Source organism: Streptomyces speibonae (assembly GCF_984686075.1).
Genome location: NZ_OZ480260.1, coordinates 6,922,266 through 6,978,018 on the forward strand (window position 1 = coordinate 6,922,266; position 55,753 = coordinate 6,978,018).

The window sequence follows — 55,753 nt, forward strand, 5'->3', positions numbered from 1 at the left end:
CGCGCGAGCCCCGCGATCCGCGCGAGCCCCGCGATCCGCGCGAGCCCCGCGATCCGCGCGAGCCCCGCGATCCGCGGGCAGTCGTGCCTCCCCCAGAGCCTTAAGGGCCTGGGAGGTACCCCAGGGCGATGGGGGTCCCCCCGCTCATGGGGGTACCTCCCGCTCGAGCGGAGCCGAGAGTGGGGGAGGCACCCCGCTGGCGCCGGGCTGCGCGAACACCCCCGGCCCGCACCAACGCACTGCACCCTGCGGTAGCGCCCACTGTGCAACACCCCCCGGCCAACACCAACGCGCCTGCGCCCCGCAGAAGCGCCGGCTGCACAACCCCCGCGTTCACGCACCGCGGCTGACGCGCCCCGTACGCTCACCCCCGTGACCACGGAACTCCTCCCCGCGCTGACGGCGCACGCCACCACCGCGGCCCACGCCCGCGCAGCCCACCCGTGTGCCTGCACCACCGCCACACTCACCACCCGCGACGACACCACCGTCCTCCGCCACGCCGGCACCGTCGCCAAGGCTCACGCCCCCGGCACCGACCCCGCGCACCTCGCCCTCCGTGTCACCGCCGCCGCCCGCCTCCCCGGCGTCCTCCTCCCCCCGCTCACCCCGGCCCCCGCCGAACTGCACGGACGGCTCGTCACCCTCTGGCCGTACGGCACCCCCGTGGACCCGGACGACCCCGACGCCGCCCCCTGGGAAGCCGCCGGTACCCTCCTCGCCCGCCTTCACCGCACTCCGCCTCCCGTCGCCGTCCCCCCGATGCGGGGACCCGCGAAGGCCGCCCACGCTCTCCGCCGCCTCCGAGTCACCGCCCCCCGCCACCCCGGCACCGCACCGATCCTGCGGGCCTGGTCCGCCCTCCCGGACTGGGCACGCGGCGCGGCCCGGCCGACGGACGCCACCGCGCTGTGCCACGGCGACTTCCACCTCGGCCAGCTCATACGCCACCCGGTATCCGAAGGCCCCTGGCTGCTGATCGACGTCGACGACCTCGGCCCCGGCGTCCCGGCGTGGGACCTGGCCCGTCCTGCGGCCTGGTTCGCGTGCGGACTGCTCGCCCCCGGCGACTGGCACCGCTTCCTGACCGCCTACCGCGCGTCCGGCGGCCCCGCCGTACCCGGCGACGGCGACCCCTGGACCGCGCTGGACGTCCCGGCCCGCGCCCTCACCGCGCAGACCGCCGCCCGCGCCGTCACCAAGGCGGTCCTGGCGGACCGGACGCTGGACGAGGTGGAGCAGGAACTGGTCGACGCCTGCGGGCGTATGGCATCCCCACCGGATTGAGCCGAAGTCCGCGAAGTAGGGTGCAACCGACCCGCGGCCGGACGGAGTCTGTCCTGGCGATACGCGAAGCGGGAACGACCGGCGAGGAGTTGACCGATCATGCAGTGTCCGAAGTGCCGTGCCCCCATGCACACCTACAACCGCAACGGTGTTCAGATCGAGCAGTGCAGCGGGTGCCGAGGCATCTTCCTCGACTACGGCGAGCTGGAGGCGCTGACCCGGCTGGAGTCCCAGTGGTCGCAGCCCGCGCCTCCTCCGCCGGCCGCGCCGCAGGCGTACCCGGCGGCCCCGCAGCCTCCCGCGTGGGGCGCCGGGCACGGCGGCCACTACGGTCACCGCCGGCGCAAGGGCTTCGGGCACATGCTCTTCTCCAGCTGACGCTCCGCACGCCGAAGCCCCCGGTCACCGGACCGGGGGCTTCGAAGTGTGGACGATACTGGGATTGAACCAGTGACCTCTTCCGTGTCAGGGAAGCGCTCTCCCGCTGAGCTAATCGTCCTCGGGACCACGATCATCGAGCGGATCATGGGCACTGCGTGCGCGATACTGGGATTGAACCAGTGACCTCTTCCGTGTCAGGGAAGCGCTCTCCCGCTGAGCTAATCGCGCGGGGGATCCGAAGATCCAGTGGACGATACTGGGATTGAACCAGTGACCTCTTCCGTGTCAGGGAAGCGCTCTCCCGCTGAGCTAATCGTCCTTGGAGGTGGAGACGGGATTTGAACCCGTGTAGACGGCTTTGCAGGCCGTTGCCTCGCCTCTCGGCCACTCCACCAGGAGTGCGGAGGCCCGGGAGGCCCCCTCTTCCTTCGAGCGGACGACGAGGCTCGAACTCGCGACCTCAACCTTGGCAAGGTTGCGCTCTACCAACTGAGCTACGTCCGCCTGTCGATTCGGTCGGCTTGCGCTTCCCGGCGACGAACTGAACTCTAGCGGATTCCGGGGCCAGTACAAAAACCCGTTTGTGCAGCGTGCTGCGTTGCGCCTGCTCACGCCACCGCAGCGGGCCCGCCCATAGACTCGTCACGTGCCTGACCTCGCGCCTCTCGCCCGTTTCGGACGCCGCCTCGCCACCGGACTCCTCGACGTCACCGACGACCCCTCGGCCCTGGACTCCACGGGGTTCTGGGCGGTCGCCGCCGACTTCGAGGGCCGGCTGACCTGCGCACGCTTCCGCGACGTCCGGGAACAGCCGGTACCGGCACCCGTGCCCGGTGCCTGGCGGGGACCCGCCACCGGCGACTGGGTGTCCTCCCTGGACCGTGCCGCGTACACGGCGGGCGTCCGCCGCATACGGGAGCACATAGCCGCCGGCGACGTCTACCAGGCCAACCTCTGCCGTGTCCTCTCCGCGCCCGTGCCGCCCGACGCCGACGTGGACGCCCTGACCGCCCTGCTGGCCCGGGGCAACCCGGCGCCGTATGCGGGAACGATTCGGCTGCCCGGGCACGGCGTGGAGATCGCCACCGCGTCCCCCGAGCTGTTCCTGCGCCGTCAGGGCCCGGTCGTCGAGTCCGGGCCGATCAAGGGGACCGGCCGGACCGAGGCCGACCTGCTGGAGAAGGACTACGCCGAGAACGTCATGATCGTCGACCTCGTCCGCAACGACATCGGCCGGGTCTGCCGCACCGGCACCGTGACCGTGCCCGATCTCTGTGCCGTCGAGAAGCACCCGGGTCTCGTCCACCTCGTGTCGACCGTGCGCGGCGAGCTGCGGGACGGCGCCGGATGGCCCGAACTGCTCGAGGCCGCTTTCCCGCCCGGTTCCGTCACCGGCGCCCCCAAGTCGAGCGCCCTGCGGATCATCGACGCCCTGGAGACCGCGCCCCGCGGCCCCTACTGCGGAGGCGTCGGCTGGGTCGACGCCGACCACGGCACCGGCGAACTGGCGGTGGGCATCCGCACCTTCTGGATCGACCGGGACGCGGCCGGCGGCGCCGTCCTGCGGTTCGGCACCGGTGCCGGCATCACCTGGGGCTCCGACCCCGAGGGGGAGTGGCGGGAGACCGAACTCAAGGCTTCCCGGCTGCTCGCGGTAGCGTCGGGAGAGTACGAGGCGAGTGAAGGGACCCAGCGGTGAAGATCTGGCTCGACGGCGGACTGCAGGACATCGAGTCCGCCCGTGTCTCCGTTCTCGATCACGGACTGACCGTGGGCGACGGCATCTTCGAGACGGTGAAGGCCGTGGACGGACGCCCGTTCGCGCTCACCCGGCACCTCGACCGGCTGACCAGGTCGGCCCGCGGCCTCGGACTGCCCGACCCCGACCTCGACGAGGTCCGCCGCGCCTGCGCCGCCGTCCTCGACGCCAACCCCATGCCGCTCGGCCGGCTGCGCCTGACCTACACCGGCGGCCACGGCCCGCTCGGCTCCGACCGCGGCGACCAGGGCCCGACCCTCGTGGCCGCCGTGGGCGAGACCACCCGCAGGCCCGACTCCACCGCCGTCGTCACCGTCCCCTGGACGCGCAACGAGCGCGGCGCGCTCACCGGCCTGAAGACCACCTCGTACGCCGAGAACGTCGTCGCGCTCGCCCGCGCCCGCGAACGGGGCGCCTCCGAGGCGCTCTTCGCCAACACGGTGGGGCAACTGTGCGAGGGCACCGGGTCGAACGTCTTCGTCGTACTCGACGGAGAGATCCACACCCCGCCGGTCGCCTCCGGCTGCCTCGCCGGAATCACCCGCGCCCTGGTCGCCGAATGGACCGGCGCCAAGGAGACCGACCTGCCGCTGGACGTCCTGGAGCGGGCCGACGAGATCTTCCTCACCTCGACCCTGCGCGACGTGCAGGCCGTGCACCGCGTCGACGACCGCGGCCTGACCACCGCGCCCGGCCCGGTCACCGCCAAGGCCATGCGGATCTTCGACGAGCGTTCCGGGGCCGACCTCGACCCGTGACGGGGTGGTGGCGGGCGCCGGACGGCGGGTAGGACTTCCGGGATGACGACGACCCTGCGGCCGGCCGAGCCGCTCCAGCAGAACCCCGACGGCACCCGTTCGCGCCGCTACCAGGTGTGTGTGAACAGCCGCCCCGTCGGAGCCGTCCACCTCGGCACGCATCCCGTGTTCGGCGATGCCGTCGCGCGGATCGTCAACCTGCGCATCGACGAACCGGACCGGCGGCGCGGCCGGGGCACCGTCGCCGCCCTCGCCGCGGAGGAGGTGGCGCGCGCCTGGGGGTGCCGCCGTATCGAGGCGGCGGTCCCCGCGGCCCCCGGCACCGCGCTCGCCCTCGCCACGGCGCTCGGCTACGTCGTACGCAACCGGAACATGGAGAAGGCGCTCGGCGACACCCCGCCCGCGCTGCCGGAGGGCAGCGTGGCACGGCCCATGACCGAGGCCGAGTACGGCCCCTGGATGGCCAGGAGCCAGGAGAACTACGCCCTCGACTGGATACGGCGCGGGGTGCCGGAGGCCGAGGCGCGGGCCAAGGCCGCCGACGACCACGCCACTCTGCTCCCCGGGGGCCGTACCACCGACGGCATGCTCTTCAGCGTCCTCGAGCACCAGGGCACCGCCGTGGGCACGCTCTGGCTGTCCGTGACCGGGGAGCGGGCCTTCGTCTTCGACGTCGAGGCCGATCCCGCCCACCGCGGCCGGGGGCACGGGCGCAGCCTCATGCTGCTCGCCGAGGCCCAGGCGGCCGCCGCGGGCCGCCGGACCATCGGACTGAACGTGTTCGCCGGCAACACCCCCGCCGAGCGCCTCTACGACTCGCTCGGCTACGCCACCACGCAGTACTCGATGTACAAGTCGCTCGTCTGATCTCCGCCGGGACAGCCGGCGGCCCTCAGCGCCCCTGCCCAGCCGACAGGCGGTCCACGATCTCCTCGATGCGCTCCCGCAGGCCCTCCTGGCTCCGGCCCCCGTCGAGGCGCTCGCCGTCGATGACGTACGTCGGAGTGCCGCTCACCCCGATCGCCTTGCCCTCGGCCTGGTCCGCGTCCACGATCAGGATGTGCCGTCCGTCGATCAGGGCGGTGTCGAACTCCTCGGCGTCCAGACCGAGCTCCCGGGCGACCTCGACGAGGAAGGCCTCGCCCCGTCGGTCCAGCTCCTCGACCCGCCCCAGCACGGCCTCCACGTACGCCCAGCCCTGTCCCTGCTCCACGGCCTCCTCGGCGGCCTGGGCGGCGGCGAAGGAGTGCTTGTGCTTCTCCAGCGGGAAGTGCCGCAAACGCAGCTCCAGCCGGTCGCCGTAGCGGGCCCGCAGGGCGCGGAGGTCGTCGAGGGCGTCGCGGCAGTCGGGGCACTGCAGCTCGCACCAGACGTCGAGAACGGGGCGGTCGGGGGAGGAGTCACTCATGGTCACAGTCTCCCAGCCACCGGCACCTGCGCAGGAGCCGACCCGGAGATGTCCCTGATGTCCGCCCGGGGCATGGCCCCACACGGTCCGGCAGGTGCAGGATGGGAGGAAGGAAAGTACCGCCGCGCACGCCGCCTGGAGGACCGGATGATTGCCGAGACCGTCTGCTCCGCCGTTTCCGCGGCAGGCCTGGGCATCGCTGTCATCACGGCCTACCGCAAGCGCTTCCTCGCGGCGACCCGGATCGCCGCCTACTCGCTCGTGCCGATCGGCCTGGTGATGACCGGCGTCGTCGAGTGGCTCGCCGACACCGCCTTCAGCCCCATGGCCTGGGCCGGCTTCGGTGTGCTGGGGCTGTCCTGGGTGCTCTTCGCGACCACACGGACGGTGGAGCGCCGCCGTGGCGGCACCCGCAAGGAGCGCAAGGCCGCCGCCAGGGCCGCGGAGGGCTCCGACGCGGTGGCGCCCGGCGCCTCGGCGCCCGCCCTGGGCAGCACCCGTCCGGCCTCCCGGAAGGCACCGGCGTCCGGGGGCGACGACGACTTCAGTGACATCGAGGCCATCCTCAAGAAGCACGGAATCTGACCTCGCGAGGCCGCGGGGCGGCGGAAGCGTCACAGGGGGTCCGGGACCGCCCGGAAGTGATCACAACCCGAACCGGAGATCGCGGATTCGGCGAACTCGCATGCTTTCCGTGAGTGTTGATCGCGTAGGACGCTCCCGATGCGTCATCATCGCGGCGAGATGCTGGACACGACACAGAGCGATGCAGCGCGGCAGCAGGACGAGCCGCGTGGCTGCCTTTTCGCCCTTTCCCAGCCACCGCTGATGATCTTCCTTGCGGTGATCGGGTGTCTGCTGCTCACGGCTGCTCTGCACGACCTGCTGTGGCTGTGAGCCGTACCCGCGGTACCCGGCGTCACCCGTCGGGACCGCGTCGGCACGGCATCTCCGCCGAGGTCAGCCGGCCGCTTCCTTGCGTCTCGCCCGGTAGGCGGCGACATGCAGACGGTTGCCGCAGGTGCGGCTGTCGCAGTAGCGGCGGGAGCGGTTGCGGGAGAGGTCGACGAAGGCGTGCCGGCAGTCCGGCGCCTCACAGCGGCGCAGCCGCTCCTGCTCCCCGGCGACCACGAAGAACGCCAGCGCCATCCCGCAGTCGGCGGCCAGATGGTCGGCGACGGAGGCGCCGGGCGCGAAGTAGTGCACGTGCCAGTCGTAGCCGTCGTGGTCGGTGAGCCGGGGCGTGGTGCCCGCCGCGGCGACGAGTTCGTTGATCAGCCCGGCCGCCGTACGGACGTCGGGCGCGGCGAAGACCGACGAGAACCGGCCACGGATCTTGCGCACCGCGGCCAGGTCGAACTCGGTGAGTACCCCGACCTCGCTGACCTCGTGGTCCCGCACGAATGCCTCGAGGGCCACGACGTCCGCCAGTCCGTCCGGCGTCGTGTCGTCCTCCGGCGCGGTGTTCACCAGATCCACCACGGTGTCGAGTGCGCACCGGGTGTCGTGGGTGATCAGCACGATTTGCTCCCTGGCCTGGGGGTCGGGCGGGCGCCCGCCGATGCTGGCCGATGGTAGTGGCTCCGGCGCGCTCCGCACCTCCCTGGTCCGCACATGGCTTCGAATTCAACGCCGGAGAGCCCTCAGTCGTTCCCGTCCGGGGCCGGAGCCCCCTTCGCCCCTGGTCGCGCCGGGCAGCGCACAGCACAACGGCGCCGGCCGCGGAACCCCGCGGCGCCGGCGCCGTTGTGCGTGAGCCGTACGCGGCTGCCCATGAGCGGCTGCCCGTATGCGGCTGTCCGGGCCCGAGCCGTCTCCCCGAGTCGACGGCGCCGGGCGGTTTCGGTGAGCCCTCGCCTAGCTTTCCGCCAGGATGTGCGAGAGCTCCTGGTCGAGATCGAAGTGCCGGTGCTCCGTGCCGGGCGGCACGGCGGCGTCTGTGCGCTTCAGGAAGGACTCCAGGGCCCGTGCGGGGGCCTCGAGCAGGGCTTCCCCCTCCGGCGAGCTCAGGGCGATGCACACGACGCCCTGGCCGTGACTGCGCGACGGCCAGACGCGGACGTCGCCGGTGCCGGTGGGGCGGTGAAGTCCCTCGGCGAGGAGGTCGCGGGCGAACACCCACTCGACGGTCTCCTCGGCTCCGGTGTGGAAGGTGGCGTGCACGGCGTAGGGGTCGGCCGTGTCGTACCGCAGGCCTGCGGGGACAGGCAGGGAGGACTCGCTCGACACAACGAGGCGCAGGTGCAGCTCGCAGCTGACCGTGGTGTTCATAAGCGCCAGGGCCTTTCGCTCAGTGTGCGCTCGGGGATTCGCACGTCGGCGAAATCGACATGCCACCTACGGTGCCGTTGTAAACCCCTCTGAGTGTTTTGCGTGCGTTTACGTAACTCTTCCGGCCGAGAGATCGTTCGCGTCCTGCGGCCATTCCGGTGATGTCTTTCGCTCCGGTAGTGTTTGGCTGCATGAACACGGGGAGTGACATGTCTGGCGAGGCCGCGGTAGCGGCCCACGGGGTGACGGTGGACGACAGCGAAGACGGCGAGCAGCGGGCGCTCGGATCGCGGGCGCCCGGGTTCGTCAAGTCGCGTCGTCTCCTGCACCTGAGCTGGCAGGTCGGGGTCTTCATCGTCGGTCTCGCGGTGGTGGCGGCCGGTGCTGCGATGCTGGTGCTGCCCGGTCCGGGCTGGGTAGTGATCTTCGGGGGCATGGCGATCTGGGCGACCGAGTTCGTCTGGGCCCAGCTGGTGCTGCGCTGGACCAAGCGCAAGGTCACCGAGGCGGCGCAGCGCGCCCTGGACCCCAGGGTGCGGCGCCGGAACATCATCCTGACCACGGTCGGTGTGGTGATCGCGGCCGGTCTGGCGGGGGCCTACCTGTGGAAGTTCGGCCTCGTGATGCCCTGGAAGATCGAGAACCAGTGAGGCGCGTCGGGGAGCGGGTGCGCCGTTCCCCGTTGGTCACGGGCACTCCCTGACATGGGGTAATGTTCTTCCTGCGTCCGGGCGATTAGCTCAGTGGGAGAGCGCTTCGTTCACACCGAAGAGGTCACTGGTTCGAACCCAGTATCGCCCACCGGATCTCAGGCGGCCCGGCTCACGACTCGTGAGCCGGGCCGCTTCGTGCTGTGCGCCGCGGCGGCACATCCGGGGACGGGCCGTCACGATCCGTTACATGGTGTGGCGGCGAACCGCGCACCGTCGCCATCCGGAAGATGATCGCGCTCTTCGAGAAGAAGTTCCCGAAGATCAAGGTTCAGCCGGAATTCACCGGATACGAGGCCTTCCGTGAGAAGTGCCGGCCCCTGGTCTCCGGCGGGAATCCGCCACACGTTTTCCGGAATGCGGTGGGTTTCCCGCGAGTACGACAGCGTGGAGTTCTGCCGGATCTCAAGACCCGGGCGGATGCCGGGAATCCGGGCCTGGCGAACGGTCAGTCGGCGGAACACGGACCGCCGTTCCCCGCCGGCGCCACCACCATGGCACTCGTCATCGACCTCAAGGTCTCGAAAAGGCCCAAGTGAAGGCGGAGTTCGGGCCGGACCCGGGAGGAGTGCTCCGAGGCGCTGGGGCGGAGCCGTTGATCCACCTCGACGCCCCGGGACAAGGGACGCGCACGACGCACGGATCGGGCGCGGGCGGGAACACTGCGTCCATGGACTGGAACCATTACCGTTTCCGCAGCCTGTGGACGCTGTCCGCGCCCGCGGAATCGGTGTACGGCGCGCTGGAACGGATCGAGGACTACCCCCTGTGGTGGCCCCAGGTGCGCGAGGTCACCCGCCTCGACGACACCAGCGGTATCGTCACCATCCGCTCCCTCCTGCCCTACGACCTGACCTCGACCCTGCGGGAGGGACGGCGCGACCGGGAGACCGGAGTCCTGGAGGCCGGCCTCTCCGGCGACCTCGACGGCTGGGCCCGCTGGACGGTCACCCCCCTGGGCGCCCACGGCTGCCTCGCCCACTACGAACAGGAGGTCGACGTCCGCAAACCGCTGCTGCGCCTGCTCGCCGTGCCGTGCCGGCCCGTGTTCCGCCTCAACCACGCACGGATGATGCGGGCCGGCCGGCGCGGACTGGCCGCCCACCTCGAAGCGGTTTGAAGGAAGCCTCCCCGGACCTGTATTGTTCAGTGCGTTCCCGGGCGATTAGCTCAGTGGGAGAGCGCTTCGTTCACACCGAAGAGGTCACTGGTTCGAACCCAGTATCGCCCACGCTCGGAGAGCGACGTGGTCCGCAGACATCGCGGACCATGTCGCTTTTGTCGTTGTGTCCCGCCTCGCTCGTCGCGTCACGCCGCCGCGGGCAGATCCGGGCGCAGGGGCCAGGCCGGGTCGACCACCTCTTCCGTGCCGCTGCGCGCGAACCACGCCTGCAGACCCCGGGCCTGCGCCGCATGCCACACCGCCTGAAGGGTGTGCAGCTCACCCGGCGACAGCCGCTCCAGCCGGGACGCGAAACGCCGCCCGACCGCCCGCGCCACCTCCAGCGCGGCCACCGCGTCCGCCGCCGCGTCGTGCGCCGCGCCCAGCTCGACGCCGTACTGCGCGCACAGGTCGCTCAGCGTGCGACGGCCCTTGCGGTAGCGGTCGAGGTGCTTGTCCAGCACCCACGGGTCCAGCACCAGCAGCGGCGTCCGCTCGAACCAGCGACCCAGCGACGACGCCCGGTGCCGGCGCAACTCCCGGTCCAGCAGCGTCAGATCGAACGGCGCGTTCATCACCACCAGCGGCCGGCCCACCCGCGCCTGCTCGGCCAGCGCCTCCGCCACCTCGTGCATCACCGGCGCCGGCCAGCGGCCGTTGCGCTGCAGATGCTCGTCCGTCAGCCCGTGCACCGCCGTCGCCGCGGCCGGCACCGGCACCCCCGGATTCACCAGCCAGCGGAGCACCCGCGGCCGGGTGCCCGGTGCGTCCTGCACGACGAGAGCGGCCGACACGATCCGGTCGGTCTCGACGTCCACACCCGTCGTCTCCGTGTCGAAAGCGGCCAACGGCCCCTCGTACCAGCACGCCATACCCAACAACCCCTTGTTCACCATCGGCAGTTGACGCGCCGTCGACTGCCCGATCCGGTGATACCCGGGCTGTTTGCACCGTACGCCGGAAGGAGACAACAGGAGTACGGGTCACCGCAGTTCAGCGACCCGCACGGGGACACGACTGTTCTGGAAGGCTGTTGGTCATGGCCATCGCGCAGCCCGAACGGGGCGGGCTGCTGCCCGAGCGCACGCCTCCCTCCCGCGGCACCCTCGCCACCACCGCCTGCATGGAGACGCTCCAGGTCGGCTATCTGCACGCCGTCGCGGCGGCCGCGGGCTGCTCCCTCTCACAGCCCTTCCCCGACAACGGCATCGACTGGCACGTCAGCCACAGCGCCGCCGGACACACCGTCGACGACGAGGTCACCATCAAGGTGCAGCTGAAGGCCACCTACCAGATCGCCCCCGACCCCCCGGGCCGCTTCTTCTCCTTCACCCTCGACAACGCCCACCTGGTCAAGCTCGCCCGCACACCGGTGTCCGTGCACAAGATCCTCGTCGTGATGATCGTGCCGCGCTCGCAGGACGACTGGCTGCGCGCCGGCCACGACCGGCTCGATCTGCGGCACTGCTGCTACTGGACCAACCTCGCCGGACACCCCGTGACCGGCCGGCACCGCACCACCGTACGGATCCCCACCTCACGCATCTTCGACGACCGGGCGCTGTGCGAGATCATGACGCGGGTCGGGACGGGAGGAAAACCGTGACACACCGCCCGACCGGGGAGCCCTTGCGGCCCGTACGCCCCCATCCCGCCGACGCCCCCTTCGACGGAACCCCGCCCGAGCCCGCCGACATCGACCCCGCCGTCCTCACCGCCCTCCTGCACCGCCACGGCTGGCAGCGGCGCGGCGGCGCCACCGGACGCTACGGCCGCTGGACCCCGCCCGGACCCGGCACCGGCACCAGCCTGCTGGTACCCGCCAGCCGCGCCTTCCCCGACAGCGAGGACCTGCTCACGGAGGCCCTGCTCGCCCTGTCCCGCAGCGGCACCCCCTCCGCCCGCGAGATCCTGCTCTCCCTCGCCGTACCCAGCGACGAGATCCACTGGTGGCGGGACATACCGGCCGGTCCAGGCGGCGCCGCCGCCTGGACCGCCGAGGAACAGCTGCGCTCCGCCGCCCGCCGGACCCTGCTCGCCGCCGCCCTCGCCACCCGCGCCCGGGCCGGCTTCCACGGCGCCCGGCACCGCCGCCCGGCCGCCGCCGCACTGGACGACGTCCTCGTCGGACCCGCACCGGGCGGACGCCGGCTCACCGCGTTCGCCCCCGTCACGACCGGCCGGTCTCTCACCGTCTGCCTCCACCACGCCCTGCACGCCGCCCGCGAGGCCGTCGACTACCGCCGGGCCACCGGCGGGCCGGACGCCTTCGACACGGCCGTCGCCGCGGGCGTCAGCCACGAGCTGACCGAGGCCCTCGTCGCCCTGGTCCAGGGCACCGAAGGCGCCCGGATCGGCGTCGCCTGGGCCCCCTCCGCCGGGGTGCCCGAAGGCTGCGCGGCCGCCGCGGAGCCCGTCGAGTTCTCCCCCGGCGACCTGCCCGCCCTGCGCGAGGCCGGCCGCCGCTACCGGCGCGCCGAACCGTCCGTCACCGTGCGTCTCACCGGCACCGTCGTGCGCATGCACCGCTCCGGCCCCCGCGGCGAGGGCATGATCCGGCTGCGGGTGCTGGCAGGCGCCGAGATCGGCCACGTCCGGATCACCCTCGGCGAGGAGGACTACCGCATCGCCGGACACGCCCACCTCGTCGGACTCCCGGTACGCGTGCGCGGCCGCCTGGAGAGCCGCGGCGGTTTCCGCCGGCTCACCGGCGCGGGAGAACTGGTGCCGGTCCCGGTCGACGACGCCGAGCGGGACCGGCTGCTCAAGGCTCTCCAGGCGAACGCCGAGACCGCGGCCTTCTTCGGCGAGGCCTGCGGCCCCGACGACGGGGACTGATTTCGCGGAGCGCGGCCCCGGGTCGGTACGATCGCACCCATGCGTGCGCTCCGGTATGGCGCCGCAGCCCCAGCCTTCAGTCAGGAGAGACCGGTGTCAGACGTCCGTGTGATCATCCAACGCGATTCCGAGCGGGAAGAACGCGTGGTGACGACGGGCACTACGGCCGCCGAGCTCTTCGCCGGCGAGCGCTCGGTCATCGCCGCGCGCGTGGCCGGCGAGCTCAGGGACCTCTCCTACGAGGTCAAGGACGGCGAGACCGTCGAGGGTGTGGAGATCTCCTCCGAGGACGGCCTGAACATCCTGCGCCACTCCACCGCCCACGTCATGGCCCAGGCCGTGCAGGAGCTGTTCCCCGAGGCCAAGCTGGGCATCGGCCCGCCGGTCAAGGACGGCTTCTACTACGACTTCGACGTGGACAAGCCCTTCCACCCCGATGACCTCAAGGCCATCGAGAAGAAGATGCAGGAGATCCAGAAGCGCGGCCAGCGCTTCTCCCGCCGTGTCGTCACCGAAGACGAGGCCCGCGAGGAGCTCGCCGACGAGCCGTACAAGCTGGAGCTGATCGGCCTCAAGGGCGCCGCCTCGCACGACGACGGCGCGGACGTCGAGGTCGGCGCGGGCGAGCTGACGATCTACGACAACCTGGACGCCAAGACCGGCGGGCTGTGCTGGAAGGACCTGTGCCGCGGTCCCCACCTGCCCACCACCCGCAACATCCCGGCGTTCAAGCTGATGCGCAACGCGGCCGCCTACTGGCGCGGCAGCGAGAAGAACCCGATGCTCCAGCGCATCTACGGCACCGCCTGGCCGACCAAGGACGAGCTGAAGGCCCACCTGGAGTTCCTCGCCGAGGCCGAGAAGCGCGACCACCGCAAGCTCGGCTCCGAGCTCGACCTGTTCTCCATCCCGGAGCAGATCGGCTCCGGCCTCGCCGTCTTCCACCCCAAGGGCGGCATCATCCGCCGGGTCATGGAGGACTACTCGAGGCGTCGGCACGAGGAGGAGGGCTACGAGTTCGTCTACACCCCGCACGCGACGAAGGGGAAACTCTTCGAGACCTCGGGCCACCTGGACTGGTACGCCGACGGCATGTACCCGCCCATGCAGCTCGACGAGGGCGTGGACTACTACCTCAAGCCCATGAACTGCCCGATGCACAACCTGATCTTCGACGCGCGCGGCCGCTCCTACCGCGAACTGCCGCTGCGTCTCTTCGAGTTCGGCACCGTGTACCGGTACGAGAAGTCGGGCGTCGTGCACGGCCTGACCCGGGCCCGCGGCTTCACCCAGGACGACGCGCACATCTACTGCACCCGCGAGCAGATGTCCGAGGAACTCGACAAGACCCTCACCTTCGTCCTCAACCTGCTGCGTGACTACGGCCTGACCGACTTCTACCTGGAGCTGTCCACCAAGGACCCGGAGAAGTTCGTCGGCACCGACGAGGCGTGGGAGGAGGCCACCGAGACGCTGCGCCAGGTCGCCGAGAAGCAGAACCTGGAGCTCGTGGCCGACCCGGGCGGTGCCGCCTTCTACGGCCCGAAGATCTCCGTCCAGGCCAAGGACGCCATCGGCCGCACCTGGCAGATGTCGACCATCCAGCTCGACTTCAACCTGCCGGAGCGCTTCGACCTCGAGTACACGGCCGCGGACGGCTCCAAGACCCGCCCGGTCATGATCCACCGCGCGCTGTTCGGCTCCATCGAGCGGTTCTTCGCGGTGCTGCTCGAGCACTACGCGGGCGCGTTCCCGGCGTGGCTCGCCCCGGTCCAGGCGGTGGGCATCCCGGTCGGTGACACCCATGTGCGGTACCTGGAGGAGTTCGCGGGCGAGGCGCGGCGCAAGGGGCTGCGCGTCGAGGTGGACTCCTCCTCGGACCGGATGCAGAAGAAGATCCGCACGCACCAGAAGCAGAAGGTCCCGTTCATGATCATCGTCGGTGACGAGGACATGCACGCGGGCACGGTGTCGTTCCGCTACCGCGACGGTTCGCAGGAGAACGGCATTCCGCGTGACCAGGCGCTGGCGAAGCTCGTCGATGTGGTGGAGCGCCGGGTCCAGGTGTGACCCGCGGCCCCGCACGCGCGGGGCCCGGCCCCCGGGAGCGATCCCGGGGGCCTTTTCCGTGGCCCCCTCACGACGCCATATGCTGCACGCATGACGAGTGAGCCGGAGCAGCAGTGGGGAGTGGGCACGCAGGACGCGTTCCAGCGTTTGTGGACGCCCCACCGGATGGCGTACATCCAGGGCGAGAGCAAGCCGAGCGGCCCGGGCGCCGACGACGGCTGCCCCTTCTGCTCCATCCCGGCCAAGTCCGACGAGGACGGGCTGATCCTGCGGCGCGGTGAGCTGGTCTATGCGGTACTCAATCTCTACCCCTACACCGGGGGGCACACCATGGTCGTTCCGTACCGGCATGTCGCCGACTACACGGACCTCACCGTGGAGGAGACGGCCGAGCTGGCCGAGTTGACCCAGCAGGCGATGACGGCCCTGCGCACCGCCTCGGGCGCCCACGGATTCAACATCGGCATGAACCAGGGCACGGTCGCGGGCGCGGGCATCGCCGCCCACCTGCACCAGCACATCGTCCCGCGCTGGGGCGGCGACACCAATTTCATGCCGGTCGTCGGCCATACGAAGGTCTTGCCGCAGCTGCTGGCCGACACGAGAAAGATGCTCGCGGAGGCCTGGCCGAGGGGTTGATGCCGGCGAGGCCGGCATCGACCAGCCCGTCCGGCGTGTGAGGACGAGGCCCGTTCAGGGCCGATGGGGGTCTGGGGGGCGCAGCCCCCACGGACTGTGACGCACGCTGTCCACCCCGCCCCACCGCCGGAGGCTCACGCGTCGTACACGTCCGCCTTCTGCGGCGCGGCATCCTGCACCGCCGTGCTGAGGGACGACGACCGCGACCCGAACTTCTCCGTGTCCACCCCGTTCTCCTCGAGCACCTTGAGCGCCGCCGAGTGCACCGCCCGCAGCACCGGCGTCGCCGCCCGCAGCGCGTCGTCCGCCATGAACCGGTGCCGCCACGGCTTGTCCGCCCACGCGTGGCGCAGACCGAACGGCTCCGGCAGGGTCAGCTTGCCGCCCAGCCAGTACAGCAGCGGCGGGTACCAGGTCAGCGGGGCGCGGGCGGCCAGACGTACCACCTCGTCCGAGTCGACCAGCGGGAGCTTCACCTTCCGGGTCTCCCAGAACTTGATCGACTTCTGGACCTCCTTCTCCTTGGCCGCGGGCCCCGAGGTGAACAGCGAGTGCACCGGCCCCAGCGCGTGCCCGGTGACCTCGATGCGCAGGGTCTCGTGGAGCACGGTCACCGTGATCAGCATGGTGATCACCAGCTGGCCGTCCCACAGCGTCCACTGCACGCCCAGGTAGTGCCGGTCACCGGCGCCGAACTGCTGCTTGTTGCAGATGTCCTGTATGGCGTGGGACTTGATCTGGTAGGCCTCGACGTCCGTGCCCTCGGGCCGGGACACCGCCGTGGCGTTCTCCCCGATCGGCGTGACGATCCAGTGCCGTACCGACGGCTTGGGGAAGCCTCCGGTGTGCAGCGGGCCGCGCTCCAGCATCCGCAGCCGGTCGTGGATGGCCTTGATGACGTCCCAGCTGCGGAACGGGTTGATCTCCCGGTCCGGGTCGGCCGGCACCAGCTCCTCGGCCAGCTGCCAGCTGCCCCAGCGGGTGCCCATGCCGAGTATGCCCTTGGGACCGGCGTAGAAGACGGAGTTGGACTGCTGTTCGGCGCTGAGCCGGGCCAGGGACTGGCGCAACTGCTCGGCGGCCGTCTCGCCGGGGCTGGCGGGGACCGCCTCGGGCACCTTGGCGCCGACGCTGCTGCCGGAGAGCAGACTGCTCCACCGTTCGCGCAGGTCCTTCGCCGTGCGTTCGCAGATGCGTTTGGCCCAGTACCAGCCGATCACCGGCGCGGCGACGCAGGCACGCGCGTACCAGCCCCAGAACCCTTCGAACGGCATGCGGAGCAGGAAGAGCACCGCGAGGCCGCCCACCGCGACGAGCAGGGTGGTGGCCAGTGCGCCGGCCCGTTTGTCCTCGCGCTTGGCCATCGTCGTGCGGATCTGGAAGACCAGCAGCCACACCAGCAGGCCGGGCAGGAAGAGCACGCCGCACAGGACCATGACGGCGCTGAGCCAGTTGTCCCGTTCGCGGCGGATGCGGTGGGCCGCCAGGGAGTGCTCGACCACCACCTGCGGCTGGGTGCCGAACGACTGGATGAGCGGGGCGCGGCCGGCTCCCAGCATGCGGTCGATGATCGCCCTGGAGTAGGCCTCGCCCAGGTTGGGCCGGAACAGCTTGATCCGCGGCTTGGCGACCGCCGACTTGTGCCACTCGTTGTTGGCCTTGAGGATCTCGTCGGCCTCGTTGTCGCGGTAGGCCGCCGAGGCCAGCGCGAAGGTCGGGGTCTGGCCCTCGTCGCCGGTGCGGGGCACCTGCGGGCCGAAGAAATCCGCGTAACCGCTCTCCGTCTCCACGGTCATTCCCGCCCCCATCGCCGCGACTGTCGTCATGCGGCCTTCCCGACTTCCCTGCCGCGCACACCTGTTGATCAGGTTCTCAGCGTATCCGCAGTCGGCGCCGTCCGGCGGCGGACCGCCCGAGCCCGCCCCCGGTACGAGTGAAGCGTGCCCATGCGGGCGCGCACCAGGGCGCACGGGCGGGCGCCCGCCGGGCGGACCCGGCGCGCGCCCGGCGCGTCAGGATGCCGCGCGTGCCTCCTCCTTGACCCGTTCCGCGATCTGCGGCGGCATGGGTTCGTGCCGTGCGTAGCGGCGGCTGAAGCGGGCGGTGCCGTGCGACAGGGAGCGCAGGTCGACGGCGTACCGGCCGATCTCGATCTCCGGGACCTCGGCCTTGATGACGGTGCGTCCGCCGGGTGCCTGCTCGGTGCCGAGGACGCGGCCGCGCCGGCCGGACAGATCGCTCATCACGGGGCCGACGTAGTCGTCGCCGACCAGGACGCTCACCTCGGCGACCGGCTCCAGCAGGTGGATCCTGGCGTCCGCGGCGGCTTCGCGCAGCGCCAGCGCGCCGGCCGTCTGGAAGGCGGCGTCGGAGGAGTCCACCGAGTGCGCCTTGCCGTCCAGCAGGGTCACCCGCACGTCGATGAGGGGGTGCCCCGCGGCGACGCCCTTGACGGCCTGGGCGCGTACGCCCTTCTCGACCGAGGGGATGAACTGCCGCGGCACGGCGCCGCCGACCACCTTGTCCACGAATTCGATGCCCGAGCCGTTCGGCAGCGGTTCCACCTCGATCTCGCAGATGGCGAACTGTCCGTGTCCGCCGGACTGCTTGACGTGCCGGCCGCGACCGGCCGACTTGCCGCCGAAGGTCTCCCGGAGCGACACGCGGTGCGGAACGACGTCCACCTGGACGCCGTAGCGACTGCGGAGCCGTTCCAGGGCGACGTCGGCGTGGGCCTCGCCCAGGCACCACAGGACCACCTGGTGGGTGTCCTGGTTCTGTTCCAGCCGCATCGTCGGGTCCTCGGCCACCAGCCGGGCCAGGCCCTGGGAGAGCTTGTCCTCGTCCGGTTTGCTGTGCGCCTGGATGGCGAGCGGCAGCAGCGGATCGGGCATCTCCCAGGGTTCCATGAGCAGCGGGTCGTCCTTGGCGGACAGGGTGTCCCCGGTCTCCGCGCGGCTGAGTTTCGCCACACAGGCGAGGTCGCCCGCGATGACGTGCGACACCGGCCGCTGCTGTTTGCCGAAGGGCGTGGACAGGGCGCCGATGCGTTCGTCGACGTCGTGGTCCTCGTGGCCCCGGTCGGCCAGCCCGTGGCCGGAGACGTGGACGGTCTGGTCGGCGCGCAGGGTGCCGGAGAAGACGCGGATCAGGGAGATCCTGCCCACGTACGGGTCGGAGGAGGTCTTGACGACCTCGGCGACCAGCGGCGCGTCCGGGTCGCACGGCTTGAGCTCGCGCGGCTTGCCGTCCACAGTGGTCACCCGCACGGTGGCGTGTTCGAGCGGGGTGGGGAAGCCGCGGGTGATGAGTTCCAGCAGCTCGACCGTGCCGAGCCCCTGTCGGGCGCCCTCGGCGGCGGGGGCGGCGGCCAGGACGGGGAAGAACACGCCGCGTGCGACGGCCCGCTCCAGATCCTCGATCAGCGTGCCGACGTCGACCTGCTCGCCGCCGAGATAGCGGTCCATGAGGGTCTCGTCCTCGCTCTCGGCGATGATTCCCTCGATGAGCCGGCCGCGGGCGTCCTCGATGAGGGGCAGCAGTTCCTCGCCGGGCTCGGACTCCTTGCGCTCGCCGCCGGAGTAGTCGAACAGCTTCTGGGACAGCAGTCCGATCAGGCCGTGCACCGGCGCGTGCCCGTCGGGCCCCTCGGGGCCGCGCAGCGGCAGGTACAGGGGCAGTACGGCGTCGGGGTCGTCCCCGCCGAAGGCCTCCGCACAGACGCGCGTCATCTCCTCGAAGTCCGCGCGGGCCGCTTCCAGGTGGGTGATGACGATGGCGCGCGGCATGCCGACGGCCGCGCACTCGTCCCACACCATGCGGGTCGAGCCGTCCACGCCGTCCGAGGCCGAGACGACGAAAAGGGCCGCGTCCGCCGCTCGCAGACCGGCCCTGAGTTCCCCGACGAAGTCGGCGTATCCGGGGGTGTCCAGTACGTTGATCTTGATGCCCTCCCATTCGAGGGGCACCAGGGAGAGCTGCACCGATCGCTGCTGCCGGTGCTCGATGTCGTCGTAGTCGGAGACGGTGCCGCCGTCCTCCACGCGGCCCGCCCGGTTCACGGCCCCCGCGGTGAGCGCGAGAGCCTCCACCAAGGTCGTCTTGCCCGATCCGGAGTGGCCGACCAGCACCACATTCCGTACGGACGCGGGGTGGTCGGCCGCCTGTGCCCTGCCGGCGGCCCCGGGGTGTGTGTGCGCCTTGTCGCCCATGATCCTGCCTCCCGTGCACGGTGAGGTCACTGTGGGCGCGGACCCGTCGAACCCGCGTGCGGTGCGGCTCCGGCGGCGCCCGCGGTCTTTCGAGCTTTCCACTCCCGTCACGGTGCGTCCATACGAAGGACGTGATCCCGGTCCCGGCCCTGTTCACAGCGGTGCGGCCGGCGGCCCGCGGGCGGCCCGGGAGGTCTGCTCGGGTGCCCGGCCCTCGTCCGCGCGCCCGCGTGGCTACGATTGGGCGCGCCGGTGGCCAGCAGGGGCCATGCGGCCACACCGACCGTCGGGAAGGCCATGCTGAACAAGTACGCGCGTGCATTCTTCACGCGTGTCCTCACACCGTTCGCCGCGTTTCTCATCCGGCGGGGGGTCAGCCCGGACACGGTCACGCTCATCGGTACCGCGGGTGTCGTCGCGGGCGCGCTGGTCTTCTATCCCCGGGGCGAGTTCTTCTGGGGCACGGTCGTGATCACGCTGTTCGTGTTCTCCGACCTGGTGGACGGCAACATGGCCCGCCAGCTGGGCCGGTCCAGCCGCTGGGGCGCGTTCCTGGACTCGACCCTGGACCGGGTGGCCGACAGTGCCGTCTTCGGCGGTCTGGCCCTGTGGTACGCGGGCGGGGGCGACGACAACGTGCTGTGCGCGGTGTCGATCTTCTGCCTGGCCAGCGGCCAGGTGGTGTCCTACACCAAGGCGCGCGGTGAGTCGATCGGGCTGCCGGTCGCGGTCAACGGTCTGGTCGAACGGGCCGAGCGGCTGGTGATCTCGCTGGTCGCGGCCGGTCTCGCGGGCCTGCACGCCTTCGGGGTGCCCGGTATCCAGTACCTGCTGCCGGTCGCGCTGTGGATCGTCGCCGTGGGCAGCCTGGTCACGCTGATCCAGCGAGTGGTCACGGTGCGCCGGGAGTCCGCCGAGGCGGAGGCGGCCCAGTCCGCGCCGGCTGAGGAGACGCGGGGGAGCGAGGCCGCGAAGTGAGTGCCCGGGAGCGGCTCAGCGACGCCCTGTACGGCGCCGGCTGGGGCACCGTCAGAAAACTTCCCGAGCCGGTCGCCGTCCGCCTCGGCAGGACCATCGCCGACGTCGCGTGGAAGCGGCGCGGCAAGGGTGTGCTCCGGCTGGAGAGCAACTACGCGCGCGTTGTGCCCGAGGCGGGGCCGGAGCGGCTGGCCGAGCTGTCCCGCGCGGGCATGCGGTCGTATCTGCGCTACTGGATGGAGTCCTTCCGGCTGCCCGCGTGGAGCCACCGGCGCATCGCGGACTCCTTCGACGTCAAGGACCTCCACCACCTGACCGACGGCATGGAAGCCGGCAAGGGCGTGATCCTGGCCCTGCCGCACCTCGCCAACTGGGACCTGGCCGGCGCCTGGGTCACCACCAGGCTGGGCATACCCTTCACCACCGTCGCCGAGCGCCTGAAGCCGGAGACGCTCTACGACCGGTTCGTCGCCTACCGGGAGGGCCTCGGCATGGAGGTGCTGCCGCACAGCGGCGGCTCGGCCTTCGGCACCCTGGCCCGGCGGCTGCGTGACGGCGGGCTGGTCTGCCTGGTCGCCGACCGCGACCTGTCGTCCTCCGGGGTCGAGGTCGACTTCTTCGGCGAGACCGCGCGGATGCCGGCCGGACCCGCCCTGCTGGCCCAGCAGACCGGGGCCCGGCTGCTGCCGGTGACCCTCTGGTACGACGATCCGCCGGTGATGCGGGGCCGGGTCCATCCACCGGTCGAGGTACCCGTGTCAGGCACGCGGCCCGAGAAGACGTCCGTCATGACACAGGCGCTGGCCGACGCCTTCGCCACGGGGATCGCCGACCACCCGGAGGACTGGCACATGCTGCAGCGCTTGTGGCTGACGGACCTCGATCCCGCGCGGGATCCCGCGAACGCCCCTGAGCGGGACCGGAAGGGGACCTCGTGAGGATCGGCATCGTCTGCCCGTACTCCTGGGACGTGCCCGGCGGCGTCCAGTTCCACATCCGTGACCTGGCCGAGTACTTCATCCGCCTCGGCCACGACGTGTCCGTCCTCGCCCCGGCCGACGACGACACCCCGCTGCCGCCGTACGTCGTCTCGGCCGGCCGCGCGGTGCCGGTGCCGTACAACGGCTCGGTGGCGCGGCTCAACTTCGGCTTCCTGTCCGCCGCGCGGGTGCGGCGCTGGCTGCACGACGGCGCCTTCGACGTGGTGCACATCCACGAGCCGACGTCGCCCTCGCTCGGGCTGCTGACCTGCTGGGCGGCCGAGGGGCCGATCGTCGCGACCTTCCACACGTCCAACCCGCGCTCCCGCGCGATGATCGCCGCGTACGCCATCCTCCAGGCCGCCCTGGAGAAGATCAGCGCGCGGATCGCGGTGAGCGAGTACGCCCGCCGCACCCTCGTGGAGCACCTCGGCGGCGACGCGGTGGTGATCCCGAACGGCGTCGACGTCGAGTTCTTCGCCAAGGCCGAGCCCCGTCCCGAGTGGCAGGGGGACACCATCGGCTTCATCGGCCGTATCGACGAACCCCGCAAGGGCCTGCCGGTGCTGATGAAGGCCCTGCCGAAGATCCTCGCCGCCCGCCCGGACACCCGGCTGCTGGTGGCGGGGCGCGGTGACGAGGAGGAGGCCGTCGAGTCGCTGCCGCGCGAGCTGCGCCCGCGCGTGGAGTTCCTCGGCATGATCAGCGACGAGGACAAGGCCCGCCTCCTGCGCAGCGTCGACCTGTACGTGGCGCCGAACACCGGCGGCGAGAGCTTCGGCATCATCCTGGTCGAGGCGATGTCCGCGGGCGCGCCGGTGCTCGCCTCCGACCTGGACGCCTTCGCCCAGGTCCTCGACCAGGGCGCGGCCGGCGAGCTGTTCGCCAACGAGGACGCCGACGCGCTCGCCGACGCCGCCGTACGGCTCCTGGCCGATCCCGGGCGCCGCGCGGAACTGCGCGAGCGGGGCAGCGCCCACGTCCGCCGCTTCGACTGGGCCACGGTCGGCGCGGACATCCTGTCCGTGTACGAGACGGTCACGGCGGGCGCGGCCGCGGTGGCCGCCGACGACCGGGCGACGGGACTGCGGGCGCGGCTGGGGCTGGCGCGGGACCAGTGACGCGGAGCGGCGCGACGCGGTCCGGGGGCGCGGCCCGCCGTGGGGCCCGGCGGTACTAGCCTTGCGGCCCGTGACCGCAACCCTGATCTGGATCCTCGTCGCCCTCGTCGCCGTCGGCCTCTACCTGAGCTGGACGGCGGGACGCCTGGACCGGCTGCACGCCCGGATCGACGCCGCCCGCGCCGCGCTCGACGCGCAACTGCTGCGCCGCGCCTCCGTGGCCCAGGAACTGGCCACCTCCGGCGTGCTCGACCCCGCAGCGTCGATCGTGCTCTACGAGGCCGCGCACGCCGCGCGGCAGGCGGTGGAGGAACAGCGGGAGGTCGCCGAGAGCGAGCTGACCCAGGCGCTGCGCGCGGTCTTCGCCGACGCGCAGCAGGTGGACGCCGTCAAGGAGGCGCCCGGCGGCGAGGACGCCGCCCTGGAGCTGGCCGAGGCCGTCCGCAGGGTGCCGATGGCCCGCCGCTTCCACAACGACGCCGTACGGGCGGCGCGGGCCCTGCGGCGGCACCGCAAGGTGCGCTGGTTCCGGCTGGCCGGGCACGCGCCCTTCCCGATGGCCTTCGAGATGGACGACGAGCCGCCTGCCGCCCTGATCGAGCGGGCCGCGTAACGACCGGATCCGGCCATCCGTCGGTGCGCGGCCGACCGAAAAGGATCCACCGGCTTTCCATTGGCCCTTGCTGTGGCCTGGTCCGTTCCCGTTTCCTCAGTGCTGCAGAATCCCTTTTACCCCTCAGCGAGGTCATTCGTGTCCAGCACGCTCTCCGAAAACCAGGGTCCCGAGACCGGCACCGCCCGCGTGAAGCGCGGCATGGCCGAGCAGCTCAAGGGCGGCGTGATCATGGACGTCGTCACGCCGGAGCAGGCCAAGATCGCCGAGGACGCCGGCGCCGTCGCCGTCATGGCCCTGGAGCGGGTCCCCGCCGACATCCGCAAGGACGGCGGCGTGGCCCGGATGTCCGACCCGGACATGATCGAGGGCATCATCGGCGCGGTCTCCATCCCCGTGATGGCCAAGTCCCGCATCGGCCACTTCGTCGAGGCCCAGGTGCTGCAGTCGCTCGGCGTGGACTACATCGACGAGTCCGAGGTGCTCACCCCCGCCGACGAGGTCAACCACTCCGACAAGTGGGCGTTCACCACCCCCTTCGTCTGCGGTGCCACCAACCTGGGCGAGGCCCTGCGCCGCATCGCCGAGGGCGCCGCCATGATCCGCTCCAAGGGCGAGGCCGGCACCGGCAACGTCGTCGAGGCCGTACGCCACCTGCGCCAGATCAAGAACGAGATCGCCAGGCTGCGCGGCTTCGACAACCACGAGCTGTACGCCGCCGCCAAGGAGCTGCGTGCCCCGTACGAGCTGGTCAAGGAGGTCGCCGAGCTGGGCAAGCTCCCCGTCGTGCTGTTCTCCGCCGGCGGTGTGGCCACCCCCGCCGACGCCGCGCTGATGCGCCAGCTCGGTGCCGAGGGCGTCTTCGTCGGCTCCGGCATCTTCAAGTCCGGCGACCCCGCCAAGCGCGCGGCCGCCATCGTCAAGGCCACCACCTTCTACGACGACCCGAAGATCATCGCGGATGCGTCCCGCAACCTCGGCGAGGCCATGGTCGGCATCAACTGCGACACCCTCCCCGAGACCGAGCGCTACGCCAACCGCGGCTGGTAATCCGCCGATGAGCGACGCACCTGTCATAGGAGTCCTGGCCCTCCAGGGCGACGTACGGGAGCACCTCGCCGCCCTGGCCGCGGCCGACGCCGTGGCCAGACCGGTCAGGCGTCCCGAGGAACTCGCCGAGGCCGACGGCCTCGTCATCCCGGGCGGAGAGTCCACCACCATCTCCAAGCTGGCCGTCCTCTTCGGAGTGATGGAACCCCTCCGCGCGCGCGTGCGGGACGGCATGCCCGTCTACGGCACCTGCGCCGGCATGATCATGCTGGCCGACAAGATCCTCGATCCCCGCTCGGGGCAGGAGACCATCGGCGGCATCGACATGATCGTGCGCCGCAACGCCTTCGGACGGCAGAACGAGTCCTTCGAGGCTGCGGTCGACGTCAAGGGCGTCACGGGCGAACCCGTGGAGGGCGTCTTCATCCGCGCCCCCTGGGTGGAGTCCGTCGGCGCGGGCGCCGAGGTGCTCGCCGAGCACGACGGACACATCGTCGCGGTGCGCCAGGGCAACGCCCTGGCCACGTCGTTCCACCCGGAACTCACCGGCGACCACCGCGTGCACGCCCTGTTCGTCGAGATGACACGGGCGAAGCGGACGGCCGAGTCCTTGTAGGATTCCTGCGTTCGTTGCAGAGATGGGTTACGCGAAGGAGACAGGCAGATGTCCGGCCACTCTAAATGGGCCACGACGAAGCACAAGAAGGCCGTGATCGATGCCAAGCGCGGCAAGCTCTTCGCGAAGCTGATCAAGAACATCGAGGTCGCCGCGCGGATGGGCGGCGTCGACCTGGAGGGCAACCCCACGCTCTACGACGCCGTCCAGAAGGCCAAGAAGCAGTCGGTGCCCAACAAGAACATCGACTCCGCCATCAAGCGCGGCGGCGGCCTCGAAGCGGGCGGTGCCGACTACGAGACCATCATGTACGAGGGCTACGGACCCAACGGTGTCGCGGTGCTCATCGAGTGCCTCACCGACAACCGCAACCGTGCCGCCTCGGACGTGCGCGTCGCCATGACCCGCAACGGCGGCTCCATGGCCGACCCGGGCTCGGTGTCGTACCTGTTCAACCGCAAAGGCGTGGTCATCGTCCCCAAGGGCGAGCTGACCGAGGACGACGTCCTCGCCGCGGTCCTGGACGCGGGCGCCGAGGAGGTCAACGACCTCGGCGAGAGCTTCGAGGTGATCAGCGAGGCCACCGACCTGGTCGCCGTGCGCACCGCCCTGCAGGACGCCGGCATCGACTACGACTCCGCCGAGGCCAACTTCGTCCCGACCATGCAGGTCGAGCTGGACGAGGAGGGTGCCAAGAAGATCTTCAAGCTGATCGACGCCCTGGAGGACAGCGACGACGTGCAGAACGTCTTCGCCAACTTCGACGTGAGCGACGAGATCATGGAGAAGGCCGACGCGTAACGCGTCCACTGCTTCAGCGGGCCGGCGGGACACACCCCGTCGGCCCGTCGCTCTGTCAGTGGCACCCGATAGCCTGCACAAACAGGTGATCGAGGGAAGGGGCCGACGCGTGCGCGTGCTGGGGGTGGACCCGGGGCTGACCCGCTGCGGCGTCGGCGTCGTGGAGGGCGTGGCCGGGCGGCCGCTCACCATGCTCGGGGTGGGCGTCATGCGCACACCGGCGGACGCCGACCTCGGCCAGCGCCTCGTCGCCGTCGAGCAGGGCCTCGAACAGTGGCTGGACGAGCACCGGCCCGAGTTCGTCGCCGTGGAGCGCGTCTTCAGCCAGCACAACGTGCGCACGGTGATGGGCACCGCCCAGGCCAGCGCGGTGGCGATCCTGTGCGCCACCCGCCGCGGCATCCCCGTCGCCCTGCACACACCCAGCGAGGTCAAGGCCGCCGTCACCGGCTCGGGCCGCGCGGACAAGGCGCAGGTCGGCGCCATGGTCACCCGGCTGCTGCGGCTCGACGCGCCGCCCCGGCCCGCCGATGCCGCCGACGCCCTCGCGCTCGCCATCTGCCACATCTGGCGCGCCCCCGCGCACAACCGCCTCCAGCAGGCCGTCGCCCGGCACGCCTCGCCAGCGCCCCGCGCGTCCCGCACTCCGCACGCATCGAAAGGCCGTACGGCATGATCGCCTTCGTCAGCGGCACGGTCGCCGCCCTCGCCCCCGACGCCGCGGTGATCGAGGTCGGCGGCGTCGGCATGGCCGTCCAGTGCACGCCGAACACCCTGTCCGCGCTCCGCGTCGGCCAGTCCGCGAAACTCGCCACCTCCCTCGTCGTCCGCGAGGACTCCCTGACCCTGTACGGCTTCGCCGACGACGACGAGCGCCAGGTCTTCGAGCTGCTCCAGACCGCCAGCGGCGTCGGCCCGCGGCTCGCCCAGGCGATGCTCGCCGTGCACGCCCCCGACGCCCTGCGCAGAGCCGTCGCCACGGGAGACGAGAAGGCGCTGACCGCCGTCCCCGGCATCGGCAAGAAGGGTGCCCAGAAGCTGCTCCTGGAGCTGAAGGGCCGCCTCGGCGAGCCCGTCGGCGCCCCCGCCGTCGGCGCACCGGTCAGCGCCGGCTGGCGCGACCAGCTGCACGCGGCTCTCATCGGCCTCGGCTACGCCACCCGCGAGGCCGACGAGGCCGTGGCCGCCGTGACCCCCCAGGCCGAGGCCGCCGGGGGCACCCCGCAGGTGGGCCAGTTGCTGAAGGCGGCCCTCCGGACGCTGAACCGAGCCCGCTGACCGCGCCCGATCACCCGTACTCAGAGCTGAGGCACACGCACATGAACTGGGACGACAGGACCGACACCGCCGCCGGCGAGCCGAGCGCAGGACCCGCCGGTGAGCGGCTGGTGGGACCGGTCGCCGACGGTGAGGACCAGGCCGTCGAGGCCGCGCTGCGCCCCAAGGACCTGGGCGAGTTCATCGGCCAGGAGAAGGTCCGCGAACAGCTCGACCTGGTCCTGCGCGCCGCACGCGCGCGCGGCGCCACCGCCGACCACGTGCTGCTCTCCGGAGCCCCCGGCCTCGGCAAGACCACTCTCTCCATGATCATCGCGGCCGAGATGGAAGCCCCCATCCGCATCACCTCGGGCCCCGCCATCCAGCACGCCGGCGATCTCGCGGCCATCCTCTCCTCCCTCCAGGAGGGCGAGGTCCTCTTCCTCGACGAGATCCACCGCATGTCCCGGCCCGCCGAGGAGATGCTCTACATGGCGATGGAGGACTTCCGCGTCGACGTCATCGTCGGCAAGGGCCCCGGCGCCACCGCCATCCCGCTCGAGCTGCCGCCCTTCACCCTCGTCGGCGCCACCACCCGGGCCGGCCTGCTGCCGCCCCCGCTGCGCGACCGCTTCGGCTTCACCGCGCACATGGAGTTCTACGAGCCGGCCGAACTGGAGCGGGTCGTCCACCGCTCGGCGAGCCTGCTCGACGTGGAGATCGAACCGGAGGGCGCCGCCGAGATCGCCGGCCGCTCCCGGGGCACACCCCGCATCGCCAACCGCCTGCTGCGCCGCGTGAGGGACTATGCGCAGGTCAAGGCCGACGGGCTGATCACCAAGGACATCGCGGCGGCCGCCCTGGCCGTCTACGAGGTCGACGCCCGTGGCCTGGACCGGCTGGACCGGGCGGTGCTCGAGGCCCTGCTCAAGCTGTTCGGCGGCGGACCGGTCGGCCTGTCCACACTCGCCGTCGCGGTGGGGGAGGAGCGTGAGACCGTGGAGGAGGTGGCGGAGCCCTTCCTGGTACGGGAGGGACTGCTCGCCCGCACCCCGCGCGGACGGGTCGCCACCCCGGCGGCATGGGCGCACCTCGGCCTCGTGCCACCCCGCTCCACGGCCGCCGGAAACGGACAAGGGGACCTGTTCGGGGCGTGACGGCGAGCACGCTGGCCCCGGCAGGAACCCGGGTGCCATGCTGAGCGTTGTTCCCTTGGTGCGGACTCGCTTAGACTCCGCCGATGCCGCCCTTGCCGGCGGCGCCCCATACCCCCAACCATCAGGCCGTTCACCATCGCGGTCGTGTGAAGGAAGTTCCGACCCGTGAGTCTCCTGACCCTCCTCCCGTTCATTGTGCTCATCGGGGCCATGTTCCTGATGACCCGGTCGGCCAAGAAGAAGCAGCAGCAGGCCATCGAGATGCGGAACCAGATGCAGCCCGGTTCCGGCGTCCGCACCATCGGGGGCATGTACGCCACGGTCAAGGAGGTCAACGAGGACACCGTCCTCCTCGACGCCGGCCCGGGTGTGGAGCTGCTGTTCGCCAAGAACTCGATCGGTGCCGTGCTCACGGACGACGAGTACAACCGCATCGTCCACGGCATCGAGCACGACCTGAAGTCCGACGCCGACGTCGTCCCCGACGACGCCTCCTCCCTCACCGAGACCGACGACTCCTCCGACGCTGCCGCCGCCTCCGACGACACGCCTGTCGACCTCGGCAAGAAGGACGCGGCCGACGAGCCGGCCGACGCCGAACCCGCCGACCAGGCCAAGGCGGACGCACAGCCGAAGAAGTCCGAAGGCGACTCCGAAGCGAAGTAGTCATCTCCCGGGGCGCGCGGGCGGCTGCCCGCGCGCCCCGGGACATGCCCAGCTCGCACGGAATCCCGACACCATGTCATGGCCGCCCGCGCCCCGACCCGGCGCGAAGCGGCCCGAGAGGGAGTACGAGAAGGTGGCAGCACTCAAAAAGGGACGGAACGCGAGCGCCACAAGCAAGCCGTGGCGCTCGCTCGCTCTGATCCTGATCGCCATCGTGGCGCTCACCGGAGGCATGTTCGCCTCGGGGCACACCACCCCGCGTCTCGGCATCGACCTGGCCGGCGGCACGAGCATCACGCTGGCAGCGGTGCCGGAGGCCGGCCAGGAGTCCGCGATCAACGAGACCAACATGAAGACCGCGGTCTCCATCATGGAGCGGCGTGTCAACGGTCTCGGCGTCTCCGAGGCCGAGGTCCAGACCCAGGGCACCCGCAACATCATCGTCAACATTCCCAAGGGCACGAACTCCAGGCAGGCCCGGGAACAGGTCGGCACCACCGCCAAGCTCTACTTCCGCCCCGTCGTCGCCACCGAGCTCGCCGGTGGAGGAGCCGCCCCGACGCCCAGCGCGACCGGCGACGACGCGGAGCAGGACGCCGGCAAGGACAAGGCCACCGACGACGCCACGGACAAGGCGACCGACGGTTCCTCCCCGTCCTCCTCCGCCAGCCCGAACGCGAGCGCCACCACCCAGGGCCGCGCGGTCACCGACGCCCTCAAGGCCGACGAGAGCCCCGCCGCCTCCCCGAGCGGCTCGGCCGACGACAAGGACGGCGCCGCGGCCGACCCCTCCCCGTCCGCCACCGACGGCGCCGCAGGCAGCGACGACAGCAAGCTCCAGGCCCAGTACGCCGCGCTCGACTGCACCAAGGAGAGCGTCCGCGCCAAGGCCGGTGACGGCGCCAAGGCCGGCGACTCGACCGTCGCCTGCGGCCAGAACTCCCAGGGCGAGTGGCAGAAGTACATCCTCGGCCCCGCCGCCGTCGACGGCACGGACGTCGACGAGGCCGACGCCGTGCTGAACACGCAGACCGGTGCCGGCTGGGTCGTCACGATGAAGTTCACCGACGGCGGCGCCAAGAAGTTCGCCGACATCACCGGCGAACTCGCCACGAAGCAGTCCCCCCAGAACCAGTTCGCCATCGTCCTGGACAACGAAGTCGTCTCCGACCCGTACGTCAGCCAGGCCCTGACCGGCGGCAACGCCGAGATCTCCGGCAACTTCAACCAGCAGTCGGCGCAGGAACTGGCCAACATGCTGTCCTACGGCGCCCTGCCGCTGACCTTCCGCGAGGACAGCGTCACCACCGTGACCGCCGCCCTCGGCGGCGAGCAGCTCCGGGCCGGACTGATCGCCGGCGCCATCGGCCTCGCCCTGGTCGTCCTCTACCTGCTGGTCTACTACCGCGGCCTGTCCTTCATCGCCATCGCCTCGCTGCTGGTCTCCGCGGCCCTCACCTACGTGATCATGTCGCTGCTCGGCCCGGCCATCGGCTTCGCGCTGAACCTGCCCGCCGTGTGCGGCGCCATCGTCGCGATCGGCATCACGGCGGACTCGTTCATCGTGTTCTTCGAACGGGTCAGGGACGAGATCCGCGAGGGCCGCACGCTGCGTCCCTCCGTGGAGCGCGCCTGGCCGCGCGCCCGGCGCACCATCCTGGTCTCCGACTTCGTGTCGTTCCTCGCCGCGGCCGTGCTCTTCGTCGTCACCGTCGGCAAGGTCCAGGGCTTCGCGTTCACCCTGGGTCTGACCACCGTGCTCGACGTCGTCGTGGTGTTCCTCTTCACCAAGCCGCTGCTCACGCTGATGGCCCGCCGGAAGTTCTTCTCCTCCGGCCACAAGTGGTCCGGCCTCGACCCGAAGGCACTGGGCGCGAAACCACCGCTGCGCCGCACCCGCCGTCCCTCCGCCCCCGTCCAGACGAAGGAGGCCTGAGCGATGTCGAGACTCGGCACCCTCGGCGCCCGGTTGCACCACGGTGAAATCGGCTACGACTTCGTCAAGAACCGCAAGATCTGGTACGGCATCTCCATCCTGATCACCATCACGGCCATCCTCGGCCTGGCGGTGCGCGGCCTGCACATGGGCATCGAGTTCCAGGGCGGAGCCGTCTTCACCACCCCGAAGAACATGAGCGTCTCGGTCGCCACGGCCGAGGGGTACGCGGAGGACGCCTCCGGCCACGACGCCATCGTCCAGAAGCTCGGCGACGGCAGCCTGCGCATCCAGGTCGCCGGCATCGACACCAAGACCTCGGACGGCATCAAGGACCAACTGGCCGAGGACCTCAAGGTCGACGGGGAGCAGATCAACGCCGAGCTGGTCGGGCCCAGCTGGGGCGAGCAGATCGCCAACAAGGCCTGGCAGGGCCTGGGCATCTTCATGTTCCTCGTCGTGATCTATCTGGCGATCGCGTTCGAATGGCGCATGGCGCTCGCCGCGTTCGTCGCGCTGATCCACGACATCACCATCACCGTGGGCATCTACGCCCTCGTCGGCTTCGAGGTCACACCGGGCACGGTGATCGGTCTGCTGACGATCCTCGGCTACTCGCTGTACGACACGGTCGTCGTCTTCGACAGCCTCAAGGAACAGACCAGGGACATCACCAAACAGACCCGCTGGACCTACAGCGAGATCGCCAACCGCTCCATCAACAGCACCCTGGTCCGCTCCATCAACACCACGGTGGTCGCGCTGCTGCCGGTCGCGGGCCTGCTGTTCATCGGCGGCGGCGTCCTCGGCGCCGGCATGCTGAACGACATCTCGCTGTCGCTGTTCGTCGGCCTCGCCGCCGGCGCGTACTCCTCGATCTTCATCGCCACCCCGCTCGTCGCCGACCTCAAGGAGCTCGAGCCCGGAATGAAGTCGCTCAAGAAGCGCGTCATGGCCAAGCGCGCGCAGGCGGACGCGGGGGAGGGCCGGCCCGCCCCGGTCGCCGTCGGCGCGGACCAGGGCGAGGCGGAGGACGCCGCGCCGGCGGTCGTCGGCCCGCGCAGCCGGCCCGCGTCCCGCGGCCGCGGCCGCGGCCGTCCCTCGGGGAAGCGCCGATGACCGGCGCCGTCGACGTCACGGCCCTGCTCCTCAGCCGGATCCGTGATGTGGCCGACTACCCGGAGCCGGGGGTGATGTTCAAGGACATCACCCCGCTCCTGGCCGACCCCGACGCGTTCACCGCGCTCAGCGAGGCCCTCGCCGGCATCGCCCGGAGCACCGGCGCCACCAAGGTCGTCGGTCTCGAGGCCCGGGGCTTCATCCTCGGCGCCCCGGTCGCGGTCCGGGCCGGCCTCGGCTTCATCCCCGTACGCAAGGCGGGCAAGCTCCCCGGAGCCACCCTCCGCCAGGCCTACGACCTGGAGTACGGCTCCGCCGAGATCGAGGTGCACGCCGAGGACCTGAGCGCCGGGGACCGCATCCTGGTGGTCGACGACGTCCTCGCCACCGGAGGCACCGCCGAGGCGTCCATCCAGCTCATCCGCAGGGCGGGCGCCGACGTCGCGGGCCTCGCCGTGCTGATGGAGCTCGGCTTCCTCGGCGGCCGGGCCCGGGTGGAGCCGGCCCTGGCGGGGGCCCCGCTGGAGGCGCTGCTCACCGTCTGACCCGGCCACCCACCAGGCAGAACACCGCAGAACCGCACCACACGGGCGGACCCGGAGGAATCCGGCGTCCGCCTCGTGCGTTTCCGGGGTAGACGGTCCTCACATCGCTCCGGAGGCGATCCGAGGGGAGGGGATCGCTACCATGGGGGCTCCGGAGCCTGACCGGGGGACCCGGATCGCGCACGAGGAGCCCTCTTGCCAGACGAGGCCCAGCACCTGACCGCCGCCAAGCCCGAGTCCGCCTCGGCGGCCGCGGCGAAGCCCGCGCCGAGCGCGCCCCACGCGACGAAGAACGACACGCGCGGGCCGGTCCAGCATGCCCAGTCCGCCCCCGTCGACAAGCCCGAGCAGCCGCGTCCCAAGCCGGGCCCGCCCGAGCGCTCCGCCCCCCTGACGACCCGGCCCAACACCGGCCAGCCGGCCCGCTCCGGCTCCTCCAACCGCGTCCGCGCCCGCCTCGCCCGGCTCGGTGTCCAGCGCGCCAACCCGTACAACCCGGTCCTCGAGCCGCTGCTGCGCATCGTCCGCGGCAACGACCCCAAGATCGAGAACGCCACGCTGCGCCAGATCGAGCGCGCCTACCAGGTCGCCGAGCGCTGGCACCGCGGCCAGAAGCGCAAGAGCGGCGACCCCTACATCACGCATCCGCTCGCCGTCACCACCATCCTCGCCGAGCTGGGCATGGACCCGGCCACGCTGATGGCGGGCCTGCTGCACGACACCGTCGAGGACACCGAGTACGGCCTGGAGGACCTGCGCCGCGACTTCGGCGACGTGGTCACCCTCCTCGTCGACGGCGTCACCAAGCTGGACAAGGTCAAGTTCGGCGAGGCCGCCCAGGCCGAGACCGTGCGCAAGATGGTCGTCGCCATGGCCAAGGACCCCCGGGTCCTGGTCATCAAGCTCGCCGACCGCCTGCACAACATGCGCACCATGCGCTACCTCAAGCGCGAGAAGCAGGAGAAGAAGGCGCGCGAGACCCTGGAGATCTACGCGCCGCTCGCCCACCGCCTGGGCATGAACACCATCAAGTGGGAACTGGAGGACCTCGCCTTCGCGATCCTCTACCCCAAGATGTACGACGAGATCGTCCGCCTGGTCGCCGAGCGCGCCCCCAAGCGCGACGAGTACCTGGCCATCGTCACCGACGAGGTGCAGCAGGACCTGCGCGCCGCCCGCATCAAGGCCACCGTCACCGGCCGCCCCAAGCACTACTACAGCGTCTACCAGAAGATGATCGTCCGCGGCCGCGACTTCGCGGAGATCTACGACCTGGTGGGCATCCGCGTCCTCGTGGACACCGTCCGCGACTGCTATGCGGCCCTCGGCACGGTGCACGCGCGATGGAACCCGGTCCCCGGCCGGTTCAAGGACTACATCGCGATGCCCAAGTTCAACATGTACCAGTCGCTGCACACGACGGTCATCGGCCCCGGCGGCAAGCCCGTGGAGCTGCAGATCCGCACCTTCGACATGCACCGCCGCGCCGAGTACGGCATCGCCGCGCACTGGAAGTACAAGCAGGAGGCCGTGGCCGGCGCCTCCAAGGTGCGCACCGATGTGCCCAAGGGCTCCGGCAAGGACAAGGACGCCATCAACGACATGGCGTGGCTGCGGCAGCTCCTGGACTGGCAGAAGGAGACCGAGGACCCGGGCGAGTTCCTGGAGTCCCTGCGCTTCGACCTGTCCCGCAACGAGGTGTTCGTCTTCACCCCCAAGGGCGACGTCATAGCGCTGCCCGCGGGTGCCACCCCCGTGGACTTCGCGTACGCGGTCCACACCGAGGTCGGCCACCGCACCATAGGGGCGCGGGTCAACGGCCGCCTCGTACCGCTGGAATCCACCCTCGACAACGGCGACCTGGTGGAGGTCTTCACCTCCAAGGCGCCCGGCGCGGGCCCCTCCCGCGACTGGCTCGGCTTCGTGAAGTCGCCGCGTGCCCGCAACAAGATCCGCGCCTGGTTCTCCAAGGAGCGCCGCGACGAGGCCATCGAGCAGGGCAAGGACTCCATCGTCCGCGCGATGCGCAAGCAGAACCTGCCGATCCAGCGCATCCTCACCGGCGACTCCCTGGTCACGCTGGCGCACGAGATGCGCTACTCCGACATCTCCGCGCTGTACGCGGCGATCGGCGAGGGCCATGTCTCCGCGCAGAACATCGTGCAGAAGCTGGTGCAGGCCCTCGGCGGGGAGGAGGCGGCCACCGAGGAGATCGACGAGAGCGTCCCGCCGGCCCGCCGCCGCAAGCGCCGCTCCAGCGCCGACCCCGGCGTCATCGTCAAGGGCGTCGAAGACGTCTGGGTCAAACTGGCCCGGTGCTGCACCCCGGTCCCCGGTGACCCGATCATCGGCTTCGTGACCCGCGGCAGCGGCGTCTCGGTGCACCGCAGCGACTGCGTCAACGTCGACTCGCTCTCCCGTGAGCCCGAGCGGATCCTCGAGGTCGAGTGGGCGCCCACCCAGTCCTCCGTCTTCCTGGTCGCCATCCAGGTCGAGGCCCTCGACCGCTCCCGGCTGCTCTCGGACGTCACGCGCGTGCTGTCCGACCAGCACGTCAACATCCTCTCCGCGGCCGTCCAGACCTCCCGCGACCGCGTCGCCACCTCCCGCTTCACCTTCGAGATGGGCGACCCGAAGCACCTGGGCCACGTCCTGAAGGCCGTACGCGGCGTGGAGGGCGTCTACGACGTCTACCGGGTGACCTCGGCGCGCAACCGCACGTAGTCACACGGAAGCGGGCCCGCACACCGGTGGTGTGCGGGCCCGCTTCCGTGTCTCTCTCAGCCCCCGAACTCCTGCAGACCTTTCAGGGCCTGGTCCAGAAGCGCCTGGCGGCCCTCCAGCTCACGCTCGAGCTTCTCCGCCTTGGCGGTGTTGCCCTGCGCCCGCGCCTGCTCGATCTGGCCCTTCAGCTTGTCCACGGCGGCCTGCAGCTGACCGGTCAGCCCCTCGGCACGCGCGCGTGCCTCCGGGTTCGTCCGGCGCCACTCGGCCTCCTCGGCCTCCTGCAGCGCCCGCTCCACGGCGTGCATCCGGCCCTCGACCTTCGGACGGGCGTCCCTCGGCACATGGCCGATGGCCTCCCAGCGCTCGTTGATCCCGCGGAAAGCCGCCCGCGCGGCCTTCAGATCCGTGACCGGCAGGAGCTTCTCGGCCTCCCCGGCCAGCTCCTCCTTCAGCTTCAGGTTCTCCGCCTGCTCCGCGTCACGCTCGGCGAAGACCGCGCTGCGGGCGCCGAAGAAGACGTCCTGGGCGCCGCGGAAGCGGTTCCACAGGTCCTCCTCGTGCTCGCGCTGGGCCCGGCCCGCGGCCTTCCACTCCGCCATCAGCTCGCGGTAGCGGGCGGCCGTAGGACCCCAGTCCGTCGAACCCGACAGCGCCTCGGCCTCGGCGACCAGCCGTTCCTTGATCCGGCGGGCCTCCTCGCGCTGCGCGTCCAACTGCGCGAAGTGCTGCTTGCGCCGCTTGGAGAACGCCGAGCGCGCATGCGAGAACCGGTGCCACAGCTCGTCGTCGGACTTGCGGTCCAGCCGAGGCAGGCCCTTCCAGGTGTCCACCAGGGCCCGCAGCCGCTCACCGGCCGCCCGCCACTGATCGGACTGCGCCAGTTGCTCGGCCTCGGCGACCAGTTCCTCCTTGGCCCGGCGCGCCTCGTCGGACTGCCGGGCCCGCTGCGCCTTGCGCTCCTCGCGACGCGCCTCCACCAGCTCCACGAGCTTGTCCAGCCGGACCCTGAGGGCGTCCAGGTCACCGACCGCGTGATGGGCGTCCACCTGCTCGCGCAGGTGCTCGATCGCGGTCTGGGCGTCCTTGGACGACAGGTCGGTGGTCTTCACTCGCTTCTCGAGGAGGCCGATCTCGACAACCAGGCCCTCGTACTTGCGCTCGAAGTAGGCCAGCGCCTCATCGGGGGAGCCTGCCTGCCAGGAACCGACGACCTTCTCGCCGTCGGCCGTACGCACGTACACGGTCCCCGTCTCGTCGACGCGGCCCCACGGGTCGCTGCTCACAGCGCCTCCTCCACATGATGCCGTCGAAGGGGCCTGTGAGCTCCCCCGGGCATCGTCCACAGTTTCGTCACGGCCAACATAGGCGACCGACGGGATGCCTGTCCGCATCCCGCGCGACCGAAATTCCGCAGTTGGGGGTCAGGATTTGGTGACGGTCGCCTTGTCGATCACGACCGTCGCGTTGGGCGCCCCGTCACCGGCTCCGGTGCTCTCCCCGGCGCCGGCGATTTTCTCCAGCACCTTCATGCCGGCCTCCGACACGGTGCCGAACGGTGTGTAGTTGGGCGGCAGCTGACTGTCCTGGTAGACCAGGAAGAACTGGCTGCCTCCACTGTCCTTCTGCCCGGTGTTGGCCATCGCGACCGTGCCCGCCGGGTAGATGTTGTCCTTCAGGCTCTCGTCCTTCAGGTTCTCGTCCGGGATCGTGTAGCCGGGACCACCGGTGCCGGTGCCCGTCGGGTCGCCGCACTGCAGCACGTAGATGCCGTTCGTGGTCAGCCGGTGGCACTTGCTGTGGTCGAAGTAGCCCTTCTCCGCGAGGAAGGCGAAGGAATTGACCGTGTGCGGGGCCGCCGACGCCTTCAGCGCCACGTCTATCCCGCCGCAGGTCGTGTCGAGCGTCATGGTGTACTTCGCCGACTTGTCGATGGACATCGCCGGCTCCTTCTTCCACGTCTGCGACTCCACCTCGCCCTTCGCGGGCTTGTCGCACGGGTCCGGCGCCTTGCTGGGCGGCGGCGCGCTCGGCAAGACCTCCGCGTTCGCGTTCGCCTTGTCGTCGTCCTGCTCCAGCGCCCCGGTCGCGTACAGCGCGCCGCTGCCCACGAGGACCACGCCGAGCACCGACGCGATCACCGCGTTGCGGATCCGCGCCTTGCGGCGCGCCTCGGTGCGCCGCTGCTGCTGCCGCAAGAACTTCTCCCGGGCGAGCTGACGCCGCCGCTGTTCCTGGCTGACCACCGGGTTCTCTCCTCATGCGTCTCGTGTGCCGGCCGGTACGCGTGCGTGCGTGCGGTGAGCCGACCGCTGCGTGTGCCCCGTACCGTATATGGGTTGGCTGAGGAATCGGCAGCGCCGGTAGGCTCTGACCACGGGCGCAGCCCGTCGCAAGCCTCCCGTACCGATACAAACGAAGGACGATCGTGCTCATTGCCGGGTTCCCCGCCGGCGCCTGGGGGACGAACTGTTATCTCGTCGCCCCGGCCGCCGGTGAGGAGTGCGTGATCATCGACCCCGGCCACCAGGCCGCAGACGGTGTCGCCGAGGCGGTCCGCAAGCACCGGCTCAAGCCCGTCGCCGTCGTCCTCACCCATGGCCACATCGACCATGTCGCCTCGGTCGTCCCGGTGTGCGGAGCGCACGACGTACCGGCCTGGATCCACCCCGAGGACCGGTACATGATGAGCGACCCCGAGAAGGGCATGGGCCGTGCCATCGGCATGCCGCTCATGGGCGAGCTGACCGTGGGGGAGCCGGACGACGTCAGGACGCTCACCGACGGCGCCGAGCTGAAGCTGGCCGGCCTGGATCTCTCCGTCGCGCACGCACCGGGCCATACCAAGGGGTCGGTGACCTTCGGCCTGCCCGAGGCGGCGGACATCCCGCCGATCATGTTCTCGGGCGACCTGCTGTTCGCCGGCTCCATCGGACGCACCGACCTGCCCGGCGGTGACATGGCCGAGATGCTCGACTCGCTGGCCCGCGTCTGCCTGCCGCTCGACGACTCGACCGTGGTGCTGTCCGGCCACGGCCCCCAGACGACCATCGGCCAGGAGCGCGCCACCAACCCGTATCTGCGGCAGGTGGCCGCCGGCCAGGGAGCACCCGAGGCTCCCCGACGAGGAATGTGACGAGACCTTCCGTGAGCACCTTCAAGGCCCCCAAGGGCACGTACGACCTGATCCCGCCGGACAGCGCCAAGTACCTCGCCGTCCGCGAGGCCATCGCCGCCCCGCTGCGCGGCTCCGGATACGGCTACATCGAGACGCCCGGCTTCGAGAACGTCGAACTGTTCGCCCGCGGCGTCGGCGAGTCCACCGACATCGTCACCAAGGAGATGTACGCCTTCGAGACCAAGGGCGGCGACCGGCTCGCCCTGCGCCCCGAGGGCACCGCCTCCGTGCTGCGCGCGGCCCTGGAGGCCAACCTGCACAAGGCGGGCAACCTGCCGGTCAAGCTCTGGTACTCCGGCTCGTACTACCGCTACGAGCGCCCGCAGAAGGGCCGCTACCGCCACTTCTCCCAGGTCGGTGCCGAGGCGATCGGCGCGGAGGACCCGGCGCTCGACGCCGAGCTGATCATCCTCGCCGACCAGGCGTACCGCTCGCTGGGCCTGAGCGACTTCCGCATCCTGCTCAACAGCCTGGGCGACAAGGAGTGCCGCCCGGTGTACCGGAGCGCGCTGCAGGACTTCCTGCGCGGTCTCGACCTCGACGAGGACACCCTGCGCCGCGCGGAGATCAACCCGCTGCGCGTGCTGGACGACAAGCGCGAGTCGGTGCAGAAGCAGCTGACCGGCGCCCCGCTGCTGCGCGACTACCTCTGCGACGCCTGCAAGGCCTACCACGAGGAGGTGCGCGAGCTGATCACCGCGGCGGGCGTGGCCTTCGAGGACGACCCCAAGCTGGTGCGCGGACTCGACTACTACACCCGGACGACCTTCGAGTTCGTCCACGACGGTCTCGGCTCCCAGTCCGCGGTGGGCGGCGGCGGCCGCTACGACGGCCTGTCCGAGATGATCGGCGGCCCCGCGCTGCCGTCCGTCGGCTGGGCCCTCGGCGTCGACCGCACCGTGCTGGCCCTGGAGGCGGAGGGGGTCGAACTCGAACTCCCCGAAGCCACCAGCGTGTTCGCCGTGCCGCTCGGCGCCGAGGCCCGCCGCGTGCTGTTCGCCAAGGTGACCGAGCTGCGCAAGAACGGCGTGGCCGCCGACTTCAGCTTCGGTGACAAGGGCATCAAGGCCGCGATGAAGGCCGCCAACCGCTCGGGCGCCCGCTACGCCCTGGTCCTGGGCGAGCGCGACCTCGCCGAGGGCGTGGTGCAGCTCAAGGACATGGGGTCCGGCGAGCAGACGGCGGTCGGCATCAACGAGATCGTGGCGGAACTGGAGTCACGCCTCGGCTGAAAAGCACCGTCAGGGCGCCGGAGCACCTCCCCGGGGGTGCTCCGGCGCCCTGCGTCGTCAACCGCCTGACACACCGGCGCCCGGACGGGGCACGCGCCACGGAACACCAGTGCGCCCCTGCCACGGACATCGGCCGAAACCGCACGCTCACGGGGGACGACCGGCATGACCTTATGCCCGCTCAACGGCGAATCCACAAGCTCGTACGGCACAATGGCCCCTGCCCGAAGCAGTCCCCACTCCCCAGTGACGGAATCGGCGTGATGAGCAAGACGACAGTCAGGGACGTCGACATGGAGCCCGAGCCCTCCACCCCGCCGGAGCGCGCCTCCGCACCGCGCAGGGAGGGAGCGAGCCGCGCGTTCGCCCTGCTCCTGGTGATCACCGGAGCGGCCGGTGTGCTCGCCGCCTGGGTGATCACGCTCGACAAGTTCAAGCTGCTCGAGGCCAAGGTCAAGGGCGAGACATTCGTCCCCGGCTGCAGCCTCAACCCCGTCGTCTCCTGCGGCAGCGTCATGGAGAGCGACCAGGCCTCCGTCTTCGGCTTCCCCAACCCGATGCTCGGCCTCGTCACCTACGGCATCGTCGTCTGCGTCGGCATGAGTCTGCTCGCCGGGGCCCGCTTCCCGCGCTGGTACTGGCTCACCCTCAACGCGGGCACGCTCTTCGGTGTCGCCTTCTGCGCCTGGCTGATGTTCCAGTCGCTCTACCGGATCAACGCCCTGTGCCTGTGGTGCTGCCTGGCCTGGGTCGCCACGATCATCATGTTCTGGTACGTGACCTCGTTCAACATCCGCCAGGGCTTTCTGCCCGCCCCCCGCTGGCTGCGGGGCTTCTTCGACGAGTTCACCTGGGTCATGCCGGTCCTGCACATCGGCATCATCGGCATGCTGATCCTGACCCGCTGGTGGGAGTTCTGGACCAGCTGACCGCCCGCCCGGGCTGTCGGTGCGGTGCTTTAGGGTTTCAGCGTGGAGCCCGACCTGTTCACCGCCGCAGCAGAAGAACGCCAGGAGAAGGACCCGGCCGGCAGCCCCTTGGCGGTCCGGATGCGCCCGCGCACCCTCGACGAGGTCGTGGGCCAGCAGCACCTGCTGAAGCCGGGCTCCCCCCTGCGCAGACTGGTCGGCGAAGGAGCGTCGGGCCCCGCCGGCCCCTCCTCGGTGTTCCTGTGGGGGCCGCCCGGCACCGGCAAGACCACCCTCGCCTACGTCGTCTCCAAGGCGACCAACAAGCGCTTCGTCGAACTGTCGGCGATCACCGCGGGCGTCAAGGAGGTCCGCGCGGTCATCGACGGCGCCCGCCGCGCCTCCGGCGGATACGGCCAGGAGACCGTCCTCTTCCTCGACGAGATCCACCGCTTCAGCAAGGCCCAGCAGGACTCCCTGCTCCCCGCCGTGGAGAACCGCTGGGTCACCCTGATCGCGGCGACCACCGAGAACCCCTACTTCTCGGTCATCTCCCCGCTGCTCTCCCGCTCCCTGCTGCTCACCCTCGAACCGCTCACCGACGACGACATCCGGGACCTGCTCGGGCGCGCCCTCACCGACGAGCGGGGCCTGAGGAGCGCCCTCACCCTGCCCGAGGACACCAGGGAGCACCTCCTGCGCATCGCCGGCGGCGACGCCCGCCGCGCGCTGACCGCTCTGGAGGCCGCCGCCGGGGCCGCCCTCGACAAGGGCGAGGCGGAGATCACGCTGGCCACGCTGGAGGAGACGGTCGACCGGGCGGCGGTGAAATACGACCGCGCCGGCGACCAGCACTACGACGTCGCCAGCGCCCTGATCAAGTCCATCCGCGGCTCCGACGTGGACGCCGCCCTGCACTACCTGGCCCGCATGATCGAGGCGGGCGAGGACCCCCGCTTCATCGCCCGCCGCCTGATGATCTCCGCCAGCGAGGACATCGGCCTCGCCGACCCGAACGCGCTGCCCATCGCCGTGGCCGCCGCCCAGGCCGTCGCCATGATCGGTTTCCCCGAGGCCGCCCTCACCCTCAGTCACGCCACCATCGCCCTCGCCCTGGCCCCCAAGTCCAACGCGGCGACCACCGCCATCGGCGCCGCACTGGACGACGTACGCAAGGGACTGGCCGGGCCCGTGCCGTCCCATCTGCGGGACAGCCACTACAAGGGCGCGACGAAACTCGGGCACGGAAAGGGCTACACCTACCCGCACGACCTGCCGGAGGGCATCGCCGAGCAGCAGTACGCGCCGGACGCCCTGAAGGACCGCGAGTACTACGAGCCCACCCGGCACGGCGCCGAGGCGCGCTACGCGGACGCGGTGGAGTGGACCAGGAAGCACCTCGGCCGGAAGCGGCCCTGACCACCCTGTAGACTCTGCGGCAGTGCTGCGTCCCGTGTCCGGCTCCGGCCGGCGCCTCAGGCGGGACAACCAGCCGGATCTTCGATCCAGGAGCGTCGCGCACCGTCGTAGGTGTCGCGGGCAGCCCACCACCACCCGTAAGTCCCGGGAGCAGTCGGTGGGCCGTTCGTGTGCTGCACGTATGTGCCCAGACCAGGGAAGCGGCTGCCTGGCACGTCCCCAGCGGACCTGCCGGGATTTCCCAGGCTGCGGATGCGACCTCCCGTAACCCTGAGGCAGCCGAAAAGGAAAAGGAAAAGAAGTGGCGAACCAGTCCCGCCCCAAGGTCAAGAAGTCGCGTGCCCTCGGCATCGCGCTGACCCCGAAGGCCGTCAAGTACTTCGAGGCCCGCCCCTACCCGCCGGGTGAGCACGGCCGTGGCCGCAAGCAGAACTCGGACTACAAGGTCCGTCTGCTGGAGAAGCAGCGTCTGCGCGCGCAGTACGACCTCTCCGAGCGCCAGCTCGTCCGTGCCTACGAGCGTGCCTCCAAGACGTCGATGAAGACGGGTGAGGCCCTCGTCATCGAGCTCGAGCGCCGTCTCGACGCCCTGGTCCTGCGTTCGGGCATCGCCCGCACCATCTACCAGGCCCGCCAGATGGTCACCCACGGCCACATCCAGGTCAACGGCAAGAAGGTCGACAAGCCCTCCTTCCGTGTCCGCCCGGACGACGTCGTGGAGGTGCGCGAGCGCAGCAAGGAGAAGACCCTCTTCACGATCGCTCGTGAGGGTGGCTTCGCCCCCGACGGTGAGATCCCGCGCTACCTGCAGGTGAACCTCAAGGCCCTGGCGTTCCGCCTGGACCGCGAGCCGAACCGCAAGGAGATCCCGGTGATCTGCGACGAGCAGCTCGTCGTCGAGTACTACGCCCGCTGATCCCGGCAGGCACGCGGTATCCCGAGCCCGCCGTCTCCCCGCCCTTCCGGGCGGACGAGGCGGCGGGCTCGTCTCCGTCCCGCGACTTCGCCGGTGGCGGCAGGTAATCCGGTACGGAGTGACGTCACCGGCGCGATAGGCTCGGGCACACGACTTTCTCGATGTTCAGGCGCGTTTCAAGGGAGCGGGTGCACACAGTGTCCGGTGGCGAGGTGGCCGGAATCCTGGTGGCCGTCTTCTGGGCGATCCTGGTCTCCTTCCTCGCCGTCGCGCTGGCGAGGCTGGCCCAGACGCTCCGGGCGACCACCAAGCTCGTGGCGGAGGTGACCGACCAGGCCGTCCCGCTGCTGGCCGACGCCTCCGCGGCGGTGCGCTCCGCGCAGACCCAGATCGAACGGGTCGACGCGATCGCCTCCGACGTGCAGGAGGTCACCTCCAACGCGTCCGCGCTGTCGACCACCGTGGCCTCCACCTTCGGCGGCCCCCTGGTGAAGGTCGCCGCTTTCGGCTACGGCGTGCGCCGGGCCGTCAGCGGCCGCAAGGACGACGCCCCGGCCAAGCAGCCGCGGCGCAACGTGATCGTGGGCCGCACCGTCCCGGGCGCGCGGCGTGACAAGCGGACCCGGGGAAAGAGGGACTGACCCGACGATGTTCCGCCGAACGTTCTGGTTCACCACCGGCGTCGCCGCCGGCGTCTGGGCCACCACCAAGGTCAACCGGAAGCTCAAGCAGCTCACGCCCGAGAACCTCGCCGTCGGCGCGGCGAACAAGGCGATCGAGGCCGGCGGCCGGCTCAAGGACCGCGCCGTGGACTTCGCCCTCGAGGTCCGCGACCACATGGACCGGCGCGAGGCCGAACTGGGCGACGCGCTCGGGCTGGGCGCCCCCGTCGACCGGGAACTGCCCCCGCCCCGGGGCTACGCCGTCATCGAGAACCGCAACAGCCCCCTGTACGTCGAGGGCCCGGCGCGCAAGCCGACGCACCAGTCGCAGCAGACGTACACGACGTACCCGTACAACCGGAATGAGGACCACTGATGGAGTCGGCCGAGATCCGCCGCCGCTGGCTGAGCTTCTTCGAGGAGCGCGGGCACACCGTCGTCCCGTCGGCGTCGCTCATCGCGGACGACCCGACTCTGCTGCTCGTCCCGGCCGGCATGGTGCCCTTCAAGCCCTACTTCCTGGGCGAGGTCAAGCCGCCCTTCGCCCGCGCCACCAGCGTGCAGAAGTGCGTGCGCACCCCCGACATCGAAGAGGTCGGCAAGACCACCCGCCACGGCACGTTCTTCCAGATGTGCGGTAACTTCTCCTTCGGCGACTACTTCAAGGAAGGCGCCATCAAGTTCGCCTGGGAGCTGCTCACCACGCCCCAGGACAAGGGCGGTTACGGCCTGGAGCCGGAGAAGCTCTGGATCACCGTCTACAAGGACGACGACGAGGCCGAGCAGATCTGGCACGAGATCGTCGGCGTGCCCAAGGAGCGCATCCAGCGCCTGGGCAAGAAGGACAACTTCTGGTCCATGGGCGTCCCCGGCCCCTGCGGCCCCTGCTCCGAGATCAACTACGACCGCGGCCCCGAGTTCGGCGCCGAGGGCGGCCCCGCCGTCAACGACGAGCGGTACGTGGAGATCTGGAACCTCGTCTTCATGCAGTACGAGCGGGGCGAGGGCACCGGCAAGGACGACTTCGAGATCCTCGGCGAACTGCCCAGCAAGAACATCGACACCGGCCTCGGCCTCGAGCGGCTCGCCATGATTCTGCAGGGCGTGCAGAACATGTACGAGATCGACACCTCCATGGCCGTCATCGACAAGGCCACCGAGCTGACCGGCGTCCGCTACGGCGACGCCCAGGACTCCGACATCTCCCTGCGTGTGGTCACCGACCACATGCGCACCGCCACCATGCTCATCGGCGACGGCGTCACCCCCGGCAACGAGGGCCGCGGTTATGTGCTGCGCCGCATCATGCGCCGCGCCATCCGCACCATGCGCCTCCTCGGCGCCACCGGCCCGGTGGTCAAGGACCTGATCGACGTCGTGATCGGCATGATGGGGCAGCAGTACCCGGAGCTGATCACCGACCGCGAGCGGATCGAGAAGGTCGCCCTCGCCGAGGAGAACGCCTTCCTCAAGACGCTCAAGGCCGGCACCAACATCCTCGACACCGCCGTGTCCGAGACCAAGGCCGCCGGCTCCACCGTCCTGCCCGGCGACAAGGCCTTCCTGCTCCACGACACCTGGGGCTTCCCGATCGACCTCACCCTGGAGATGGCCGCCGAGCAGGGCCTGTCCGTGGATGAGGACGGCTTCCGGCGCCTGATGAAGGAGCAGCGCGAGCGCGCCAAGGCCGACGCCCAGGCCAAGAAGACCGGCCACGCCGACCTCGGCGCCTACCGCGAGATCGCCGACCGGGCCGGCGCCACCGACTTCATCGGCTACACCGACACCGAGGGCGAGTCCACGGTGGTCGGCATCCTTGTCGACGGTGTCTCCTCCCCGGCCGCCACCGAGGGCGACGAGGTCGAGATCGTCCTCGACCGCACCCCCTTCTACGCCGAGGGCGGCGGCCAGATCGGCGACACCGGCCGGATCAGGACCGACTCCGGCGCCGTCATCGAGGTCCGCGACTGCCAGAAGCCGGTGCCGGGCGTCTACGTCCACAAGGGTGTCGTCCAGGTCGGCGAGGTCACCGTGGGGGCCAAGGCCCACGCCTCCATCGACGACCGGCGCCGCAAGGCCATCGCCCGTGCCCACTCGGCCACCCACCTCACCCACCAGGCCCTGCGCGACGCCCTCGGCCCGACCGCCGCCCAGGCCGGTTCCGAGAACCAGCCCGGCCGGTTCCGCTTCGACTTCGGCTCCCCGTCCGCCGTGCCGCAGACGGTCATGCGCGACGTCGAGCAGAAGATCAACGAGGTGCTCGCCCGCGACCTCGACGTGCGCGCCGACGTCATGGGCATCGACGAGGCCAAGCGGCAGGGCGCCATCGCCGAGTTCGGCGAGAAGTACGGCGAGCGCGTCCGCGTGGTCACCATCGGCGACTTCTCCAAGGAGCTGTGCGGCGGCACCCATGTGCACAACACCGCCCAGCTGGGTCTGGTGAAGCTGCTCGGCGAGTCGTCCATCGGCTCCGGTGTGCGCCGTATCGAGGCCCTGGTCGGCGTGGACGCCTACAACTTCCTCGCCCGCGAGCACACGGTCGTCAACCAGCTGACCGAACTGCTCAAGGGCCGCTCGGAGGAACTGCCGGAGAAGGTCTCCGCCATGCTCGGCAGGCTGAAGGACGCCGAGAAGGAGATCGAGAAGTTCCGCGCCGAGAAGGTGCTCCAGGCCGCCGCCGGTCTCGCCGAGTCCGCCAAGGACATCCAGGGCGTCGCCGTCGTCACCGGCCAGGTCCCGGACGGCACCGGCGCCGACGACCTGCGCAAGCTCGTCCTGGACGTGCGCGGCCGCATCCAGGGGGGCAGGGCCGCCGTGGTCGCCCTCTTCGCCGTGAACAACGGCAAGCCGCTCACCGTCATCGCCACCAACGAGGCGGCCCGCGAGCGCGGCCTCAAGGCCGGTGACCTGGTGCGCACCGCCGCCAAGACGCTCGGCGGCGGCGGTGGCGGCAAGCCGGACGTCGCCCAGGGCGGCGGCCAGAACCCGGCCGCCGTCGGCGAGGCCGTCGACGCCGTCGAGCGCCTCGTGGCGGACACCGCCAAGTGACCGGACCCGAGCACGAGCGGACGGACGGCCCGGCGATGCGCCGTGGCCGCCGGCTCGCGATCGACGTCGGGGACGCCCGTATCGGGGTCGCCTCGTGCGATCCCGACGGGATCCTCGCCACGCCGGTCGAGACCGTCCCCGGCCGGGACGTCCCCGCCGCGCACCGCCGGCTGAAGCAGCTCGTCGAGGAGTACGAGCCGATCGAGGTCGTCGTCGGTCTCCCTCGCTCCCTCAAGGGGGGCGAGGGACCGGCCGCGGCCAAGGTCCGCGGCTTCGCCCGGGAACTCGCCCGGCTGATCACGCCCGTCGCGGTGCGGCTCGTCGACGAGCGCATGACGACGGTGACGGCCAGTCAGGGGCTGCGCGCCTCCGGGGTGAAGTCGAAGAAGGGCCGCTCCGTCATCGACCAGGCGGCCGCCGTGATCATCCTCCAGCAGGCACTGGAATCCGAACGGGTGTCAGGCAAGCCACCCGGCGAGGGCGTCGAAGTGGTCATCTGATCGCGATACGGTAACGTTCCGCGCGATGCGGCCAGTGTTCGAACAGCCGCCGCACAGAGAGAGGCGGAACGCGAGCCGCGGTCTTCAGGTGGCCGGGGCCGACGCCGCTTCGCGGCTCTAGGGGATCGATGACTGAGTATGGCCGGGGCCCAGGCTCCGAACCGTGGCATCCGGACGACCCGTTGTACGGGGACGGCGGATGGGGAGGACAGCAGGTCCAGCAGGGCCAGCAGCCTCCCTACGGCGGCCAGCCGCAGCACTACCCGCAGCAGCCGCAGACGCAGCAGCAGTACGGCGACTGGGGCACCGGCGAGCAGCACGGGTACGGGCACCAGCAGTACCCGCAGTACGACCAGTACGGTCAGCAGTACGCGCCCCACCCGCAGCAACAGCCGCAGTACGACCAGAACGGCTGGCCCACCGGCACCTATCCGCAGGACCCGTATGCCGCGGGCCCGCAGGATCCGTACGCCGTCGGCCCCACGGACCCGTACCTGCAGCAGACCGGGCCCTACGGCGGTCAGCCGGCCGACCACTACGGAACCCCCGACGCCTACCCGCCGCCCGAACCGCCCGGCCGCCGGCGCGCCGAACCGGAGCCGGAGCCGGAGACCGACTGGGATCCCGGACCCGACCAGGGAGAACACGCCTTCTTCGCGGGCGGCGACGACGATGACGGCCGCGACGACGACCCGGACGACCGGCGCGGACGCGGCGAGCGCCGGGGCGGCAAGGAGAAGAAGCGCCGCAGCGGCCTGGCCTGTCTCGTGGTGGTCGTGGTCTTCGGCGGCGGCCTGGCCGGTGTCGGATACTTCGGTTATCAGTTCTATCAGGATCGTTTCGGCAGCCCCGCGGACTTCGCGGGGTCCGGCAACGGCGAGCAGGTGACCGTCACCATTCCCAAGGGCTCCGGCGGCTACGCCATCGGCCAGGAGCTCAAGAAGCAGGGCGTGGTCAAGAGCGTCGACGCGTTCGTCGCGGCCCAGGCCTCCCACCCGCAGGGCAAGAGCATCCAGGACGGCGTGTACACGCTGCAGAAGGAGATGTCGGCCGCGAGCGCCGTCGAGCTCATGCTCAGCCCGACGAGCCGCAACAACCTGATCATCGCCGAGGGCAAGCGCAACGCCGACGTCTACCAGCTCGTCGACAAGCGCCTGGGGGTCAAGAAGGGCACCACGGCGAAGGTCGCCGAGACCAAGTGGAAGAGCCTCGGCCTGCCCGACTGGGCCGTGAACCACAAGAACGTCAAGGATCCGCTCGAGGGCTTCCTCTTCCCGTCCAGTTACGCCGTCGCCAAGGAGCAGAAGCCCGAGGACGTCCTGCGGCAGATGGTGGCTCGTGCCACCGAGAAGTACGAGGGACTGGGCTTCGAGTCGAAGGCCGAGAGCCTCGGCCTCGAGGGGCCGTGGGAACTGGTCACGGTGGCGAGCCTGGTGCAGGCGGAGGGCAAGACGCACGAGGACTTCCGCAAGATGTCCGAGGTCGTCTTCAACCGCCTCAAGACCAGCAACACCGAGACGAACCAGGAGCTCCAGTTCGACTCGACCTTCAACTACCTCCTGGGCCAGAGCAAGATCGACATCTCCGCATCGGAGATCAACAGCAACCCCGACCCCTACAACACGTACACCAACAAGGGCCTTCCGCCCGGCCCGATCGGCAACCCGGGCGAGGAGGCGCTCCAGGCCGCGCTGAACCCCACGAGCGACGGCTGGATGTACTTCGTGGCCACGGACGGCATGAACAAGACCGAGTTCGCCAAGACGATCGAGGAGCACCAGAAGCTCGTCGACAAGTTCAACGCGTCGAGGGGGAACTGATGCCGGCCGCCCGCAGGGCCGCCGTCCTCGGCTCCCCGATCGCCCACTCCCTCTCTCCCGTGCTGCACCGCGCCGCCTATGCGGAGCTGGGGCTTCAGGGGTGGACGTACGACCGCTTCGAGGTCGACGAGAAGGCGCTGCCCGGGTTCTTCGAGACACTCGGCCCGGAATGGGCGGGGCTGTCGCTGACCATGCCGCTGAAGCGGGCCGTGATCCCGCTGCTCGACTCCGTGAGCGAGACCGCGACCTCGGTCGAGGCGGTCAACACGGTCGTCTTCACGCCGGACGGCGGCAGAACCGGCGACAACACCGACATCCCCGGCATGGTCGCCGCCCTGCGCGAGCACGGCATCGACAAGGTGGAGACCGCCGCGATCCTCGGCGCCGGCGCCACCGCCTCCTCCGCGCTGGCCGCCCTGGCCCGGATCTGCTCGGGCGAGGTCACCGTCCACGTCCGCAGCGAGCACCGCGCCGCCGAGATGCGGCAGTGGGCCGAACGGCTGGGCGTCGCGGTGCGCATCGCCGGCTGGGACGACGCCGAACGGGCACTGCACGCCCCGCTGGTCGTCAGCACCACCCCGGCCGGCGTCACCGACGCCTTCGCCCGCGCCGTACCGGAACGCCCGGCGGCCCTCTTCGACGTGCTCTACGACCCGTGGCCGACCGTCCTGGCCGCCCGCTGGTCCGCCTACGGGGGCGCGGTGATCAGCGGACTCGACCTGCTGGTGCACCAGGCGGCGCTCCAGGTGGAGCAGATGACGGGGCGCTCACCGGCCCCGCTGGACACCATGCGAAAAGCCGGGGAACAGGCGCTGGCCGCCCGCTAAGATCCACTCTCGGTTCCGCAGGGGGCGGAACAGGGGAGGGGACCGCGTTCATGACGCTGGCATCGTGGAAGACACAGATATTCGAGGCCACGCTGGGCTTTCTGCCCGACTGGGTGCAGATCACGGTGCTGTCCCTGGTCGTGCTCGCCGTCGTGGCCTCCTGGGTCGTGAAGCTCAAGCGCAGGATCGCCCACCGCCGCGCCGCCCGCTCGGGCCGGCCGGTCCACGCCGCCGCCGGGCACGGCCAGGGCAGGGGCGCCGACCACCTGGGCCCGTACGCGCCACAGCCCCAGCAGCCCAGCGGCGCCGATTTCCTCGGCGCCTACGCACCCGGGCAGCGGCAGGGCGACGGCACGGCGTGACGGCCGCACCGCCCGTCCGCCTGATGGACCGGCGGCCGGACAAGGCGGCCGGACGTGGGAGGATCGGAAGTGGCGGACCGGGGCCGCGCACCCCGTCACGCCACAGCCGTACGCGCAGAAACGCGTACGCACGGCATACCGGGGCGCGAAGCACGGAGGAACACCGTTGAGCAGGTTGCGCTGGCTGACCGCGGGGGAGTCCCACGGTCCCGCACTCGTCGCGACGCTGGAGGGCCTTCCCGCCGGCGTGCCGATCACCACGGACATGGTGGCGGACCACCTCGCGAGGCGGCGGCTGGGCTACGGTCGCGGTGCCCGGATGAAGTTCGAGCGCGACGAGGTCACCTTCCTCGGCGGCGTCCGGCACGGACTGACCCTCGGCTCCCCGGTCGCGGTCATGGTGGGCAACACCGAATGGCCGAAGTGGGAGCAGGTCATGGCGGCCGACCCGGTCGACCCCGAGGTGCTCGCCGGCCTGGCGCGCAACGCCCCGCTGACCCGCCCCCGCCCCGGCCACGCCGATCTGGCGGGCATGCAGAAGTACGGCTTCGACGAGGCCCGCCCGATCCTGGAGCGCGCCTCCGCCCGTGAGACCGCCGCCCGCGTGGCGCTGGGCGCGGTGGCACGGTCGTACCTGAAGGAGACGGCCGGCATCGAGATCGTCAGCCACGTCGTCGAGCTGGCCGCGGCGAAGGCCCCCTACGGCCTCCACCCGACCCCCGCCGACGTGCAGCGGCTGGACGAGGACCCGGTGCGCTGCCTGGACGCGGACGCCTCGAAGGCGATGGTCGCGGAGATCGACCAGGCCCACAAGGACGGCGACACCCTCGGCGGCGTGGTGGAGGTGCTGGCCTACGGCGTCCCGGTCGGCCTCGGCTCCCACGTCCACTGGGACCGCCGCCTGGACGCACGCCTGGCCGCCGCCCTCATGGGGATCCAGGCGATCAAGGGCGTCGAGGTCGGCGACGGCTTCGACCTCGCCCGCGTCCCCGGCTCCAAGGCGCACGACGAGATCCTCGCCACCGCCGACGGCATCAAGCGCGCCACGGGCCGCTCCGGCGGCACCGAGGGCGGTCTGACCACCGGTGAGCTGCTGCGCGTCCGCGCGGCGATGAAGCCCATCGCGACGGTGCCGCGCGCGCTGAAGACCGTGGACGTCACCACCGGCGAGGAGACGGCCGCCCACCACCAGCGCTCCGACGTCTGCGCCGTGCCGGCCGCCGGCATCGTCGCCGAGGCCATGGTCGCCCTGGTCCTCGCGGACGCGGTCGCGGAGAAGTTCGGCGGCGACAGCGTCACCGAGACCCGCCGCAACGTGACGTCGTACCTCGACCACCTGGCCATCCGATGAGCCCGCTGGTCGTCCTGGTCGGCCCGATGGGCGTGGGCAAGTCGACCGTCGGGCGACTGCTCGCCGAGCGGCTGGGCGTCGGTTACCGCGACACCGACGACGACATCGTCGCCGCCGAGGGCCGGACCATCGCCGACATCTTCGTCGACGAGGGCGAACCCGCCTTCCGCGCCATCGAGAAGCATGCGGTGCGCTCGGCGGTCACCGGGCACGACGGCGTGTTGTCCCTGGGCGGCGGCGCCGTTCTCGACGAGGACACCCGCTCCCTGCTCGCCGGACAGCGTGTCGTCTACCTGTCGATGGACGTCGAGGAGGCGGTCAGGCGCACCGGCCTGGGCGTCGCCCGCCCGCTCCTCGCGGTCAATCCGCGCAAGCAGTGGCGCGAACTGATGGAGGCCAGGCGGCACCTGTACGAGGAGGTCGCCGAGGCCGTCGTCGCCACGGACGGCCGTACGCCCGAAGAGGTCACCGAAGCCGTCCTGAAGGCACTGGAGCTTGAGGAAGCATGAGCAACGAAGCAGTGACGCGCATCCACATCGGCGCGACGGCGGGCACCGAGCCCTACGACGTCCTGGTGGGCCGTCAGCTCCTGGGCGAACTCGGCACTCTGATCGGCGCGAAGGCCAAGCGCGTCGCGATCGTGCACCCCGAAGCACTCGCGGAAACCGGTGACGCACTCCGCGCGGACCTCGCCGGTCAGGGCTACGAGGCGATCGCGATCCAGGTGCCCAACGCGGAGGAGGCCAAGACGGCCGAGGTCGCCGCGTACTGCTGGAAGGCGCTCGGCCAGTCCGGGTTCACCCGCACCGACGTGATCGTCGGCGTCGGCGGCGGCGCGACCACCGACCTCGCCGGCTTCGTCGCGGCGACCTGGCTGCGCGGCGTCCGCTGGATCGCCATCCCCACCACGGTCCTGGCCATGGTGGACGCGGCCGTCGGCGGCAAGACCGGCATCAACACCGCCGAGGGCAAGAACCTCGTCGGCTCCTTCCACCCGCCCGCCGGTGTCCTGTGCGACCTGGCAGCGCTGGACTCCCTCCCGGTCAACGACTACGTCTCCGGACTGGCGGAGGTCATCAAGGCCGGCTTCATCGCCGACCCGGTGATCCTGGACCTCATCGAGTCCGACCCCGAGGCGGCCCGCACCCCCGCGGGCCCGCACACCGCGGAACTGATCGAGCGCTCCATCCGGGTCAAGGCCGAGGTGGTCTCCTCCGACCTGAAGGAATCGGGCCGGCGCGAGATCCTCAACTACGGCCACACCCTGGGCCACGCCATCGAGAAGAACGAGCGCTACAAGTGGCGCCACGGTGCCGCCGTGTCGGTGGGCATGCACTTCGCCGCCGAACTGGCCCGCCTCGCGGGCCGCTTGGACGACGCCACCGCGGACCGCCACCGTGCGATCCTCGAATCGGTGGGCCTCCCCCTGCACTACCGCTACGACCAGTGGCCCAAGCTCGTGGAGACCATGAAGGTCGACAAGAAGTCCCGCGGCGACCTGCTGCGCTTCATCGTCCTCGACGGTCTCGCCAAGCCCACGGTGTTCGAGGGCCCCGACCCGGCCGTCCTGCTCGCCGCGTACGGCGAGGTGGGCGAGTAGCCGGGCACTCATCACGGCCCTCGGCCGTTCACACAACGACCGCAGGGGACGGTACCGTTCGGTAGCAGGCGGGAACCCCCGCTGTCAGCGCCCATCGCCTGTACGAGACGGAGTGGCACCGGATGCAGCACGCAGTGGGTTCTCCGCTGCCGCCGCCCCACCAGCCGGGGCAGGGACCGGCCGTCGGCTGGTCACCGGCCGCACACCACCCGGGCGGGCACCCGGGACCCGCGCCCGCGGGCTATCCCGTGCCCCCGCCGCCCCCGGACACCACCGGCCATGTGCCCCTGCCGCCCGGCGGCCCGGTCGCGATGCCGCAGGCACCGGCCGCGCCCGACCCGGCCGCGACGATCATCGCGGTGCTGCTCATCGGCCCCGCGGGCGCGGGCAAGACGAGCGTGGCCAAGTACTGGGCGGACCACCGCCGGGTGCCGACCGCGCACATCAGTCTCGACGACGTACGCGAGTGGGTCCGCTCGGGCTTCGCCGACCCGCAGTCCGGGTGGAACGACAACTCCGAGGCGCAGTACCGCCTGGCCCGCCGCACCTGCGGCTTCGCCGCGCGCAACTTCCTGGCCAACGGCATCTCGTGCATCCTCGACGACGCGGTCTTTCCCGACCGCCCGGTCGTGGGCCTCGGCGGCTGGAAGCGGCACGTGGGTCCGGGGCTGCTGCCGGTGGTGTTGCTCCCCGGGCTGGACATCGTCCTCGAACGCAACGCCGAGCGCTCGGGGAATCGGCGTCTGAGCGACGAGGAAGTCGCCCGGATCCACGGGCGCATGGCCGGCTGGTACGGCTCGGGTCTGCCCATCATCGACAACTCCCAGCTGGACATACCCGAAACGGCCCGAGTCCTGGACGAGGTCCTGACCCGCTCCATAGCGAGCCCGCCCCAGTGGTGACCGGGTTTGCAGCGCCCCGGCGCCATGGGTGACCGTCCGGCGTTTCACTCACCCGCGCCAGCGGGGTGCCTCCCCCACTCTCGGCTCCTCCCCCACTCTCGGCTTCGCTCGAGCGGGAGGTACCCCCATGAGCGGGAGGTACCCCCATCGCCCACCCTCCCCCACTCTCGACGTCGCTCGAGCGGAGGTACCCCCACCGCCCCAGCGGCACGATTGCCCGCAGCTGGGGAGCGGCACGACTGCCCGCAGCCACCGCGACCCGCAGTCGCGGACGGCGCCGAGGGGGCGGAGGCCGCCGCTCAGCTGGTCCCCGCGCCGGTCACCGCGGCAGCACCGGAGGGGCGCGACCGCGGCGGCCTCCGCCCCGACCCCGCACCCCGACCCCACGCCGCCGCAGCGCCCCCCACTCGGCCCCGCTCGACCGGCGACATCCCCCTACCCCTCCTACGCTCGAAGAATGTCAGAGGTCTACGCGATCCGCCGGACGCGGCTACGGGACTGCTGCACCGCGGGCGGCAGCGAGGCGGCCCTGGTCTCCCGCCCCGCCAACGTGCGCTACCTCGCCGGCGCCGCCCCCGAGGGCGCCGTCCTCCTCCTGGGCAGAACCGAGGACGTCCTGGTCAGCGCCGACCCCCCGGACGACCGCTCCCCGCACACCCGCCCCGACGACTCGCTGCGCCTGCACGTGATGCCCGGCCTCACCGGCGACCCCGCCGTCGTCGCCGCGAGCCTCGCCGTCGACCAGGGCGCCGACTCCCTCGCCGTCGAAGAGCACCACCTCACCGTCACCCGCCACCGCGAGATCCGCTCGGTCGCCCCTCACCTGCGCCTCACCGGCATCGCCGGCGCGGTCGAACGGCTCAGAGTCGTCAAGGACGAGGAAGAGATCTCCTGCCTCCGCATCGGCGCGGAGATCGCCGACCAGGCCCTCGGCGAACTCCTGGAATCCATCCTCGTCGGCCGCACCGAACGCCACCTCGCCCTGGAACTGGAGCGCCGCCTCGTCGACCACGGCGCCGACGGCCCCGCCTTCCCCACCTCCGTCGCCACCGGCCCCCACGCCGGCCGCCCCGGCCACCGCCCCACCGACCGCCGCGTCGAGGAGGGCGACTTCCTCTCCGTCTGCCTGGGCGCCACCTACCGCGGCTACCGCTGCGAGATCGGCCGCACGTTCGTCATCGGCACCGCCCCCGCGGACTGGCAGATCGAGCTGTACGACCTCGTCTTCTCGGCCCAGCGTGCCGGCCGCGAGTCCCTCGTCCCCGGCGCGGCCTGCCGCGACGTGGACCGCGCCGCACGCCAGGTCCTGGACTCCGCCGGCTACGCCGAGGCCCTCCCCGCGGCCACCGGCCACGGCGTCGGACTGGAAATCGACGAGGACCCTCAATTGACCCCTGCGGCCATGGGTAAACTGGACGCTTGCGTGCCGGTCACCGTCGAACCGGGGGTCCACCTCCCCGGCCGGGGCGGTGTCCGGATCGATGACACGCTCGTCGTGCGCCCCGAGGCGGACGGCGGACCCGAGCTACTCACCATCACGACCAAGGAGCTGCTCGCGCTCTAGCCCCGCGCTGTGCGCCTGCCCCCGCCCCGGCCGTCGTCCACGTCAGTCCAGTCCAGGAGATTCCGCAACCGTGGCTTCCACGAACGACCTCAAGAACGGCATGGTGCTCAAGCTCGAAGGCGGCCAGCTCTGGTCCGTCGTCGAGTTCCAGCACGTCAAGCCCGGCAAAGGCCCGGCCTTCGTGCGCACCAAGCTGAAGAACGTGCTGTCCGGCAAGACCGTCGACAAGACCTTCAACGCCGGCGTCAAGGTCGAAACGGCCACCGTCGACAAGCGCGACATGCAGTTCTCGTACATGGACGGCGAGTACTTCGTCTTCATGGACATGCAGACCTACGACCAGCTGCACGTCGACCGCAAGACGGTCGGCGACGCGGCCAACTTCCTCGTCGAGGGCTTCGAGGCCA

At 71.2% G+C, this 55,753-nt stretch carries 55 protein-coding genes and 7 tRNA genes (1 of these 62 running past the window's edge); 49 read left to right on the forward strand and 13 right to left on the reverse strand.

What is annotated here, in order from left to right; genetic code table 11:
- Positions 1-372 precede the first annotated feature (372 nt).
- Positions 373-1,287: a phosphotransferase family protein gene (locus AC5L3C_RS31190; protein ID WP_493652380.1), complete on the forward strand. Its 915-nt coding sequence runs from the start codon at positions 373-375 to the stop codon at positions 1,285-1,287.
- 99 nt (positions 1,288-1,386) lie between these two features.
- Entirely contained in the window at positions 1,387-1,665 is a 279-nt protein-coding gene (locus AC5L3C_RS31195) for a TFIIB-type zinc ribbon-containing protein (protein ID WP_125508092.1), read from the forward strand.
- 49 nt (positions 1,666-1,714) lie between these two features.
- Here the strand turns inward: AC5L3C_RS31195 and AC5L3C_RS31200 are convergent.
- The 5 genes from AC5L3C_RS31200 to AC5L3C_RS31220 all read right to left on the reverse strand — a co-directional run bounded on the left by AC5L3C_RS31200 (position 1,715) and on the right by AC5L3C_RS31220 (position 2,172).
- Positions 1,715-1,786: transfer RNA gene (locus AC5L3C_RS31200), tRNA-Val, on the reverse strand.
- Between the two features lie 38 nt (positions 1,787-1,824).
- Positions 1,825-1,896 (reverse strand) — tRNA-Val (locus AC5L3C_RS31205).
- A 19-nt stretch (positions 1,897-1,915) separates the two neighbouring features.
- Positions 1,916-1,987 (reverse strand) — tRNA-Val (locus tag AC5L3C_RS31210).
- A gap of 1 nt (position 1,988) precedes the next feature.
- Positions 1,989-2,062, reverse strand: a tRNA-Cys gene (locus AC5L3C_RS31215).
- A gap of 37 nt (positions 2,063-2,099) precedes the next feature.
- Positions 2,100-2,172: transfer RNA gene (locus AC5L3C_RS31220), tRNA-Gly, on the reverse strand.
- A gap of 142 nt (positions 2,173-2,314) precedes the next feature.
- Here AC5L3C_RS31220 and AC5L3C_RS31225 point away from each other — a divergent pair.
- Genes AC5L3C_RS31225 through AC5L3C_RS31235 form a run of 3 tightly spaced genes read left to right on the forward strand, consistent with a single transcriptional unit; the run spans position 2,315 to position 5,052 of the window.
- The gene (locus tag AC5L3C_RS31225; RefSeq protein ID WP_493652381.1) at positions 2,315-3,367 is read left to right on the forward strand and encodes a chorismate-binding protein; all 1,053 of its coding nucleotides are present in this window, start codon (positions 2,315-2,317) and stop codon (positions 3,365-3,367) included.
- Positions 3,364-4,185: an aminotransferase class IV gene (locus AC5L3C_RS31230; RefSeq protein WP_493652383.1), complete on the forward strand. Its 822-nt coding sequence runs from the start codon at positions 3,364-3,366 to the stop codon at positions 4,183-4,185. The genes AC5L3C_RS31225 and AC5L3C_RS31230 overlap by 4 nt, the downstream gene beginning before the upstream one ends.
- A 42-nt stretch (positions 4,186-4,227) precedes the next feature.
- Positions 4,228-5,052 (forward strand): GNAT family N-acetyltransferase, encoded by an 825-nt coding sequence (locus tag AC5L3C_RS31235; protein WP_493652385.1) that lies wholly within the window; start codon positions 4,228-4,230, stop codon positions 5,050-5,052.
- Positions 5,053-5,077: 25 nt separating this feature from the next.
- On the opposite strand, the gene AC5L3C_RS31240 is transcribed toward AC5L3C_RS31235, so the two are convergent.
- Complete coding sequence (locus AC5L3C_RS31240; RefSeq protein ID WP_493652387.1) at positions 5,078-5,593, reverse strand: DsbA family protein; 516 nt, start codon at positions 5,591-5,593, stop codon at positions 5,078-5,080.
- Positions 5,594-5,740: 147 nt separating this feature from the next.
- Between AC5L3C_RS31240 and AC5L3C_RS31245 the strand changes: the two genes are divergently transcribed.
- Complete coding sequence (locus tag AC5L3C_RS31245) at positions 5,741-6,178, forward strand: hypothetical protein (RefSeq protein WP_125508104.1); 438 nt, start codon at positions 5,741-5,743, stop codon at positions 6,176-6,178.
- 138 nt (positions 6,179-6,316) lie between these two features.
- Positions 6,317-6,490: a hypothetical protein gene (locus tag AC5L3C_RS31250; RefSeq protein WP_164555524.1), complete on the forward strand. Its 174-nt coding sequence runs from the start codon at positions 6,317-6,319 to the stop codon at positions 6,488-6,490.
- Positions 6,491-6,553: 63 nt separating this feature from the next.
- Here AC5L3C_RS31250 and AC5L3C_RS31255 read toward each other — a convergent pair whose 3' ends face one another.
- Together AC5L3C_RS31255 and AC5L3C_RS31260 are read right to left on the reverse strand one after the other, a co-directional pair.
- Positions 6,554-7,114: a CGNR zinc finger domain-containing protein gene (locus AC5L3C_RS31255; RefSeq protein ID WP_493652389.1), complete on the reverse strand. Its 561-nt coding sequence runs from the start codon at positions 7,112-7,114 to the stop codon at positions 6,554-6,556.
- Between the two features lie 336 nt (positions 7,115-7,450).
- A complete protein-coding gene (locus AC5L3C_RS31260; protein ID WP_004002642.1) occupies positions 7,451-7,864 on the reverse strand; it encodes an SsgA family sporulation/cell division regulator in 414 nt (137 codons plus the stop codon).
- A 191-nt stretch (positions 7,865-8,055) separates the two neighbouring features.
- Between AC5L3C_RS31260 and AC5L3C_RS31265 the strand changes: the two genes are divergently transcribed.
- The 5 genes from AC5L3C_RS31265 (at position 8,056) to AC5L3C_RS31285 (ending at position 9,805) form a co-directional block, all read left to right on the forward strand.
- On the forward strand, positions 8,056-8,514 hold the full coding sequence (locus AC5L3C_RS31265; protein WP_125508110.1) for a TIGR02611 family protein: 459 nt from the start codon (positions 8,056-8,058) through the stop codon (positions 8,512-8,514).
- A 79-nt stretch (positions 8,515-8,593) separates the two neighbouring features.
- Positions 8,594-8,665 (forward strand) — tRNA-Val (locus AC5L3C_RS31270).
- 139 nt (positions 8,666-8,804) lie between these two features.
- A complete protein-coding gene (locus tag AC5L3C_RS31275; RefSeq protein ID WP_493652391.1) occupies positions 8,805-9,113 on the forward strand; it encodes a hypothetical protein in 309 nt (102 codons plus the stop codon).
- A 131-nt stretch (positions 9,114-9,244) separates the two neighbouring features.
- Positions 9,245-9,694 carry an SRPBCC family protein gene (locus AC5L3C_RS31280; RefSeq protein WP_125508114.1) on the forward strand — a complete coding sequence of 150 codons (450 nt, stop codon included), beginning with the start codon at positions 9,245-9,247 and terminating at the stop codon, positions 9,692-9,694.
- A gap of 39 nt (positions 9,695-9,733) precedes the next feature.
- A tRNA-Val gene (locus AC5L3C_RS31285) sits at positions 9,734-9,805 on the forward strand.
- Between the two features lie 77 nt (positions 9,806-9,882).
- On the opposite strand, the gene AC5L3C_RS31290 is transcribed toward AC5L3C_RS31285, so the two are convergent.
- On the reverse strand, positions 9,883-10,608 hold the full coding sequence (locus tag AC5L3C_RS31290) for a 3'-5' exonuclease (RefSeq protein WP_125508116.1): 726 nt from the start codon (positions 10,606-10,608) through the stop codon (positions 9,883-9,885).
- 167 nt (positions 10,609-10,775) lie between these two features.
- Here AC5L3C_RS31290 and AC5L3C_RS31295 point away from each other — a divergent pair, with 167 nt between their 5' ends.
- The 4 genes from AC5L3C_RS31295 to AC5L3C_RS31310 all read left to right on the forward strand — a co-directional run bounded on the left by AC5L3C_RS31295 (position 10,776) and on the right by AC5L3C_RS31310 (position 15,283).
- A complete protein-coding gene (locus tag AC5L3C_RS31295) occupies positions 10,776-11,342 on the forward strand; it encodes a DUF4365 domain-containing protein (RefSeq protein ID WP_493652392.1) in 567 nt (188 codons plus the stop codon).
- The gene (locus tag AC5L3C_RS31300) at positions 11,339-12,574 is read left to right on the forward strand and encodes a hypothetical protein (RefSeq protein WP_493652394.1); all 1,236 of its coding nucleotides are present in this window, start codon (positions 11,339-11,341) and stop codon (positions 12,572-12,574) included. The genes AC5L3C_RS31295 and AC5L3C_RS31300 overlap by 4 nt, the downstream gene beginning before the upstream one ends.
- 93 nt (positions 12,575-12,667) lie before the next feature.
- Entirely contained in the window at positions 12,668-14,644 is a 1,977-nt protein-coding gene (gene thrS / locus AC5L3C_RS31305) for a threonine--tRNA ligase (RefSeq protein WP_493652395.1), read from the forward strand.
- Positions 14,645-14,734: 90 nt separating this feature from the next.
- Complete coding sequence (locus tag AC5L3C_RS31310; RefSeq protein WP_493652396.1) at positions 14,735-15,283, forward strand: HIT family protein; 549 nt, start codon at positions 14,735-14,737, stop codon at positions 15,281-15,283.
- 134 nt (positions 15,284-15,417) lie between these two features.
- Here the strand turns inward: AC5L3C_RS31310 and AC5L3C_RS31315 are convergent, their stop codons facing one another.
- Both AC5L3C_RS31315 and AC5L3C_RS31320 read right to left on the reverse strand, forming a co-directional pair.
- Positions 15,418-17,079 carry an AbeC-like domain-containing protein gene (locus tag AC5L3C_RS31315; RefSeq protein ID WP_125508126.1) on the reverse strand — a complete coding sequence of 554 codons (1,662 nt, stop codon included), beginning with the start codon at positions 17,077-17,079 and terminating at the stop codon, positions 15,418-15,420.
- 216 nt (positions 17,080-17,295) lie between these two features.
- Positions 17,296-19,494, reverse strand: coding sequence for an elongation factor G-like protein EF-G2 (locus AC5L3C_RS31320; protein ID WP_493652398.1), 2,199 nt, complete (start codon positions 19,492-19,494; stop codon positions 17,296-17,298).
- Between the two features lie 240 nt (positions 19,495-19,734).
- Here AC5L3C_RS31320 and pgsA point away from each other — a divergent pair, with 240 nt between their 5' ends.
- From pgsA to relA, 15 genes are all read left to right on the forward strand, one after another.
- Positions 19,735-20,472, forward strand: a complete 738-nt coding sequence (gene pgsA, locus AC5L3C_RS31325) for a phosphatidylinositol phosphate synthase (protein ID WP_493652400.1) — start codon at positions 19,735-19,737, stop codon at positions 20,470-20,472.
- Positions 20,469-21,410 carry a phosphatidylinositol mannoside acyltransferase gene (locus tag AC5L3C_RS31330; RefSeq protein WP_493652401.1) on the forward strand — a complete coding sequence of 314 codons (942 nt, stop codon included), beginning with the start codon at positions 20,469-20,471 and terminating at the stop codon, positions 21,408-21,410. The genes pgsA and AC5L3C_RS31330 overlap by 4 nt, the downstream gene beginning before the upstream one ends.
- The gene (locus AC5L3C_RS31335) at positions 21,407-22,573 is read left to right on the forward strand and encodes a glycosyltransferase family 4 protein (protein WP_493652403.1); all 1,167 of its coding nucleotides are present in this window, start codon (positions 21,407-21,409) and stop codon (positions 22,571-22,573) included. Before AC5L3C_RS31330 ends, AC5L3C_RS31335 begins: the two co-directional genes overlap by 4 nt.
- Positions 22,574-22,643: 70 nt before the next feature.
- A complete protein-coding gene (locus AC5L3C_RS31340) occupies positions 22,644-23,186 on the forward strand; it encodes a LemA family protein (RefSeq protein WP_493652405.1) in 543 nt (180 codons plus the stop codon).
- Positions 23,187-23,324: 138 nt separating this feature from the next.
- Positions 23,325-24,236, forward strand: coding sequence for a pyridoxal 5'-phosphate synthase lyase subunit PdxS (gene pdxS / locus AC5L3C_RS31345; RefSeq protein WP_125508137.1), 912 nt, complete (start codon positions 23,325-23,327; stop codon positions 24,234-24,236).
- 7 nt (positions 24,237-24,243) lie between these two features.
- Positions 24,244-24,852 (forward strand): pyridoxal 5'-phosphate synthase glutaminase subunit PdxT, encoded by a 609-nt coding sequence (gene pdxT, locus AC5L3C_RS31350; protein WP_493652406.1) that lies wholly within the window; start codon positions 24,244-24,246, stop codon positions 24,850-24,852.
- A gap of 48 nt (positions 24,853-24,900) precedes the next feature.
- Complete coding sequence (locus tag AC5L3C_RS31355; protein WP_493652407.1) at positions 24,901-25,653, forward strand: YebC/PmpR family DNA-binding transcriptional regulator; 753 nt, start codon at positions 24,901-24,903, stop codon at positions 25,651-25,653.
- A gap of 109 nt (positions 25,654-25,762) precedes the next feature.
- Complete coding sequence (gene ruvC, locus AC5L3C_RS31360; RefSeq protein WP_493652408.1) at positions 25,763-26,329, forward strand: crossover junction endodeoxyribonuclease RuvC; 567 nt, start codon at positions 25,763-25,765, stop codon at positions 26,327-26,329.
- On the forward strand, positions 26,326-26,931 hold the full coding sequence (gene ruvA / locus AC5L3C_RS31365; protein WP_493652410.1) for a Holliday junction branch migration protein RuvA: 606 nt from the start codon (positions 26,326-26,328) through the stop codon (positions 26,929-26,931). The genes ruvC and ruvA overlap by 4 nt, the downstream gene beginning before the upstream one ends.
- Before the next feature lie 41 nt (positions 26,932-26,972).
- On the forward strand, positions 26,973-28,067 hold the full coding sequence (gene ruvB / locus AC5L3C_RS31370; RefSeq protein WP_493652411.1) for a Holliday junction branch migration DNA helicase RuvB: 1,095 nt from the start codon (positions 26,973-26,975) through the stop codon (positions 28,065-28,067).
- Between the two features lie 165 nt (positions 28,068-28,232).
- On the forward strand, positions 28,233-28,733 hold the full coding sequence (gene yajC / locus AC5L3C_RS31375) for a preprotein translocase subunit YajC (RefSeq protein ID WP_125508149.1): 501 nt from the start codon (positions 28,233-28,235) through the stop codon (positions 28,731-28,733).
- Positions 28,734-28,866: 133 nt separating this feature from the next.
- Positions 28,867-30,669 carry a protein translocase subunit SecD gene (gene secD / locus AC5L3C_RS31380; protein WP_493652413.1) on the forward strand — a complete coding sequence of 601 codons (1,803 nt, stop codon included), beginning with the start codon at positions 28,867-28,869 and terminating at the stop codon, positions 30,667-30,669.
- 3 nt (positions 30,670-30,672) lie between these two features.
- The gene (secF, locus tag AC5L3C_RS31385) at positions 30,673-31,788 is read left to right on the forward strand and encodes a protein translocase subunit SecF (RefSeq protein WP_493652415.1); all 1,116 of its coding nucleotides are present in this window, start codon (positions 30,673-30,675) and stop codon (positions 31,786-31,788) included.
- Entirely contained in the window at positions 31,785-32,333 is a 549-nt protein-coding gene (locus AC5L3C_RS31390; protein ID WP_125508155.1) for an adenine phosphoribosyltransferase, read from the forward strand. The genes secF and AC5L3C_RS31390 overlap by 4 nt, the downstream gene beginning before the upstream one ends.
- 195 nt (positions 32,334-32,528) lie before the next feature.
- Positions 32,529-35,057: a GTP pyrophosphokinase gene (relA, locus tag AC5L3C_RS31395; protein ID WP_493652417.1), complete on the forward strand. Its 2,529-nt coding sequence runs from the start codon at positions 32,529-32,531 to the stop codon at positions 35,055-35,057.
- A 56-nt stretch (positions 35,058-35,113) separates the two neighbouring features.
- Here relA and AC5L3C_RS31400 read toward each other — a convergent pair whose 3' ends face one another.
- Positions 35,114-36,343: a DUF349 domain-containing protein gene (locus tag AC5L3C_RS31400; protein WP_493652418.1), complete on the reverse strand. Its 1,230-nt coding sequence runs from the start codon at positions 36,341-36,343 to the stop codon at positions 35,114-35,116.
- Between the two features lie 138 nt (positions 36,344-36,481).
- Complete coding sequence (locus AC5L3C_RS31405) at positions 36,482-37,303, reverse strand: peptidylprolyl isomerase (protein ID WP_493652420.1); 822 nt, start codon at positions 37,301-37,303, stop codon at positions 36,482-36,484.
- Positions 37,304-37,485: 182 nt separating this feature from the next.
- On the opposite strand from AC5L3C_RS31405, the gene AC5L3C_RS31410 reads away from it, so the two are divergent.
- From AC5L3C_RS31410 to efp, 18 genes are all read left to right on the forward strand, one after another.
- Positions 37,486-38,193 carry an MBL fold metallo-hydrolase gene (locus AC5L3C_RS31410; RefSeq protein WP_125508165.1) on the forward strand — a complete coding sequence of 236 codons (708 nt, stop codon included), beginning with the start codon at positions 37,486-37,488 and terminating at the stop codon, positions 38,191-38,193.
- Between the two features lie 11 nt (positions 38,194-38,204).
- Positions 38,205-39,467: a histidine--tRNA ligase gene (hisS, locus tag AC5L3C_RS31415; RefSeq protein WP_493652422.1), complete on the forward strand. Its 1,263-nt coding sequence runs from the start codon at positions 38,205-38,207 to the stop codon at positions 39,465-39,467.
- Positions 39,468-39,730: 263 nt separating this feature from the next.
- The gene (locus AC5L3C_RS31420) at positions 39,731-40,396 is read left to right on the forward strand and encodes a vitamin K epoxide reductase family protein (protein WP_493652424.1); all 666 of its coding nucleotides are present in this window, start codon (positions 39,731-39,733) and stop codon (positions 40,394-40,396) included.
- A 42-nt stretch (positions 40,397-40,438) separates the two neighbouring features.
- Positions 40,439-41,794, forward strand: a complete 1,356-nt coding sequence (locus AC5L3C_RS31425) for a replication-associated recombination protein A (protein WP_493652425.1) — start codon at positions 40,439-40,441, stop codon at positions 41,792-41,794.
- 301 nt (positions 41,795-42,095) lie between these two features.
- Entirely contained in the window at positions 42,096-42,710 is a 615-nt protein-coding gene (gene rpsD / locus AC5L3C_RS31430; protein ID WP_019523761.1) for a 30S ribosomal protein S4, read from the forward strand.
- 188 nt (positions 42,711-42,898) lie between these two features.
- Complete coding sequence (locus AC5L3C_RS31435) at positions 42,899-43,351, forward strand: DUF948 domain-containing protein (protein ID WP_493652426.1); 453 nt, start codon at positions 42,899-42,901, stop codon at positions 43,349-43,351.
- A 7-nt stretch (positions 43,352-43,358) separates the two neighbouring features.
- Complete coding sequence (locus AC5L3C_RS31440; RefSeq protein WP_493652428.1) at positions 43,359-43,748, forward strand: hypothetical protein; 390 nt, start codon at positions 43,359-43,361, stop codon at positions 43,746-43,748.
- Positions 43,748-46,420 (forward strand): alanine--tRNA ligase, encoded by a 2,673-nt coding sequence (alaS, locus tag AC5L3C_RS31445; protein ID WP_493652429.1) that lies wholly within the window; start codon positions 43,748-43,750, stop codon positions 46,418-46,420. Before AC5L3C_RS31440 ends, alaS begins: the two co-directional genes overlap by 1 nt.
- A 35-nt stretch (positions 46,421-46,455) precedes the next feature.
- Complete coding sequence (gene ruvX / locus AC5L3C_RS31450) at positions 46,456-46,920, forward strand: Holliday junction resolvase RuvX (protein ID WP_493654103.1); 465 nt, start codon at positions 46,456-46,458, stop codon at positions 46,918-46,920.
- Between the two features lie 128 nt (positions 46,921-47,048).
- On the forward strand, positions 47,049-48,740 hold the full coding sequence (mltG, locus tag AC5L3C_RS31455) for an endolytic transglycosylase MltG (protein ID WP_493652431.1): 1,692 nt from the start codon (positions 47,049-47,051) through the stop codon (positions 48,738-48,740).
- Positions 48,740-49,567: a shikimate dehydrogenase gene (locus AC5L3C_RS31460; RefSeq protein ID WP_493652433.1), complete on the forward strand. Its 828-nt coding sequence runs from the start codon at positions 48,740-48,742 to the stop codon at positions 49,565-49,567. Before mltG ends, AC5L3C_RS31460 begins: the two co-directional genes overlap by 1 nt.
- Positions 49,568-49,617: 50 nt before the next feature.
- Positions 49,618-49,929: a hypothetical protein gene (locus tag AC5L3C_RS31465; RefSeq protein ID WP_493652435.1), complete on the forward strand. Its 312-nt coding sequence runs from the start codon at positions 49,618-49,620 to the stop codon at positions 49,927-49,929.
- A 166-nt stretch (positions 49,930-50,095) separates the two neighbouring features.
- The gene (aroC, locus tag AC5L3C_RS31470) at positions 50,096-51,280 is read left to right on the forward strand and encodes a chorismate synthase (RefSeq protein WP_125508184.1); all 1,185 of its coding nucleotides are present in this window, start codon (positions 50,096-50,098) and stop codon (positions 51,278-51,280) included.
- Entirely contained in the window at positions 51,277-51,789 is a 513-nt protein-coding gene (locus AC5L3C_RS31475) for a shikimate kinase (RefSeq protein WP_493652436.1), read from the forward strand. Before aroC ends, AC5L3C_RS31475 begins: the two co-directional genes overlap by 4 nt.
- Positions 51,786-52,880, forward strand: coding sequence for a 3-dehydroquinate synthase (gene aroB / locus AC5L3C_RS31480; RefSeq protein WP_493652438.1), 1,095 nt, complete (start codon positions 51,786-51,788; stop codon positions 52,878-52,880). The genes AC5L3C_RS31475 and aroB overlap by 4 nt, the downstream gene beginning before the upstream one ends.
- Positions 52,881-53,002: 122 nt before the next feature.
- The gene (locus tag AC5L3C_RS31485) at positions 53,003-53,782 is read left to right on the forward strand and encodes a Pro-rich N-terminal domain-containing protein (protein WP_493652440.1); all 780 of its coding nucleotides are present in this window, start codon (positions 53,003-53,005) and stop codon (positions 53,780-53,782) included.
- Between the two features lie 457 nt (positions 53,783-54,239).
- Entirely contained in the window at positions 54,240-55,346 is a 1,107-nt protein-coding gene (locus AC5L3C_RS31490) for an aminopeptidase P family protein (RefSeq protein ID WP_493652442.1), read from the forward strand.
- 70 nt (positions 55,347-55,416) lie between these two features.
- Positions 55,417-55,753, forward strand: partial view of an elongation factor P gene (gene efp / locus AC5L3C_RS31495; protein WP_125508195.1) — the 5' portion only. It continues 230 nt past the right edge of the window; only the first 337 of its 567 coding nucleotides appear in the window; it begins with the start codon at positions 55,417-55,419; the stop codon falls past the right edge of the window.

What these genes read in the sequence shown, in the direction of transcription:
- AC5L3C_RS31245 (WP_125508104.1), top strand. Translation starts at nt 5,741, where the DNA reads ATGATTGCCGAGACCGTCTGCTCCGCCGTTTCCGCGGCAGGCCTGGGC.
- AC5L3C_RS31240 (WP_493652387.1), bottom strand. Translation starts at nt 5,593, where the DNA reads ATGAGTGACTCCTCCCCCGACCGCCCCGTTCTCGACGTCTGGTGCGAG.
- ruvB (WP_493652411.1), top strand. Translation starts at nt 26,973, where the DNA reads ATGAACTGGGACGACAGGACCGACACCGCCGCCGGCGAGCCGAGCGCA.
- AC5L3C_RS31195 (WP_125508092.1), top strand. Translation starts at nt 1,387, where the DNA reads ATGCAGTGTCCGAAGTGCCGTGCCCCCATGCACACCTACAACCGCAAC.
- AC5L3C_RS31420 (WP_493652424.1), top strand. Translation starts at nt 39,731, where the DNA reads ATGAGCAAGACGACAGTCAGGGACGTCGACATGGAGCCCGAGCCCTCC.
- AC5L3C_RS31460 (WP_493652433.1), top strand. Translation starts at nt 48,740, where the DNA reads ATGCCGGCCGCCCGCAGGGCCGCCGTCCTCGGCTCCCCGATCGCCCAC.
- AC5L3C_RS31465 (WP_493652435.1), top strand. Translation starts at nt 49,618, where the DNA reads ATGACGCTGGCATCGTGGAAGACACAGATATTCGAGGCCACGCTGGGC.
- AC5L3C_RS31265 (WP_125508110.1), top strand. Translation starts at nt 8,056, where the DNA reads ATGAACACGGGGAGTGACATGTCTGGCGAGGCCGCGGTAGCGGCCCAC.
- AC5L3C_RS31490 (WP_493652442.1), top strand. Translation starts at nt 54,240, where the DNA reads ATGTCAGAGGTCTACGCGATCCGCCGGACGCGGCTACGGGACTGCTGC.
- ruvA (WP_493652410.1), top strand. Translation starts at nt 26,326, where the DNA reads ATGATCGCCTTCGTCAGCGGCACGGTCGCCGCCCTCGCCCCCGACGCC.
- alaS (WP_493652429.1), top strand. Translation starts at nt 43,748, where the DNA reads ATGGAGTCGGCCGAGATCCGCCGCCGCTGGCTGAGCTTCTTCGAGGAG.
- AC5L3C_RS31440 (WP_493652428.1), top strand. Translation starts at nt 43,359, where the DNA reads ATGTTCCGCCGAACGTTCTGGTTCACCACCGGCGTCGCCGCCGGCGTC.
- ruvX (WP_493654103.1), top strand. Translation starts at nt 46,456, where the DNA reads ATGCGCCGTGGCCGCCGGCTCGCGATCGACGTCGGGGACGCCCGTATC.
- pdxT (WP_493652406.1), top strand. Translation starts at nt 24,244, where the DNA reads ATGAGCGACGCACCTGTCATAGGAGTCCTGGCCCTCCAGGGCGACGTA.
- AC5L3C_RS31475 (WP_493652436.1), top strand. Translation starts at nt 51,277, where the DNA reads ATGAGCCCGCTGGTCGTCCTGGTCGGCCCGATGGGCGTGGGCAAGTCG.
- AC5L3C_RS31280 (WP_125508114.1), top strand. Translation starts at nt 9,245, where the DNA reads ATGGACTGGAACCATTACCGTTTCCGCAGCCTGTGGACGCTGTCCGCG.
- AC5L3C_RS31310 (WP_493652396.1), top strand. Translation starts at nt 14,735, where the DNA reads ATGACGAGTGAGCCGGAGCAGCAGTGGGGAGTGGGCACGCAGGACGCG.
- AC5L3C_RS31275 (WP_493652391.1), top strand. Translation starts at nt 8,805, where the DNA reads ATGATCGCGCTCTTCGAGAAGAAGTTCCCGAAGATCAAGGTTCAGCCG.
- secF (WP_493652415.1), top strand. Translation starts at nt 30,673, where the DNA reads ATGTCGAGACTCGGCACCCTCGGCGCCCGGTTGCACCACGGTGAAATC.
- AC5L3C_RS31295 (WP_493652392.1), top strand. Translation starts at nt 10,776, where the DNA reads ATGGCCATCGCGCAGCCCGAACGGGGCGGGCTGCTGCCCGAGCGCACG.
- AC5L3C_RS31250 (WP_164555524.1), top strand. Translation starts at nt 6,317, where the DNA reads ATGCGTCATCATCGCGGCGAGATGCTGGACACGACACAGAGCGATGCA.
- AC5L3C_RS31390 (WP_125508155.1), top strand. Translation starts at nt 31,785, where the DNA reads ATGACCGGCGCCGTCGACGTCACGGCCCTGCTCCTCAGCCGGATCCGT.
- AC5L3C_RS31315 (WP_125508126.1), bottom strand. Translation starts at nt 17,079, where the DNA reads ATGACCGTGGAGACGGAGAGCGGTTACGCGGATTTCTTCGGCCCGCAG.
- mltG (WP_493652431.1), top strand. Translation starts at nt 47,049, where the DNA reads ATGACTGAGTATGGCCGGGGCCCAGGCTCCGAACCGTGGCATCCGGAC.
- AC5L3C_RS31235 (WP_493652385.1), top strand. Translation starts at nt 4,228, where the DNA reads ATGACGACGACCCTGCGGCCGGCCGAGCCGCTCCAGCAGAACCCCGAC.
- AC5L3C_RS31485 (WP_493652440.1), top strand. Translation starts at nt 53,003, where the DNA reads ATGCAGCACGCAGTGGGTTCTCCGCTGCCGCCGCCCCACCAGCCGGGG.
- AC5L3C_RS31355 (WP_493652407.1), top strand. Translation starts at nt 24,901, where the DNA reads ATGTCCGGCCACTCTAAATGGGCCACGACGAAGCACAAGAAGGCCGTG.
- AC5L3C_RS31320 (WP_493652398.1), bottom strand. Translation starts at nt 19,494, where the DNA reads ATGGGCGACAAGGCGCACACACACCCCGGGGCCGCCGGCAGGGCACAG.
- AC5L3C_RS31260 (WP_004002642.1), bottom strand. Translation starts at nt 7,864, where the DNA reads ATGAACACCACGGTCAGCTGCGAGCTGCACCTGCGCCTCGTTGTGTCG.
- aroB (WP_493652438.1), top strand. Translation starts at nt 51,786, where the DNA reads ATGAGCAACGAAGCAGTGACGCGCATCCACATCGGCGCGACGGCGGGC.
- AC5L3C_RS31290 (WP_125508116.1), bottom strand. Translation starts at nt 10,608, where the DNA reads ATGGCGTGCTGGTACGAGGGGCCGTTGGCCGCTTTCGACACGGAGACG.